Annotated in this window: 45 protein-coding genes (2 of these 45 cut by a window edge); 33 read left to right on the top strand and 12 right to left on the bottom strand. The window is 42.8% G+C overall.

Going from position 1 to position 57,671, the window contains the following annotated elements:
- The 6 genes from C0J08_RS18750 to C0J08_RS18725 all read left to right on the top strand — a co-directional run.
- Positions 1–664: the 3' portion of a TRAP transporter large permease gene (locus C0J08_RS18750; RefSeq protein WP_212653416.1), read on the top strand. The gene continues 614 nt to the left of window position 1, outside the view; the window shows 664 of its 1,278 coding nt (coding positions 615–1,278); its start codon lies off the left edge, out of view; its stop codon occupies positions 662–664.
- A 45-nt stretch (positions 665–709) separates the two neighbouring features.
- Entirely contained in the window at positions 710–1,771 is a 1,062-nt protein-coding gene (locus C0J08_RS18745) for a TRAP transporter substrate-binding protein (RefSeq protein WP_212653415.1), read from the top strand.
- A 123-nt stretch (positions 1,772–1,894) separates the two neighbouring features.
- The gene (locus tag C0J08_RS18740) at positions 1,895–3,352 is read left to right on the top strand and encodes a M81 family metallopeptidase (protein ID WP_212653414.1); all 1,458 of its coding nucleotides are present in this window, start codon (positions 1,895–1,897) and stop codon (positions 3,350–3,352) included.
- Positions 3,342–4,409 (top strand): D-TA family PLP-dependent enzyme, encoded by a 1,068-nt coding sequence (locus C0J08_RS18735; protein ID WP_212653413.1) that lies wholly within the window; start codon positions 3,342–3,344, stop codon positions 4,407–4,409. Before C0J08_RS18740 ends, C0J08_RS18735 begins: the two co-directional genes overlap by 11 nt.
- Positions 4,410–4,577: 168 nt before the next feature.
- The gene (gene ilvY, locus C0J08_RS18730) at positions 4,578–5,471 is read left to right on the top strand and encodes an HTH-type transcriptional activator IlvY (RefSeq protein WP_212653412.1); all 894 of its coding nucleotides are present in this window, start codon (positions 4,578–4,580) and stop codon (positions 5,469–5,471) included.
- Between the two features lie 253 nt (positions 5,472–5,724).
- Positions 5,725–7,488, top strand: coding sequence for an ABC-F family ATP-binding cassette domain-containing protein (locus C0J08_RS18725; RefSeq protein WP_212653411.1), 1,764 nt, complete (start codon positions 5,725–5,727; stop codon positions 7,486–7,488).
- A gap of 108 nt (positions 7,489–7,596) precedes the next feature.
- Here C0J08_RS18725 and C0J08_RS18720 read toward each other — a convergent pair whose 3' ends face one another.
- From C0J08_RS18720 to C0J08_RS18710, 3 genes are all read right to left on the bottom strand, one after another.
- Complete coding sequence (locus C0J08_RS18720; RefSeq protein ID WP_212653410.1) at positions 7,597–8,643, bottom strand: Fe(3+) ABC transporter substrate-binding protein; 1,047 nt, start codon at positions 8,641–8,643, stop codon at positions 7,597–7,599.
- Positions 8,644–8,769: 126 nt separating this feature from the next.
- A complete protein-coding gene (locus C0J08_RS18715; RefSeq protein WP_212653409.1) occupies positions 8,770–9,993 on the bottom strand; it encodes a GGDEF domain-containing protein in 1,224 nt (407 codons plus the stop codon).
- A gap of 199 nt (positions 9,994–10,192) precedes the next feature.
- Entirely contained in the window at positions 10,193–11,806 is a 1,614-nt protein-coding gene (locus C0J08_RS18710) for a methyl-accepting chemotaxis protein (protein ID WP_212653408.1), read from the bottom strand.
- Positions 11,807–12,103: 297 nt separating this feature from the next.
- Here C0J08_RS18710 and C0J08_RS18705 point away from each other — a divergent pair, with 297 nt between their 5' ends.
- Complete coding sequence (locus tag C0J08_RS18705; protein WP_212653407.1) at positions 12,104–13,297, top strand: sugar transporter; 1,194 nt, start codon at positions 12,104–12,106, stop codon at positions 13,295–13,297.
- Between the two features lie 13 nt (positions 13,298–13,310).
- Here the strand turns inward: C0J08_RS18705 and C0J08_RS18700 are convergent, their stop codons facing one another.
- Positions 13,311–14,984, bottom strand: a complete 1,674-nt coding sequence (locus C0J08_RS18700) for a GGDEF domain-containing protein (protein WP_212653406.1) — start codon at positions 14,982–14,984, stop codon at positions 13,311–13,313.
- Entirely contained in the window at positions 14,981–16,483 is a 1,503-nt protein-coding gene (locus tag C0J08_RS18695; protein ID WP_212653405.1) for a bifunctional metallophosphatase/5'-nucleotidase, read from the bottom strand. The genes C0J08_RS18700 and C0J08_RS18695 overlap by 4 nt, the downstream gene beginning before the upstream one ends.
- 305 nt (positions 16,484–16,788) lie before the next feature.
- Here C0J08_RS18695 and C0J08_RS18690 point away from each other — a divergent pair, with 305 nt between their 5' ends.
- Both C0J08_RS18690 and C0J08_RS18685 read left to right on the top strand, forming a co-directional pair.
- A complete protein-coding gene (locus C0J08_RS18690) occupies positions 16,789–18,123 on the top strand; it encodes a GGDEF domain-containing protein (protein WP_249344375.1) in 1,335 nt (444 codons plus the stop codon).
- A gap of 134 nt (positions 18,124–18,257) precedes the next feature.
- A complete protein-coding gene (locus C0J08_RS18685) occupies positions 18,258–19,616 on the top strand; it encodes a GGDEF domain-containing protein (RefSeq protein ID WP_212653403.1) in 1,359 nt (452 codons plus the stop codon).
- 16 nt (positions 19,617–19,632) lie between these two features.
- Here the strand turns inward: C0J08_RS18685 and C0J08_RS18680 are convergent, their stop codons facing one another.
- The gene (locus C0J08_RS18680) at positions 19,633–20,763 is read right to left on the bottom strand and encodes a DNA alkylation repair protein (RefSeq protein ID WP_212653402.1); all 1,131 of its coding nucleotides are present in this window, start codon (positions 20,761–20,763) and stop codon (positions 19,633–19,635) included.
- Between the two features lie 401 nt (positions 20,764–21,164).
- Between C0J08_RS18680 and C0J08_RS18675 the strand changes: the two genes are divergently transcribed.
- From C0J08_RS18675 to dsdA, 3 genes are all read left to right on the top strand, one after another.
- Positions 21,165–22,313 (top strand): N(5)-(carboxyethyl)ornithine synthase, encoded by a 1,149-nt coding sequence (locus C0J08_RS18675; RefSeq protein WP_212653401.1) that lies wholly within the window; start codon positions 21,165–21,167, stop codon positions 22,311–22,313.
- Between the two features lie 155 nt (positions 22,314–22,468).
- Positions 22,469–23,956, top strand: a complete 1,488-nt coding sequence (locus tag C0J08_RS18670) for an amidase (RefSeq protein ID WP_212653400.1) — start codon at positions 22,469–22,471, stop codon at positions 23,954–23,956.
- Between the two features lie 29 nt (positions 23,957–23,985).
- Complete coding sequence (gene dsdA / locus C0J08_RS18665) at positions 23,986–25,305, top strand: D-serine ammonia-lyase (protein ID WP_212653399.1); 1,320 nt, start codon at positions 23,986–23,988, stop codon at positions 25,303–25,305.
- On the opposite strand, the gene C0J08_RS18660 is transcribed toward dsdA, so the two are convergent.
- Positions 25,298–26,254: a LysR substrate-binding domain-containing protein gene (locus tag C0J08_RS18660; protein ID WP_212653398.1), complete on the bottom strand. Its 957-nt coding sequence runs from the start codon at positions 26,252–26,254 to the stop codon at positions 25,298–25,300. The two genes, dsdA and C0J08_RS18660, sit on opposite strands and share 8 nt — an antisense overlap.
- A 147-nt stretch (positions 26,255–26,401) precedes the next feature.
- Here C0J08_RS18660 and C0J08_RS18655 point away from each other — a divergent pair, with 147 nt between their 5' ends.
- The 3 genes from C0J08_RS18655 to C0J08_RS18645 are packed head-to-tail and all read left to right on the top strand — an operon-like array spanning position 26,402 to position 30,735.
- On the top strand, positions 26,402–27,949 hold the full coding sequence (locus C0J08_RS18655; protein WP_212653397.1) for an AbgT family transporter: 1,548 nt from the start codon (positions 26,402–26,404) through the stop codon (positions 27,947–27,949).
- 11 nt (positions 27,950–27,960) lie between these two features.
- Positions 27,961–29,292 (top strand): amidohydrolase, encoded by a 1,332-nt coding sequence (locus tag C0J08_RS18650; RefSeq protein WP_212653396.1) that lies wholly within the window; start codon positions 27,961–27,963, stop codon positions 29,290–29,292.
- A 3-nt stretch (positions 29,293–29,295) separates the two neighbouring features.
- Positions 29,296–30,735, top strand: a complete 1,440-nt coding sequence (locus C0J08_RS18645) for a M20 family metallopeptidase (RefSeq protein WP_212653395.1) — start codon at positions 29,296–29,298, stop codon at positions 30,733–30,735.
- Positions 30,736–30,822: 87 nt separating this feature from the next.
- On the opposite strand, the gene C0J08_RS18640 is transcribed toward C0J08_RS18645, so the two are convergent.
- Positions 30,823–31,761, bottom strand: coding sequence for a LysR family transcriptional regulator (locus tag C0J08_RS18640; RefSeq protein ID WP_212653394.1), 939 nt, complete (start codon positions 31,759–31,761; stop codon positions 30,823–30,825).
- Positions 31,762–31,960: 199 nt separating this feature from the next.
- Between C0J08_RS18640 and C0J08_RS18635 the strand changes: the two genes are divergently transcribed.
- From C0J08_RS18635 to C0J08_RS18595, 9 genes are all read left to right on the top strand, one after another.
- Positions 31,961–33,535: an ABC transporter substrate-binding protein gene (locus C0J08_RS18635; protein WP_212653393.1), complete on the top strand. Its 1,575-nt coding sequence runs from the start codon at positions 31,961–31,963 to the stop codon at positions 33,533–33,535.
- Between the two features lie 98 nt (positions 33,536–33,633).
- The gene (locus C0J08_RS18630; protein ID WP_212653392.1) at positions 33,634–34,551 is read left to right on the top strand and encodes an ABC transporter permease; all 918 of its coding nucleotides are present in this window, start codon (positions 33,634–33,636) and stop codon (positions 34,549–34,551) included.
- 10 nt (positions 34,552–34,561) lie between these two features.
- Entirely contained in the window at positions 34,562–35,473 is a 912-nt protein-coding gene (locus C0J08_RS18625; protein WP_212653391.1) for an ABC transporter permease, read from the top strand.
- A gap of 16 nt (positions 35,474–35,489) precedes the next feature.
- The gene (locus C0J08_RS18620) at positions 35,490–36,485 is read left to right on the top strand and encodes an ABC transporter ATP-binding protein (protein ID WP_212653390.1); all 996 of its coding nucleotides are present in this window, start codon (positions 35,490–35,492) and stop codon (positions 36,483–36,485) included.
- A complete protein-coding gene (locus C0J08_RS18615; RefSeq protein ID WP_212653389.1) occupies positions 36,485–37,318 on the top strand; it encodes an ATP-binding cassette domain-containing protein in 834 nt (277 codons plus the stop codon). Before C0J08_RS18620 ends, C0J08_RS18615 begins: the two co-directional genes overlap by 1 nt.
- A 49-nt stretch (positions 37,319–37,367) precedes the next feature.
- Positions 37,368–38,783 (top strand): M20 family metallopeptidase, encoded by a 1,416-nt coding sequence (locus C0J08_RS18610; protein ID WP_212653388.1) that lies wholly within the window; start codon positions 37,368–37,370, stop codon positions 38,781–38,783.
- Positions 38,784–38,793: 10 nt separating this feature from the next.
- Positions 38,794–40,011, top strand: coding sequence for a M20 family metallopeptidase (locus C0J08_RS18605; RefSeq protein ID WP_212653387.1), 1,218 nt, complete (start codon positions 38,794–38,796; stop codon positions 40,009–40,011).
- A gap of 28 nt (positions 40,012–40,039) precedes the next feature.
- The gene (locus tag C0J08_RS18600) at positions 40,040–40,447 is read left to right on the top strand and encodes a Rid family detoxifying hydrolase (RefSeq protein WP_212653386.1); all 408 of its coding nucleotides are present in this window, start codon (positions 40,040–40,042) and stop codon (positions 40,445–40,447) included.
- A gap of 328 nt (positions 40,448–40,775) precedes the next feature.
- A complete protein-coding gene (locus tag C0J08_RS18595) occupies positions 40,776–41,792 on the top strand; it encodes a 1-aminocyclopropane-1-carboxylate deaminase (protein WP_212653385.1) in 1,017 nt (338 codons plus the stop codon).
- Between the two features lie 81 nt (positions 41,793–41,873).
- On the opposite strand, the gene C0J08_RS18590 is transcribed toward C0J08_RS18595, so the two are convergent.
- On the bottom strand, positions 41,874–42,326 hold the full coding sequence (locus C0J08_RS18590) for an Lrp/AsnC family transcriptional regulator (protein ID WP_212653384.1): 453 nt from the start codon (positions 42,324–42,326) through the stop codon (positions 41,874–41,876).
- Between the two features lie 91 nt (positions 42,327–42,417).
- Entirely contained in the window at positions 42,418–44,262 is a 1,845-nt protein-coding gene (locus C0J08_RS18585) for a sigma-54 interaction domain-containing protein (protein ID WP_212653383.1), read from the bottom strand.
- A 270-nt stretch (positions 44,263–44,532) separates the two neighbouring features.
- Here C0J08_RS18585 and cynS point away from each other — a divergent pair, with 270 nt between their 5' ends.
- From cynS to C0J08_RS18555, 6 genes are all read left to right on the top strand, one after another.
- Positions 44,533–44,973 carry a cyanase gene (gene cynS, locus C0J08_RS18580; RefSeq protein ID WP_212653382.1) on the top strand — a complete coding sequence of 147 codons (441 nt, stop codon included), beginning with the start codon at positions 44,533–44,535 and terminating at the stop codon, positions 44,971–44,973.
- Between the two features lie 55 nt (positions 44,974–45,028).
- Entirely contained in the window at positions 45,029–45,841 is an 813-nt protein-coding gene (locus C0J08_RS18575; RefSeq protein WP_212653381.1) for a formate/nitrite transporter family protein, read from the top strand.
- A 79-nt stretch (positions 45,842–45,920) separates the two neighbouring features.
- On the top strand, positions 45,921–47,630 hold the full coding sequence (locus C0J08_RS18570; RefSeq protein ID WP_212653380.1) for a bifunctional protein-serine/threonine kinase/phosphatase: 1,710 nt from the start codon (positions 45,921–45,923) through the stop codon (positions 47,628–47,630).
- 150 nt (positions 47,631–47,780) lie between these two features.
- Positions 47,781–48,248: a DUF6892 domain-containing protein gene (locus C0J08_RS18565; protein WP_212653379.1), complete on the top strand. Its 468-nt coding sequence runs from the start codon at positions 47,781–47,783 to the stop codon at positions 48,246–48,248.
- Between the two features lie 449 nt (positions 48,249–48,697).
- On the top strand, positions 48,698–50,101 hold the full coding sequence (locus C0J08_RS18560; RefSeq protein WP_212653378.1) for a putative bifunctional diguanylate cyclase/phosphodiesterase: 1,404 nt from the start codon (positions 48,698–48,700) through the stop codon (positions 50,099–50,101).
- A complete protein-coding gene (locus C0J08_RS18555; RefSeq protein WP_212653377.1) occupies positions 50,094–51,311 on the top strand; it encodes a winged helix-turn-helix domain-containing protein in 1,218 nt (405 codons plus the stop codon). Before C0J08_RS18560 ends, C0J08_RS18555 begins: the two co-directional genes overlap by 8 nt.
- Here C0J08_RS18555 and C0J08_RS18550 read toward each other — a convergent pair.
- Complete coding sequence (locus tag C0J08_RS18550) at positions 51,300–52,562, bottom strand: family 8 glycosyl hydrolase (RefSeq protein ID WP_212653376.1); 1,263 nt, start codon at positions 52,560–52,562, stop codon at positions 51,300–51,302. The genes C0J08_RS18555 and C0J08_RS18550 overlap by 12 nt on opposite strands.
- A 414-nt stretch (positions 52,563–52,976) precedes the next feature.
- Entirely contained in the window at positions 52,977–54,383 is a 1,407-nt protein-coding gene (locus C0J08_RS18545; protein WP_212653375.1) for an MFS transporter, read from the bottom strand.
- A 142-nt stretch (positions 54,384–54,525) separates the two neighbouring features.
- On the opposite strand from C0J08_RS18545, the gene C0J08_RS18540 reads away from it, so the two are divergent.
- From C0J08_RS18540 to lodA, 3 genes are all read left to right on the top strand, one after another.
- Positions 54,526–55,410, top strand: coding sequence for a helix-turn-helix transcriptional regulator (locus C0J08_RS18540; RefSeq protein WP_212653374.1), 885 nt, complete (start codon positions 54,526–54,528; stop codon positions 55,408–55,410).
- Between the two features lie 92 nt (positions 55,411–55,502).
- On the top strand, positions 55,503–56,084 hold the full coding sequence (locus C0J08_RS18535; protein ID WP_212653373.1) for a hypothetical protein: 582 nt from the start codon (positions 55,503–55,505) through the stop codon (positions 56,082–56,084).
- A 191-nt stretch (positions 56,085–56,275) separates the two neighbouring features.
- Positions 56,276–57,671: the 5' portion of a CTQ-dependent lysine 6-oxidase LodA gene (lodA, locus tag C0J08_RS18530; RefSeq protein ID WP_212653372.1), read on the top strand. 797 nt of this gene lie beyond the right edge of the window; the window shows 1,396 of its 2,193 coding nt (coding positions 1–1,396); it begins with the start codon at positions 56,276–56,278; its stop codon lies off the right edge, out of view.

The following is a 57,671-nucleotide window of genomic DNA, read 5'->3' as shown; positions in this document are numbered from 1 at the left end:
GAAAGTAATATTTACTGCGTTTCAATCCTCTATTTTAGCCTTAATTATGCCGCTTATTGTGTTGGGTGGCATCCTTTTTGGTGTAGTGACTCCAACAGAAGCGGCGTCTATTGCCGTTGCTTATGCATTATTTATTGGTGTGGTTGTTTATCGCTGTATTAGCTTCAGTGATTTGATGCATATGTTGATCAGAACAGGAAGAATCACCGGTGTTATTTTCTTAATTATTGCCGCGGCATCGATACTTGGTTGGTGGTTGAGCTTTATGCATATTCCTCAAACTATTGCCAGTGCAGTTCTAAGTGTGTCCTCTAACCCAAATATTATTTTGCTATTGATAATTGCTTTGCTGCTAATCATTGGCACCTTGATGGATATCACTGCGATGTTGATTATTCTAGCTCCGATACTGGTACCTCTTACACAAAGTATCGGTATGAATCCTTTGCATGCAGGGATTGTTTTTGTATTGGCACTCAACATTTCTCTTATGACTCCACCTGTGGGGGCATGTCTTTTTGTTTTGTCCTCAGTGACAGGTGAAAAGATGGAAAAAATAGCTATAGATCTATGGCCATTTTTGATTGGTGAACTCGCGATTTTATTAGTGTTCGCTTTTTCCCCAACGCTAGCATTATTCATTCCTCGGTTATTAGGTTTTTAGTAATAACCAAATAGAAAACAACATTAATCACTACGGAGAAATACAATGAAAAATACCTTTTTGAAATCATTCGGATTCACAACAGTGTGTGCTTTTATGATGGCGGCTTTGCCAATGACTGCGCAAGCTGAAAAAACCATTCGTTTTGGGCATGATAACAAAGCGGATATAATGGATAACCCTGCTCAAGCTTTCGCTGGTGTGTTTAAAAATATTGTTGAGTCAGCGACAAATGGAGAAATTAAAGTAGAAATTTTTCCTAATAATCAACTAGGTAGCGCAAAAGAGCATGTGCAGCAAGTTAAAGACAATATCTTGCAGGCCACTCTTACTTCTACTGGTGCACTGTCTTCTTATTATCCTCGTATTGGTGTTCTCGATCTTGCTTTTGCTTTTGATAATAATGCTGCAACGTATGATGTTTTTGATGGAGAGTTTGGTAAGACTCTAGCTAAAGATATCAATGATACTGTTGGGGGGGTTGAGGTATTAGGTTTTCCTGACACTGGTGGCTTCTTTTCAATCACCAACTCAGTTCATCCTATTAATACATTGGATGACTTTAAAGGAGTGCGTATTCGTACTATGACCTTACCTTCGCATCAAAAAATAATTCAAGCATTAGGTGGTGAAGCTTATCCTTTGGCTTGGGGAGAAGTTTATTCAGGGCTTCAAACTGGTGTTATTGATGGTCAGATGAATCCAATCCCAACAGTATCGTTCTCTAAATTCTATGAAGTACAAAAGTATCTTACTTTGACTAATCATTTATTTGCTCCTTATACATTCATGATGAATAAGGACTTTTTTGATGGCCTAACTGCTGAAGAGCAAAAAATCATTCGATCAGCTACTTACTCTGGCATCGTTGCTAGCCGAGGGCTTGCTCGTATTATTGAAGCGTCAGATGATCGTGGTATTGCTGGTTTGAGTGACAAAATGCAAATTAACTCTATTACGCCTGAAGAGCGAGAACTCTTCAAGAAGGCAACTCAGCCAGTCATCATCGACTTAGTGCAGAATCAACTTGGAGATAAAGGGACTGAGCTATTGAATAAATTTAGAGCATCTGTCGATGAGGCTAACAATAAGCAGTACTTAAATTAATAACCTTTCTAAATAGCGTTGAAATCCTTTTGTTCATTTTTATACAAAATAAGGTGGTTTCAACGCTACTTCTGTACTGAATTTTTTATTTGCTGAGCGCCTTAGGTCAAAAGAAGAATCATTATGAAAGTATTTGTCGCTTCCATTGCAACGGAAACAAACACATTTTCACCTATTCCAACTGATATTAGTTCATTTAAGGAATCCTTTTATGCTTTGCCTGGAGAGCACCCCGATACTCCGACTCTATGCAGTGCAACGCATATTGTATGTCGTCAGAAAATACCTAAATTGGGTTGGGAATTAGTTGAAGGCACAGCAACCTGGGCTGAACCTGCAGGTCTAGTTAACAGAAATACTTACGAAGGACTTCGTGATGAAGTTTTGCAACAGCTTAAAGAGGCCATGCCGGTTGATGGTGTGATACTCGGGTTACATGGAGCCATGGTGGCTCAAGGGTACGATGATTGTGAGGGCGATTTACTTTCAAATATTCGTCAAATTGTAGGTCCTAATGTAGTTGTTTCTGCTGAGCTGGATCCACATAGTCACCTTACTGCAAAGAGAGTAAAAAATGCCGATATCTTAGTGGCATTCAAGGAATTTCCCCATACGGATTTTGTTGAACGTGCTGAAGAGGTCGTTGATCTTACTATTCAAGCTATGCGAGGTGAAATTCGACCAGTTATTTCTACCTTTGATTGCCGAATGATTGAGGTTTTACCAACGAGTATTGAACCAATGCGTAGCTTTGTGGATAAGATGATCAGCCTTGAGAAGCAAGGCGGGGTTTTATCAATATCTGCTATTCATGGCTTTATGGCGGGTGATGTTCCTGAAATGGGCACTCAAATGATTGTTGTAACGGATGATCAGGCTGTGCTGGGAAGTAAATTAGCCGCTGAGTTGGGTATGGAACTCTTTTCATTTAGAGGAAAAACACGGCCTCGTTTTTTTAATCCAGATGAAGGTTTACGAGAGGCTATGGCAAGTCATAGCAAGCCTGTTGTGGTTGCGGACGTTTGGGATAACCCAGGTGGTGGTGTGGCAGGGGACTCAACCATTCTACTTAAAAAATTATTAGCACTTGGTGTCGACAATGCTGCTATTGGCTCTATTTGGGATCCCGTAGCAGTACGCTTTTGCTTAGCAGCAGGAGAAGGTGCAAACCTAACTCTGCGTTTTGGTGGTAAGTCATGTAATACCGCAGGAGGCCCTGTGGACGCCTTAGTAAAAGTAAAGCGCACCGTTAGAAAAGCAATGCAGAGTTTCGGCGATAGTATGGTTCCATTAGGCGACGCCGTTTGTATTGAATTAAATGGTATTGAAGTGATTTTAAACTCCAATCGAGCCCAGGCTTTTTCTCCGGATTTATTTTCGAATATGGGCATTGATCCACTTTCCAAAAGCATGCTGATTGTTAAGTCGACTAATCATTTTTACGGTGCTTTTTCGAAAATCACAGATACCATTGTTTATATTGATTGTGGCGCACCTTATCCAAGTGATCCAAAAACCAATAAGTACAAAAAGCTTATACGCCCAATATGGCCTATAGTGGAGAATCCCCATGATATTTAATAATATTAATCAATTAGAGACACCTTGCATTATTGTAGACGACGTTATTGTTGAACGTAATATTTCACGTTTTCAGCAGTATTGTAATGAGCATAATTTGACGTTACGTCCACACATCAAAACACATAAAATCCCTGAATTTGCGGTTCGACAATTAAAAGCAGGCGCTGTGGGAATCAATTGTCAGAAAATATCAGAGGCCGAAATCTTTGCCGATGCAGGAATCAAAGACATATTAATTACTTTTAATATTCTTGGTACTGAAAAGCTTTCTCGACTCGTTGCACTGGCGCAGAGAGTTTCTCTTACGGTAGTGGCCGACAGTGAAGAAGTTGTCAGTCAGTTATCTTCTGTTTTCACACAAGCGAATAGCGAAATTCGTATATTAGTCGAATGTGATACGGGAGCTGGTCGTTGTGGTGTACAGAGCCCAGTTGACGCTCAGAAATTAGCCCAATATATTGACTCCTCTAATGCGACTCGTTTTGTTGGTTTATTAACTTATCCCCATCCTAAAAAATCTGAAACAGCAAATGAATGGCTGGGGAATGCAAAAAAACTTTGCGAAGACGTTGGTCTTACTCCAGAAGTCATTAGTACTGGCGGTACACCGGGTTTGTATAATGCGAGTGTTTTCACTGAGGCGACGGAATATCGTGTTGGAACCTATATCTATAATGACCGTTCTTTAGTACACAATAACACCTGTACTTTTGATGATTGTGCGTTGAAAATTTTAACGACAGTCGTTAGTACTCCTACGCAAGATAGAGTTATTGTGGATGCGGGTTCAAAATCGTTAAGTTCAGATTTATTAGGCTTAAACGGGTACGGTTATGTCGAGAAATATCCTAAGGCGAATATTTACGCTTTAAGTGAAGAGCATGGTTGTATTGATTTTTCAGAGTGTGAAGCACGTCCAAAAATAGGGGATCAATTACATATAATACCTAACCATTCCTGTGTGGTTAGTAATCTATTTGATTATATTCATTTGCAAAGCTCTGATGGAACATTTAAGAAAGTAGCGGTTTCAGCGAGAGGGCGTGTCTGGTAGAAACTGAAGGGCTAGTTTTAAGTTATACAAAGCATCGATAATTTTTTTGAAGAAATGCGAAGGCCACTTTAAACAGAGTGGTTTTTTTTGATACATTTTCAACATAACGTCCCATTTTTTGCAAACATGTTTTATGATGATACGAAATGCATCTGGGTGACTTGTGTTATGAATATTAAAACCATCAAGCAGTTTCTGGTGTTATCGGAAACGCTTAACTTTGGCCGGGCGAGTGATGAATGTCATATTAGTATTTCGGCTTTGTCACGCAATATTCGACACTTGGAAGAAGAGCTTGGTGTTGCGTTGTTTAATCGCGATAATCGCACGGTGGTGTTGACTCAGGAAGGGCAAAAATTTCTTAAATACGCCCGTGATACCAGCCGACAATGGAGCTTGATACGTCATGAACTGACGGATAATTCCGATCAACTTAGTGGTGAGATTAGTCTTTATGGATCGGTCACAGCGAGTTACAGCTTTTTATACGAACTGCTTCGACACTTTCGAATTGCTTACCCAGCCATAGAAATAAAGTTGCGAACGGGTGACCCTGAGCACGCTATTGCGCATATTTTGGATGGCAAAGAAGACATCACCATTGCGGCGCGTCCCAGTCATTTGCCTCGTGGCCTCGAATTTAAACCCATTGCGATTTCTCCTTTATTGTTTATTGCTCCCCTCGAACAGCAAGTACCCAATGTTCCAACTGTCACACCGACCAGCCCAGAGGAGTGGGCAAATATCCCGATGATTTTATCGGAAAGTGGTGTGTCTCGAACGCGTGTTGATGAATGGTTTCGCCAGCATGACATTGCGCCACGAATTTACGCCCAAGTGACCGGTAACGAGGCGATTGTGAGCATGGTGAGTTTGGGCTTTGGGATTGGCGTAGTGCCAAAAATTGTCCTGGATAACAGTCCGTTAGTAGACCGAATTAAAGTGTTAGATGTGCAGCCTGAGTTGGAACCGTACGATATTGGCTTGTTTGCACTGAAGAAGGGGCTGAAAAACCCGCTGGTTGAAGCCTTTTGGAATTTGATGGAAGAAGAGGGGGGATGAGGTTTTAAATATCTTTATGTCATTGATATTTTGACTTTCAGACGTATACTTTTAAATCCAATCAACCTAACAAAGGAGGCTACCGATGCAAGAAATTGCATATCAATGTGAATTAGATTTCGCATTTCATCTTGGTGATTCACGCTCAGCGCAAATTTGTTGTTAACGCACAGATTTCGCTGATACCTCATTTCTAAACATTGTCAGTGCTCATCTGTGCATATCTTTTTGATATTTTGCGCATAGGTGACTTATGTCTTTAATTTCTGTTATTGAATTATCTTTTCAAGCGGGTAGTAAACATCTGTTTGAGTCTTTATCTTTTTCTATTGAATCTGGTGATCGTATTGGTCTTGTTGGCCATAATGGTTGCGGAAAATCTACTTTATTAAAACTCCTTCTTGGGGAACTCTCTTTTGATAGTGGTCAGTTACATCGGCAACGTGGGCTTAGAATTGGGTTGGTTGAGCAATTTTTAGCTCCTGAGTTAGAAGTAATTTCAGCCCATCAAGCTGTGCTGGATACTATTCCTATAGAGGAACAAGTCATTCGCGGTTATCAAGTGGACACCTTGCTGCAACAGCTTGGTTTTGATGATGTCATTGTGCAACGCCCCTTAAATACCCTTAGCGGTGGCCAGAAAAACCTCGTGTTATTCGCTAGAGCCGTCATACAAGAACCTGAATTATTGTTGCTTGATGAACCGGGCAATCATATGGACGGTAAAGCCATGTATTTCTTAAAACGTTACTTGAGCTTACCGGATGTGCCGTCATTTTTGATGATCTCCCATGATCGTGATCTATTGGACTCGGTGACACAACGGACCTTATGGTTACGTGATGAGCGCTGTTATGCCTTTCACCTTCCTTACTCACAAGCGAAAGATGCATTGGCTGATCAGGATGAAGCGGCCCGAAAAACACGGGAAGCGGAAGAAAAGGAGATCGATAAATTAAAGAGCAGTGCCAAGCGACTAGCCACTTGGGGCCAAGTCTATGATAACGAAGATTTAGCACGCAAAGCCAAATCGATGGAAAAGCGTATCGATAAACTGGAAATCAATAAAACCTTCGTGAGCCGAGGCTCAGGCTTGTCGTTGAAGGTTGACAGTGAGTTTTTAAAAACCAAGCAAGTCTTTGTTTTTGAAAATGAAACGATTGCCAGCCCTGATGGACGCCCACTATTTCGCATTGCCGATTTGAACTTTCGTCCTGGTGATCGTGTTGCTTTGTTGGGGACGAATGGCAGTGGTAAATCCAGCTGTATTGAGCACTTGATGGCCGTGTATCAACGAGGTGTTAGTGAGCAGAGTGCAACTCGATTTAACCCCAATGTGCGTATTGGCTATTTCGACCAAGAACTAGAGCAGTTCAATGTTGAACTAGGCATAGCCGATTGGATTCGGCAAAACTGCAGTGCCAGCCAAGAAGAAATTCGCCGAGTCTTGATCCAGTGGGGCTTTCCCTATCTTGATCATGGCCGACGTGTCAATGTGCTCAGTGGTGGCGAAAGGGCGCGTATTTTGTTGCTAACGTTTCTGCTAGATCAACCGAACTTGCTGATCATGGATGAGCCGACCAACCACATTGATTTACAAGGTAAGGAAGAGTTGGAGTCCGATCTAACGCAAGAGGGTGTGTCCTTGTTGTTTACCTCTCATGACCAACGCTTTATTCAAAATATAGCGACGCGTTTTTGGTGGATTCGCGATGGCCAGCTGGTTGAACTGCACGATAGTGATGTCTATTTCGCCTCTCAGGGTGGTGAACTGAGCTGTGCATCCAGAGACAAACAGCAAGAAACCATTCAATCTAATGTATTCCAAGGTGAGTCGATAAAGATAGAAACCATGGCGGATGAGGAACAAATATTGGAACGTATATGTGAGCTGGAAAAATTGTTGGCAGAGGATCTCGCTCGTAAAGCTAAGCGTCAAAAGCCTGCTAAGCAAAAGCAATGGCGGGATGAGCTAAATCAATTGAGTCTGCAGTTTGAAAGGATACTTAATCGTTAGTGAATATAAAGTGTGCATAATCTGCTGATAAAGCATTTTGTAGTTTGATGTAAGAAGAGGCGCCGTAGCGCCTCTTCTCTTTTTTTTACAGCGTGTGGAAAGCTTGATTTACTTCCAACCACCTTGGTCCATTAATTTAACCGCTTGGCGGTTGTTTTCACCTAATACGCTCAAAGACACTTTATCGGCTTTGAACTCACCAAATGTCGCTAAGCTTTTTGGTGGCGCCACACCGTCGATCACAGGGTATTCGTTGTTTACTTTTGCGTACCATTCTTGGCTTTGCTGACTGGTTAAAAAGTCGATCAGTTGTTTGGCATTGTCTTTGTTGTTGGCCGATGCAGTTATGCCAATACCACTGACATTGACGTGAGCGCCACGCTCATTGTCTGCTTGGTTCGGCCAGAACATTTTTAGCTTGTCAAAAACCGCACGGTCACTTGCTTTGTTACTTAAACCTAAACGACCAAAATAATAGGTGTTTGCCACCGCAATATCACAAACTCCTGCTGCGGCGGCTTTTATCTGATCGGTATCCCCGCCAGCTGGTGGACGTGCAAAGTTGGCAACTAAGCCTTTGATCCATTCTAGCGTTTGTTTTTCGCCATCGGCCTCTATCATGGAAGCAACCAAAGATTGGTTATAAATGTTGCTAGATGAACGGATGCAAATTTTACCTTTCCATTTAGGATCGGCTAAGTCTTCGTAAGTTGATAAATCAGACGCGGATACCGTTTCTGGATTATATAGAATCACACGTGCGCGCTGAGAAAGGCCGTACCAGTATCCATCGCGATCTTTTAAATGCTCAGGAATCACCTTGTTTAGATGTTTTGTTTCAAAGGGTTGCAGAACGCCAGCCTCTTTGGCTCGATACAAACGCCCAGCATCCACTGTGATAAATACATCGGCCGGACTTGCGTCACCTTCTGATTTCAGACGGTTTAATAGCGCATCGGCTTTACCTGTAATGAGGTTAACTTTGACATTGTTTTCTTTGGCATAGATGTCTAGCAAAGGTTTAATGAGGGCTTCGCTGCGAGCGGAATAGACGTTAATTTCTCCACTGGCATGCACAGATGCGCTGCCGAAGGTCATTAAAGCCGCTGTACTTGTTAGGGTGAAGAGTGAGGTTTTTATTGTTTGACGCTTCATTACTGCTTCCTATTTATAGTTGAAAATTGGCATTACAAAATTTTATATCAGCTATAGACAGACGGTAATGGAAATTGTTCCTTTTTGAGAATGACTTTTAATAATTTTTTTTAAGATAGTTTTTTGTTATTGATAGACAGGGCAGACACAGTTTCGTCCATCTGATTTGGCTTCATATAAGGCTTTATCTACCATATCTAGGGCGGTTTCTAAATCTGTTGAGGGTGAAAGTTCAATAACGCCTGCGGATAATGTGATGTGAACGGATTGTTGGTTGATTAAAAAGGTATGAGTTGCCATGCCTTTACAGAGGCGTTCTGCTATTTTAAAAGCATTTTCTATGTCGATATCTCGCATTAAAATATAGAATTCTTCGCCTCCAACACGAAATAAAGTGTCTGTTGATCTCAGCTTCTTTTGTAACCACTCTGCAATAAGTTGAAGCGCTTGATCGCCGCCGCTATGACCAAATTTATCGTTAATTTTTTTGAAGAAGTCGATATCAAGAGTCATTAAGCAAAGTCTTTTTTCAAACTGCTTTTGCTGGTTTAGTTCATCATGGATGATAAGGTTGAATTCTCTAAGGTTTGATATTCCTGTAAGAGGGTCGGTTCGAGAGGTTTTATCTAACTTACGCATCAATTGATTGCGCTCTGTTATATCCAGCATGACACCCACTAACCCCAATGCTTCGCCGTTTGATTTTTTAAAGACGGCTTTATTGAACTCTATTTCATGGATAGAACCATCTGAAAATTGCACATCCGCTTCATAACGTTGCGCTCCGCCTTGATTGAGTAGTTGGGTATCCGCTTTGTAGTAAGTGTCTGCGAGGTGTTTTGGTGCAACATCATAGACAGAATAACCAATGACTTTTTCACGAGGAACACCAAGCGATTGGCAAAAAGCCGTATTACAGCCTTGATAAATATGCAGTTTGTCTTTGAAAAAGATCGGTGCAGGTATCGCATCTATGATGACTTGTAAAATATCATCTTCTGCCTTTGGTGCTCTGTGTATTGAAAATTGCGAAAGCTCTGATACTAGCCAAGCAGCCAGACGCTCATCATCACGTGCAAAACAGTTTGCCGCCCCACGCTTAATCCATTGGACGCTGCTTTTTAAACTCCATGAGTCGACAATAACGATGGTTTTTCTTGAGGGTAAAAATGGCCAGTCTTGTTCGCTGATGCCGTTTTCTTCAAGTAGAACAATAGACAAAGCAGGTGATTGGTTGATGTTTTGTACTGCTTGCCATTCAATTGATTGCCCATAAGCAGATAAAAGAGTGTCTAATTGTACTCTCCATGATGCTTGTTGAGATGAAAAATATAAAATAGCAGGTGTCATTGATACTCTGTAGGCGTTTATTTATTAGCCAATATCATCTCATAGGCGAGTTGAGGATTCTGTAAAAAAGTGTAGGTTTCTTAATGAGGTATGTCGTTTTTTATGATGCTACTTACAATAGAAAAGTATAAGTCTGATGTCTTTTGACACCCTAACCGCTTCATAGCGGCTAGGTGTTTTTAAAAACTTCTGGTGTGTTTTAAAGTTTAAAAAAGCTTAATTGTTGCTGCACATCTACGCTACTTTGCGCCATGTTTAAGCCCGAGCGTTTGGCCATTTCGGCACTCTCTTTTGTTAAGCTTTGCACCATGTGCATTTTCTTAGTGATGTCTTCTGATACTTCCGTTTGTTCTTCTATAGATTGAGCGACGTGCTGTGCTTGTTCCGACACGCGTTCAATGCCAGAGAGAATATTGCCGGTGAGCTCATTGGTTTTTTCGACCTGCTCTCTAGACGAGTCCACCAGTTTTAAGCTGACTTCCATGCGATTAACAGCTTGTCCGCTGGCGGAGCTAAGTTGTGCCAATAATGTTTCGATTTCATTCACACTGTCTTGTGAACGTTGCGCTAGTGTTCGTACTTCATCAGCCACAACCGCAAAACCTCGACCTTGCTCGCCTGCTCGAGCAGCTTCAATAGCCGCGTTTAGGGCAAGAAGGTTGGTCTGTTCAGCAATAGCACGGATGACATCTAGGATCGTCTCTATATTACTTGTTTCTTGACGGAGCTGGGTGACCACATCGCCGGTTTCTTTTAAGGAGGAAACCAGCTGATTAATCGCGTCTAAGGTGCTATTGGCGGTGGTTAAACTACTTTGTGCTACCGTGCGAATGTCGTTAGCGGCCTCCGCGGACTGTTGGGTGTTATCGGCAATGGTACGGTTATTAGCGGACATTTGATCCAGCGCGACGACGACTTGACTGGTGTTGTCCATAATATTCAACGAGAACTCACCGACTTCTTGGTTTACTTTTAGGACTTCTTGACTGTTTTCATTGACCTTATCTACTGAGCTCAACACGTTAGCGATGACATTACGCAAGTTTGTGGTTGATGTGTTAATCGCGTTACCAAGCTCGGCAATTTCGTCGCTGCCAGAAACCTGAACTGGTTTGTTTAGGTAACCTTGTGCCATATTCTGTGCAGCATTACGAACACCTAAAATACCACGCACAATATTATTTGAGATGAAATAGCTTAAGCCGATAGAAATAATCATCGCAATGAAAATAGAGCCCCAAAAACTAAGATCGATGTCTTTAATGAGATCTTCGGTTTCTTGTTTAGCGCTGATGACTTCGGTGTTTGTTCTTTCTGTTAGTGTTGCAAAATAGGCCATTAAGTCATTGTAGGAACCGATGAAAGCTGAAAAGACTGGGAATGGTGCTTTGTTGTCTTCGGCGTTTTCCATAGCGCTAACAAAGGCTTTGGTCTTGTTTTGGAAGTCTTTAACAAGAGCCTGTAATTTTTTGGATTCGTCAGATTTATTGGGAAGACCTTTGTTCAGTTCAGAGATCAGATCGGGTGTTTTGTTATAACTTTTCGAAATTGTGTCTAGATAACCTGGAATTTGCTTATCGAGAGAGAGCAAATACGCGATCTGCAAACCACGCACATTCAACACAATGTCGACTTGCGCTTCTTTAACACGTTCTAAGTTAAGAGAAACATTGTGATTCTCTTCATAAAATCGATTAAATCGATCGGCCAGCTCCGTACTTTTGGTTTTGATCAAGCTCAGTGCCACCAAAAAGACGATGATGATAGATAAAATAAGAAAGATGAACTTTGCTTTGACGGAGAGATTTTGCATGTCGATTCCTTTCAGTGAGCTTGGCGGTGGTGCAAAAAATCAAGCTTGCACATTTTTTTCTTAATAATGAAATGTTTTAGGGCATTTTTAGCGAAAAATCAAAGAAATTTTCAGATTAAAAAAACGTTTAAAAGCCTATTTATTTATCCAGTAGATTTAGCTTAGTTGGTTTTTGTTCAGGCACCTTATTTAGATGTAATAAAACTATCAATAAACATTCATATTTCACTATTCCGTTATGCTTTAAAAAGTGGAAAATGGTCGGCTTTCTTGTTGCTCACATTCCTGCAGGTTTCCATGATATCAACCCCTTCTACTGAGGATACGGCTTCTCGTCGTGTTCAATATTTGCGTGTTTTTGTACTGGGTTTCAGTGCCTTTATTTTTAACACCACAGAATTTGTTCCCGTCGGGCTGTTATCGGATATTGCACAAAGTTTTTTGATCTCACCAGCACAGGTTGGATGGATGCTGACCATTTATGCATGGATTGTCGCGCTGATGTCTCTGCCAATGATGCTTATGACACGTAAGTTAGAGCGCAAATCGTTATTACTCGGTTTGTTTGCTTTATTTATCGTTAGTCATATTTTGTCTGTAGTGGCATGGAACTTCACAACGTTATTGATCAGTCGCATTGGGATTGCTTTTGCTCATGCGGTGTTTTGGTCCATTACCGCATCGATTGCGATCCGTGTGGCGCCGCAAGGCAAACATACGTTTGCATTAAGTGTATTGGCGACAGGAACCGGTTTGGCGATGGTGCTTGGCGTCCCTGCGGGTCGTATCATTGGCCAAATGCTGGGGTGGCGAACGACGTTTGCGGTTATTGCGGTCATTGCTGTGATCATCATGCTGGCTATGTATCGCTTATTACCTCAATTACCCAGCCTGTTTTCTGGGTCACTGAGCAAAGTCCCTGAAGTTCTGCGTAATAAAGTGTTACTAGGCATGTATCTGTTTATTTTCGTGATTTTCTCTGCTCATTACTCGGCGTACAGTTATATTGAACCTTTTTTACAAGAAATCGGGTCCGTAAGCCCACAATTTACTACTTTAACTTTATTGCTATTTGGCATGGCTGGGATTGTTGGAAGTATTTTGTTTAGCTACTTTGGTGAAAGAGCGAACACTCAGATGTTGGTGTCCAGTGTTGTTGTCGCCTCTTTGTGCATGAGTGCTTTGTATTTTGTTTCACCAAGTGGTTCATTGCTGATTACGTGTGTTCTTCTTTGGGGAGCGTCGCTGATGATCATTGGTTTGAGTATGCAAATTCGAGTGCTCAAAGTGGATGATTCAGCGGCGGACATTATCATGTCTTTGTATTCTGGCATTATCAATTTGGGGATTGGAGCGGGAGCGCTGATTGGTAGTCAGGCAATTCAGTTTGTTGGTTTGGCGAGCGTGGGATTCATTGGGGCCTGTTTAGGTCTTTGTGCTTTGGTGGTCATCTTGATGATACTGAAACGCATCGGGAAAAATGCCGATTAAATATTAATGATGGTTATATGTCGTTGATGTGAGTTGTTCTGTTGCGTCCCAGATGCTTGGAATGGTAGAGCGCGGTGTCTGCTTTTTTCATTAATGTATCGGTATTGGTGACTTCATTTTGGTGTTTTGTCACGGCTCCGATACTGATGGTGATGGTTTGGTATATTTGACTGCCTTTATGTTCTATATCGGCAAGGTTTAAGGCGTTATGCATTTTTTCTGCGACTTGTTTGGCTTTAGCTGCGCTTTTACAAGGCAGAATAACGACGAACTCTTCTCCACCATAACGAGCAATTAAGTCCGTTTCTTTATTTGTCACACTTTTTAAGGCAGTTGCTATTTTTTGCAATGCTTCATCGCCACTAATATGACCATATAAGTCGTTGTATTGCTTGAAGTAGTCCACATCAATGAGCAGGATGGATAAATCATTTTGGTTATTTTTCTGATTAGAAAGTTGTTCTAATAAGTGTTGGTCGAAGGCACGTCTGTTGGCAATGTGGGTTAGGCTATCGGTCAGTGATAGCTTTTCTAAACGACGAGTTTGCATGTCTATTGTTTCTGAAAATTCATCGAATGCTTGAAATAACTCATCAATTTCATCCATATACAAACTTGTGTTACTGGAATCTTTTGTCATGTGGTGGATTTTTTGAGTCAATTTCTTTAATCGTTTGATTGCGTGGGAATAAAAAGCCAGTGTGGCTATAACCATGCTGGCCAATAACATAAAGCCGCTGATAAACCAGATTTTTTGATTTTTCATTCTTTGATCAAGTTCGGCGGCTTTGTTTTGTAGGTTGTTATGCTCATTAAGAGATAGTTGATTGGTAATGTTGCTGTAATCACTGATCATATTGCGAATAAAGTGCTCTCGACCACGGGCTCGCCCCGTTATGCGTAAATAATTTGCCTGTAACTCAGTTAGGTTTTCTGGATCTGAAAGGATGCTTCTTAGGCTCGTGTATATTGGCCGAACTTTTTTCTTCGCTTCTACAGAAAGTTGCTTATCTAAAGAACTTAATGTTTTTAGGTAATGTTCAAGAGTGCGATGAATGTCTTGTAAATCGCTTAATCTTTCTACGGTTTCTATGCGATAAGCGAGTGAGATAACTTCTAAAAAAGCGATTTTCCATTGCGTCAGTTGATCATACTCTTTTTTAAGGTCTTTATTATGTTCAATGTTGATTTGTTCTGTACGTTTTTTTAATCCCCACAAGGTGTCTAAATAGGCATTAATTTGGTAAGCAGAATCAAGTTTTTGATCAATCAGCAGATTAAGATGTTTGGTTTCTTCTTGGATGGCTTTAAGTAGTAATATTTCTGTTTGGTTTGTATTTGCTGTGTTTTCAGTGGATTCATTAAGTTTTTTTTGAACTTCTTGTTCTGCGATTCTTCTTTCGGCTGGCGTCGTTGCAGAGGTGAGTGACTCCAGTGCGGACAATAATTCGCTGGATTTTAACGCGCTACGGGTAGAGCTGTTCATCGCCGGTATAGTGGTTAAGGTTAACTCGTTAAGGATTAACTGAGTTTGCTCCAAACGTGACTGCAAGACGTAGCCAATAGAAACGAAAAGCAGCAGAATGATGATGGTTAATATGCTTAGCTGTTTTCCTAAGCTTACTCGACGAACGCTGTTTGCTTTAGGAATGGAGAAAAATGTTTTTGGATTAGGTTTATTCATCATTCCGTTGACATGTCTTTTAAGCGTCCATCTACTTCAGGATCTATGATTTTTTGTTGTTGAATCTCGACGGTCATTATGTCCGATAGGGTCAAATTTGAGATTTGTGAGTAGGGTAAGATTTTGCTGTTTTTAAACATGTTAAAACCATCGCCACCCTTTAATAAATAATCAAGGGTGGCCACCTTGTAGTTTTTTGAAGGATCAAGAGGTTTACCATCGAGTGTGACGGACAGTAAACGTTTGCCAACCGGAAGTGATGAATCATACTTAACTTTGATGCCTGACACTTGCAAAAACTGTCCACTCTGTTGCTCTAACCTATTCATTCCGTGTTCAAGTGCTTCGGTAATTTGCTGGCCAGTCGCTTCTATTAGTTTAATTGTGTTTCGATAAGGAAGCATTAGACGAATGTCTTTAATCGTTAATTGTGCTCCTTTTTCGATCTGTTTATTACCACGAAATGTTCCGCTATTGATCAAAGTGATTTGCGCACCAGTAAAGTGTTTAAAAGTATCTGCGACATAATTGGCAAAACTATTTTCAGAGGTTCGTAGTGTTTTTCTCTTTAGATTGATTGTTGCTTCGGTTTTGCCGATTACTTCGTTCAACAAGGAGTTAAGTCGACTATCGTACTGTTTTTCTTGTTGTAAAACCTTAGGCTTTGCAGGCAAATCAGTAAGATTTACTAGGGTAGTTTGGCTGGTCAGACTATCACTAGGGCGATCTTCTTGCCATGTGAGCTGAATGACAGCGGCATCGGCTTCGTCTTTTATTAGAATATTGTTTGGGTGTTTAGGATCGCTTGCATAGGTGTTGGATTGAAAGTGCTGATCCTTAAAAAGTGCGAGATCGATCACACCTTCATCTAAAAGTTGATTAATGAGTGGCGTGTAAACGGAATAATGAAAAACGATTAAATCGACATTTTGCTTTCTGAGTGTATTGGCTGTCTTTCTAATAATGTTTTCAGGTTTCGCCACTTCCAGTCTTTTAGTCGGGTATTTTTCTAGAATAATGGGATCTAGGATTGACATAAACCCCAGTTTTACTCGGCCTTGTTGAAGAATGGTGTAGGCCTGAATTCCTTCAGGAGATTGCTCGCTATTAGGTTCAAATAGATTACTTGATACGATAGGGAACGCGGCCTCATAGGTGCGTAAGATGAGCTCATCTTCTTCATAACTCAACTCGCGTTTTGAAATCCCCATTGCGTTTGGTTCTAAACTATTGAGGACATCAATAATGTGCGCCCCTCTATCCATGGAAGATAGCATGCTTGGGCCTAAGCTTTCGCCACCAAAGATAAAAAAGGTACTTGCTGTTTGGGCTCGGTATTGATCAATAAGGCTAGCTAATTGGGCGTAGCTGCCTTTTGAGGGATCGTTTATTTTCGGCATTTCCGCATCATAAATAATGATTGCTTGTTTTTCTGCCATGGCATCAGTAGTAACAAATACACTAAGGACAAAAAATAACGTTACAAATATTCGATAGTGCATTGGGGGTTATCCATTTGAAGCTTGTTTACTTTTTGATTGCCTAATTGCACTCAGTATATTTTGTAAATTGCTCAGTGCTGATGTACCACGGGGTTATTTTTACAGTATCGCATGGTTCTTTTTATAAAGAAGCTAAAGTGCATGTTCTTTGCCGTTAAATGCATCAAAAAATGTAAAAATATGTTAACTTTTGTACTTATGGTTAATTCTTGCTGGTGTGTTGTCTTACCACTGAGCTTTAGCTTGTGTATCGCCTCGCAAATTTTCTAAGACCTTTTTATATGTTTAGTTGGTTAAATTTCTCAATGACGCGAAAAATAACGAGCCTTTCCTTTATTCTTTTGTCGTTTCTTTTTGTAGTCATTCTTTATTCAGCGTACCAAACGCAGAAAATCTACAAGGAAATGCAAGAGGTTGCCGAGATTGATATTCCTCTTTCTCAAGTCATTGCCGATGTCGAAATTTTGCAGCTTAAGCAGCATTTATTAATGGAAACCATACGACAGCAAGGCGAAGACTTTTTTACCAATAAAGCATTACAGGCTAACAGCGTCAGAGGTTTCGATGAATTTAGCCGCCAATTAGCGTTACAACTCGACAAGGCAATGAGCATTCTTCATATGGGAATGAAATTTGGCAGTGTTCGAATTAATGTGGCTGACCATCAATCCTTAATTCAACACATAAAAACCTTACAAGGACACAGAATCCGTGTTGAAAATGCATTTTCGCTATTTTTAAAGCGTGCCAATGAAGGCCTTGGACATCCTTGGGATACATTGGAAAAACAATATTACTTGCTGGACGACGAGACCGATAAACTGCTTGTGAATATTGATCAAATTACCATTAAAGTGGCCGCAACGGTGAGGCAGCACGAACATCATTTTATGATAATAAATGCCATATTAGGTTTCTTGGCTTTTACCATCGGTGGTTATTTGACTCTCTACACTATCTTATCGTTTCGTCGTAAAGTTGGCTCTTTACGAGGTCAAATTGATTCTCTACACCGTTCAATTTCTGCGGAAGAAAATGAGCGAATTGTGCTTAAAAAAGGATCTGATGAACTCGATGAGCTGGAAAAAGACTTAAAAATCTTAATGGAACGCTTGTTTCTGGAAAAAGAAAACCGCGATGAAGTTGAAACACAACTCCTAGAACTGGCTACTCGAGATAAATTAACTGGGGTTTTTAATCGTCATAAATGGGATGAACAAATTAAGGATGAGCTGGCTCTGGCTAATCGGGGACACTATTTTAGTTTGATCATGCTGGATGTGGATAATTTTAAAAAAATTAATGACAGTCATGGCCATGATGTCGGCGATTGTGTTTTAAAATCATTGGTGCATTGTCTGAGAAGACGACTGCGGGCAACGGATGTTTTGTTTAGAGTTGGTGGTGAAGAATTTGCCATTTTGCTAAGAGATACGCATCTTGCTAATGCGAGTAAACTAGCTGAGTTATTGCGTAAAAACGTTGAATCACTAAACGAAGACAAGGTGCCGGCTTTTACTATTAGTTTGGGCGTCACTGAGTATCAAGACTTTGACGATCAAGAGCGCATTGTGAAGCGCGCCGATGTATTACTTTATGAAGCGAAAAGAGCAGGACGAAATCAAGTTCAAACTGGTTAATACTTATCGCCATTTTTGCTTTTATATCCTCACTTTGGACATATTTAATTATGCTAATATGTCTTTTCATCAGGAGTGAGAGTGTGCTCTATACTCCTCTTTTATTTTCTTTTTAGTGCTTACAAGAATCCATTATGTTGAATTGGTTAAATGTCTCTATGACACGAAAAGTTAGTAGCTTGTCGTTTATTCTTTTGTCATTTCTCTTTGTGGTCATTCTTTATTCAGCCTACCAAACGCAGAAAATTTATACTGAAATGCATGAAGTTGCTGAGATCGACGTTCCACTATCTGAACTTATTGCTGATATAGAAATGTTGCAGCTTAAACAGCATATTCTGGTGGAAACAATACGCCAGCAAGGCCAAGCTTTTTTTGATAATGAATCGCTGCGAACAAAAAGTGTGGAAGGCTTTAATAACTTTAGCCAAGAACTTGCTGTTGGGCTTGATAAGGCCATCAGCATACTTCACAACGGTATGCAGTATGGCAGTGTTCGTATAAAACAGAGTGATCATCAGTCATTAATTCAAAAGGTAAATACCCTTCACAGTCACCGTTTGAGTTTTGAAAAATTATTTTCACACCTAATAAAACAAGGGCGTGAAAGCTTTCAAAGCAACTGGGGAGCACTGGAAAAGCAAGACATTCTATTAGACACCCAAACAGATCATTTTCTTGCTGATATCGATCAGTTGACGCAACAAGTCGCTGCGACAGTTGAAAAGCAAGAGCGTAATTTTATGATTATTAACGCTTTATTGGGTGTTTCCGCTTTTGCCATTGGCGGTTATTTAACGCTTTATACGATCTTGACCTTTCGTCGAAAAGTAGGCTCGCTGCGTGGTCAAATAGAAACTCTGCATCGATCGATTTCTCTTGATGGTGGCAAAGTGACAACACGCCATAGAGGGCTGGATGAATTGGACGAGCTTGAAAAAGACTTAAAACTCCTAATGGGGCGATTTTCTATGGAAAGGGAAAACCGTGATGAAGTGGAAACCCAATTAATAGAATTAGCGACGCGGGATAAACTGACAGGAGCTTATAATCGACACAAATGGGATGAACAAATTAAAGATGAACTGGCGCTTGCTAAGCGTGGACATCATTTTAGTTTGATTCTATTGGATGTAGACCACTTTAAAAAGATTAATGACTCTTACGGTCATGATATAGGCGATAATGTACTTAAGTTGTTAGTAAAAATTCTCCGCCAGCGTCTGCGTGAGACAGATGTCTTATTCCGCATCGGAGGTGAAGAATTTGCTGTCCTGCTTAGAAATACCCATCTTGCTGATGCAACGGTTCTCGCCGAAGAACTGCGAGCAAAAATTGACTCTTTTTACAAAGATAATGTGCCGCATTTTACCATCAGCTTAGGAGTGACAGAGTATCGAGATGCAGATGATCAAAAGCTTATAGTCAAACGCGCCGATGTACTCTTGTACAAAGCCAAAGGCACAGGTAGAAACACCGTCGTTTCGGGATAAAAATTGCTAAATGGATCTATTTTTCTGAAGAAAGTGTGGATAAACAGAAGCTGTCTTTGGCAATGAACTGACCATTGATGAGAATCTCCACTTCATGTAGACCATCGTAATACACTCTAGTGGTGACGGGCTTAAAGAGGTGTTGTTTACTCATTGAGAGGTTCTTTCCTGCTGGTAAAACGACTTTTTTCCACTTAAATACCTTGGGGGCTGTTTTGCCATTTTTCTTTTGGTGATGGATAACATAATCAATCATTAATGATTGATTATGTTTGCTGGTGGATTCAATCAGCAAGGAGAATTCAAGGTGGCTATTTAGCCTTACCTGCTTGTCTTGTATCTCCAGTTTAATATTGCTCAGCTGCGGTGGGGCATAACCAAATACTTCAAGCACCTTACGGTTGCCTTGTTTTAACAAGGTTCGGCAAGCATGGCGAATGAGTTTTTGACGGTTTGCGTCGGCATCTTGCATCCAGGTTTTTGCGATATCGGCCACAAGCTCTGGATGATCTTTAGCAATGTCATTGAGATTGTTCGCCACAGAACGACGTACATATTCTTCTGGGTCGTCTTTTAGGTCTTCAAGCAATTCAATCACGGGTGCTGGGTTCTGGATGAAACTTGGTAACTGCATAGCCCAGGGCAATCTAGGTCGAGTCCCTTCGGAGATTAAACGTCGAACATGTTTATTGTCGTCCTTGAGCCAGCTCTTAAGTATCTTCAAGGTTTCATCAGGGGAATCCAATAAGAAAAAACGGATGCTAAATTCAGCGGTAAATCGTCGCGTCATGGCGTTTAATAACGTCATAGAAAAGTCATGGTGAGCAAGACCTCGAATGGCCACATAGTCTGTCATGGGCATGATCGCCCAACCAGCTATACCATCATCGAGCGTTTGCTCTTCGTCGGATTCAGGGGCTAACGAGTTGAGGAGAATGTGCCCCGCCTGTTCGAAATCCCTTGGTAAATATTGGCTCATCGCAGCGGTGATTTGTTGAGAGCGTGCTTTCAATTCTAATGTATCAAGCTGGTGGCTTGCCGTATCAATAAAACTCTGCATATTAAATTCTTGCCAATGACGCTTAAAATGTTCTGCCATTGAGGTAATCACATTGACGTTAAATAGGTTTTTAAAGGGCTCTGCCATGGTTACGTTTCCTAAATAATAAGTGACCACTTAATCTTATATGCCATTAATGTCAGTTCTTGTCAGCAGGAGCAGGAGCAGGAGCAGGAGTATAGGGAATCATCAATATACCTTTGTTTGCTGCCTAAGACGCAACAAGGTGGCACCTTTATTATTGCTAATATTAGGATTAACCACTAATTGACTGGCTTTGGTGTTACCATGGTTTGTCTCCGCATTGATCCATACCCGTCATGATCGACTAGCGTTTACCACTAAGAATGTATTTCAGATCACTTCATATCTTTTATCCATCAATAGATGACATAACCATTTCATTCTAAGCATTAACATCAGTTTGTCAGCGTTTTGATCACGCGTTTATGAACTCAAACACGTTTTATTTTTTTAAAGGAAACAGTATGAGTCAATTAACTTTTGGCGTAATCGGTACGTCTAGAAAAACAGATGAGCGTCGTTATCCCATTCATCCAGAGCATTTAGGGCGTATTCCTGAGTATCTTCGTCATTGTTTAATCTTTGAAGAAGGCTACGGTACCGCGTTTAATATTTCAGATGACGAGATCGCGGCACAAACAGGCGGTATTGCTACACGACATGAAATTCTTGCTGACATTGGCGCAGTGATTATTGCGAAACCAGTATTGGCCGATTTAGAAGAATTGCGCGAAGGTGGCATTTTGTGGGGCTACGTTCATTGTGTTCAGCAGCGTGAGATTACCCAAGCCGCGTTGGATCGAAAACTTACCTTGATTGCTTTTGAAGACATGTTTGTTTGGTCGCCAACGGGACAAGTTGGCCGCCATACATTTTATAAAAATAACGAGATGGCTGGCTACTGCGCGGTGATTCATGCTTTGCAGCTAAAAGGCATTGATGGGCATTATGGCAACCAACGTAAGGTCATCATTTTTAGCTTTGGTGCTGTGAGTCGCGGTGCGATATACGCACTTAAAGCCCACGGGTTTCGTGATATTACCATTTGTATTCAGCGACCAGATCATGAAGTCCGTGAAGAAGTTCTCGATTGCCATTACGTGAAAATTCGCGAAGGTCAAAAGGGCGAAGCGCGTATGGTAGTGGTTGAGCACGACGGAACGACTCGTCCTTTGACGGAATTGATCGGAGAAACGGATATCATAGTAAACGGGACTTTCCAAGAAACAGACCATCCGACTAACTTTATTATCGAATCCGAAGCCGAGTCGTTGAAGCCAAATTGTTTGATTATCGATGTGAGCTGTGACGAAGGTATGGGTTTTTTCTTTGCCAAACCGACCAGCTTCCAAGAGCCAATGTTTCAGTACAACACTATCGACTATTACGCGGTCGATCATACACCAAGCTATTTGTGGGAAAGCGCCACACGCTCGATTTCTGCCGCCTTGATTGTCTACTTAGAAAACGTCTTAGAAGGTCGAGAGCATTGGCAGCAAAACGAAACCATCCGCCGTGCAATAAACATCGATGAAGGTGTGATCAAAAACCCACTGATCTTATCCTTTCAACATCGGGAAATGACATCGCCTTATGCCACGCTAAAAACTTAAGCTTGAAGTCGACAAGTTGGTATTAGTGTAAGTTTTTAATGCCTTGCCTAAAAAGCATGGGTTCTTTCGAATTATGTCGCTTTTTAGATGCTTTATAGCCGCTTAACATCTTTCCTTATGGGTAACACTTTAAACCGTTTACGAGGAAGGTAGGGATGGAAGCGTGTGATTTAAATGCAGCAGAAGCGCGTCGCTTGATGGGCACAAAGTCATTATCTGTTATGGAGTTAACGCAGAGCTGCATTTCCCGCATGCAGGCTGTGAATCATGCGGTTAATGCCATTGTTGCATGCGACCCTGATAGTTTAATGGCGCAAGCCAAACTGGCTCAGAGAGTCATTGATAAAGGTGAGCCTTTGGGGGTTCTGCATGGACTGCCGTTGAGCGTAAAAGACATGGTCGATCTAAAAGGGTTTCCGACCACCTTTGGCAGTACCATTTACAAAGACAATATGGCCACATCAGATGACCCAATGGTGGCTCAATTGCGCCTAGCCGGTGCTTTACCCTTGGGCAAAGCCAATAACCCTGAATGGAGTGCGGGTGGTAATACACGTAATGCCGTGTATGGTGCCACCGTCAATCCTTTTGATGTGACCCGCTCAGCCGCAGGCTCGTCAGGTGGTTCGGCTGTGGCGTTAGCTTGTGGGATGACGCCTCTCGCAACTGGGTCTGATACGGGAGGCAGTTTGCGTAATCCTGCGGCTTTTTGTGGCGTGGTGGGCTTTCGTCCGTCACCGGGTGTTGTGCCTGGTCATAGCCGTCCAATTGGCTTAATTCCTCTGCCAACCAATGGACCAATGGCACGCAGTGTGGAGGACATTGGCTTGATGTTGTCACAAATGATTCGTCCTGATCGTCGTGATCCTTGGGTGTCGGTGGTGGAAGGTTGTGGACAACACAATGCCGATGCGTATCGTCACCTACCGGACTTCGACCTGAGTAGCGCGAAAGTGGCCGTGACCCATGACTTTGGCTTTGCTATGACGGAAAAGCTCATTAAAGAATCCTTCCAAGAAAAAATCGATAAGTTTGCTTCTGTATTCGCTCAATGCGATAAAGCTCACCCAAACTGTGATCATGCTGATCATATTTTCGCTGTGCTACGAGCGCTGAATTTCTCCGGACATCATCGTGATTTGTCTCATCAATACCCTGATCAAATGGGCCCCAATATTTTAATGAATATTGAAGAAGGCGAGTCATACAGTGCATTGGATGTGGTGAGTGCGCTGAACAAACAAACCGTTATGTATCGTGCATGGCAGGTGTTTTTTGAGGAGTACGATTTTATTCTGGCCCCAACCACCACCATTAGTCCGCGAGATTGGCATGAGCTTTATCCCGAGCAGATTGATGGCCAGCCCACGCAAAGTTACTATCACTGGCTTTCTATGGCTTATGCTTCGACCTTAACGGGACATCCGTCTGTTACTCTGCCGGTAGGGCGAGATAAAAATAACATGCCGTTTGGTTTGCAGATTATTGGCCGACGAGGGGATGATTTATCCACCTTGGCGTTTGCTAAGTCCTTAGAGACCTTGTTAGAGAAAACACCAGATTTAGCAAGACCAAGAGTTGATATTGCTATGTTGTCTGGTTTGCCTGCATTGAAGAATGCGGATGGTTTTATGGGCTTCTAATGTATTCGCGTTTTTTATGGAGTAGGTAAGTGACAAATTATATTTCTAGTCCTGTGGTGCCGTCGCTTGTGGCCCTTCAGGAGTTGACTTGGTTCAATCCCAAAAAAGTTGGCTTTGATGATGTGCAAACAACTTTGTCCTTGCAGATGTCAGACATATTGGAGGCTTCGGATCGACTCACACGTTTCGCGCCTTATCTTGCTCAAGTCTTTCCCGAAACCGCAGCGACTAATGGGATTATTGAATCTGAATTGAAAGCCATTCCTGTGATGCAGCAAGCTTTGCTAGAAGAAGCAGAGGGCCGCTTATCAGGTCGTTTATTGTTGAAATGCGATAACCAACTGCCAATAGCGGGCTCTATTAAAGCCCGTGGCGGGATTTACGAAGTGCTGTTACATGCGGAGCGTTTGGCGTTGGCCAATGGCTTATTGCAAACCAGCGATGATTATCGAATATTGGATTCGACCTCTTTTAGAGATTTGTATTCAAAGCATCAAATTGTGGTGGGGTCGACCGGCAACTTAGGCTTAAGCATAGGTATTATGAGCGCTAAATTGGGGTTTGATGTGACGGTTCATATGTCGTCGGATGCCCGAGAATGGAAAAAAGCCTTATTGAAAAGCAAGGGCGTGAATGTCGTTGAACACAGTGCCGACTATGGGGTTGCCGTGGAGCAAGGGAGACAAGAAGCGCAACAAAAAGACACGGCGTATTTTATTGATGATGAAGATTCTACTTCTTTGTTCTTAGGCTACAGTGTGGCAGCCTTACGCTTGCAAAAGCAGCTAGTTGAACAGGGCATTCTTGTCGATTCAGAGCACCCTTTGTTTGTTTATTTGCCTTGTGGTGTTGGTGGTGCTCCTGGGGGCATTACCTTTGGATTAAAACAGGTGTTTGGTGATCATGTGCATTGTTTCTTTGCCGAACCGACCCATTCTCCGTGCATGTTGTTGGGCATGGAAACCGGCTTGCATAATGCCATTTCAGTACAAGAATTAGGCATCGATAATCTAACCTGTGCCGATGGTTTAGCGGTAGGGCGGCCTTCGGCTTTTGTTGGGCCTATGATGGATTCTTTACTTAGCGGTGTTTATACCGTCTCGGATAGCACCATGTATCGTCACTTAGCCATGCTGGTGGACAGTGAAAATATTCCCGTAGAACCCTCTGCTGCTGCGGGTTTCAGTGGTGTATTACGTATTCTAAGTGAAGGGCGCGACTACCAGACGACTCATCAACTTGAGGACAAAATGTCTCAAGCGACACACATCATCTGGGCAACGGGCGGTGATATGGTGCCGAAAGAAGAGAGAGCAATGTATTATCAGCAAGGTAAGGCATTTATATAATAAGGTAATCTGCATTTTGATTTGTTGATGATTCTAATAGAGATGTATTTTTAAATATAGGTTGAGCTTGTTTTATAAATAAATCGGCTAATTTTTCTGCAACAGGTGTTAATGAAACAGATTTTCTATGCATAAGATAATACGAGGAAATAGGCAAAGGTTCTTTTAAATCTATACAGGTTATATTATTTAAAAGAATGGATTGTTTTATTGCAGCGGCTGACATTAAAGCAACGCAATCTGTTTTTGCTATTATGTTTAAACCTGAAAGATATGATTCACAAGTGATGGATTGATTAATATTGAGACCCTGTTCTGCCATTTTTTCAAAAAGGTTGAGTAAATAACTGCTATGAGTGGTTGGTAAAAGCCAATCGCAATTCTCTAGTTGAGCTAGGGTTCTTGCGTTTTCATAGGGGCTGCCTTTTCTTGTGACTAAGACGAACGGCATGTCGAGAATTTTTCTTTTGACAAGGTCGCTGGTTTTTATCCCACTATGATAGGTGTTTATCGAAAAATCTATTTCACCGTTACGCAGTTGCTCTAGGTGTGCTTCTAGCTGACCTTCTTTTATTTTAATTTTCGTCTTCGGATGTTCTTGTCTAAATTTCAATATGACGTCAGGGAGTAACTCGCAGGCAATACTTGCCCCCACGCCGATACTTACATTGCCATGTTGGTTGCCTAAAATTTGTTGAATTGAATCTTCCGCCAAATTTAATTCAGCTAGAATCAGGCGGGCATGTTGTAGCAAGCTATCGCCACATTTAGTCAAGGTGATTCCTTGTGACCCCCTTGAAATGACGTTTGCTCCTAGGCTTTCTTCTAACTCCCTAATGGCTTTTGTTACAGCGGGTTGAGATAGACCTAGCTCTCTACTAGCGGCTCTTATACTGCCTTGGCGAGCTACCTCTGAAAAGGCTTTGAGTTGGTTTAATTTTAGTGCCATGTCTGCTCCTGATAACTTCTGATTATCGTCAAAAAGAATTGGATATCTTGTTCGTTTCACCAATGCTCTTTAAATTAATTTTCAAGCTGGGGAACACCAGCTTGAAAAAATCAAATGGTATTTAAATATCATAAAAAGGAACTAAAGATGCAAAGTCAAGGCCAACTTAATGTAGAGCAAAAAAACAGCTTGCTCGAAAAACTTATGAAAAAAATAGAAATAGTAGGTAATAAGTTACCAGATCCTATTATTCTATTTTTTTCTCTCGCGATAATTGTTGTCGCGGCTTCTTTTATCGCTGAAAAATTTAATCTCTCGGTTATTCACCCAGCATCACAAAAAGAATTACTCATTCGAAGTTTATTGTCGGATGAGGGAATTGTTTTTATTTTTACCAATATGATTAAAAACTTTACTGGATTTGCGCCACTGGGTCTTGTTCTGTCTATGATTATAGGGGTAGGGCTTGCTGAGCGAGTGGGCTTATTAGAAAGTGTAGTTAAGCGAACTATATTAAATGCGCCCAGATCACTGGTTACGACGTCGGTGGTTTTTGCTGGCATTATGATGAATATTGCATCAGATGCCGCTATGGTCGTATTACCGCCCTTGGCTGCCTTGGTGTTTATGTCTGTGGGTCGTCACCCTGTTGTCGGTTTAATTGCTGGTTTTGCAAGTGCCGCGGCTGGTTTTACGGCCAACTTAATTATCGCCGGAACAGATGCCTTACTGTCTGGTATTTCGACCGAAGCCGCAAAGGCGGTGTCCAGCTCGATAGAAGTGACCCCTGTTGATAATTGGTATTTTAATATCGTGTCTGTGTTCATGCTGACTCTGATTGGCGTGTTGGTGACGGAAAAGGTCATCGAGCCTCGTTTAGGTGAGTACACAGGTAAATCTAGAGTGCTTGAAACCCATGCGCCAGAAGTAGAGAAGAAAGCGCTACGCCATACTCTAGTGGCCGCTGTGCTTTATATTGGCGCTATTATGACGTTAGCTTTTTGGCCTTCATCGCCTTTGCAGAATGCTGATGGCGGGTTGGTTCCTTCTCCTTTTCTTAAAGGCATTATTCCCATTATTTTGTTCTTTTTTATCACCGTTGGTATCACTTATGGTGTGAGTACTGGCAAGATTAAAAAAACAAAAGACGCCACCAAATATATGTCTGATGCTGTCGCAGACATGGCGCCCTACATAGTATTAATTTTCTTCGCTGCGCAATTTATTGCTTATTTTAATTGGACTCACTTAGGCACTTGGGTGGCTGTAAATGGAGCGGATTTCCTGAAAGGGATCCACTTTGATGGAATGGCTGTAATGATTGGCTACATCATTGTGACGGCTTTACTTAACTTTGTTATTCCTAGTGGCTCTGCTAAATGGGCATTAGAAGCCCCCGTTTTTATTCCAATGTTTATGCAACTTGGCTATCACCCTGCTTTTATTCAAGCGGCTTATCGTGTTGCGGATTCATCGACCAATATCATTACGCCATTAAGTCCCTACTTTGTTGTCATTCTGTCCTTGCTTAGGGAGTACGACAAGAAGGCAGGTGTGGGTACGGCTATTGTGCTCTTGCTTCCTTACTCTATCTGCTTTCTTACTGCTTGGATTTTATTGTTGAGCTTTTTCTATGTGACAGGCTTGCCGATTGGGCCTGGCATTTACCCAATGTTAACGACTACAGCCGGATAATGGAGATTTACATGACTACTACCTTACTAAAACAAACTCTTAACCCCGTCGCAGATAAGATGATTCATTGGCGTCGAGATTTTCATAAATTTGCTGAGTCTGGTTGGGTTGAATTTCGAACCTCTACATTGGTGGCCGAGGAGTTGGATCGTTTGGGTTATCGCTTAGCTTTGGGTCGTGATGTGATTAACGCTGAGTCCAGAATGGGGGTGCCAAGTGAAGAGGTTTTACTCAAGAATGAACAACGCGCTTTAGAGCAAGGAGCGATTGAAAAATGGATGCCGTACTTTTCCGGTGGATTCACAGGATTAGTGGCGACCTTAGAGACGGGGCGTCCCGGCCCAACTGTGGGTATTCGAGTTGATATGGATGCATTGGATTTACAAGAATCTCATGAATGCTCACATCGCCCGGCAGAACAGGGCTTTCAATCGGTTAATCATAATATGACCCATGCGTGTGGTCATGATGGACATACATCAATTGGCTTGGGGGTCGCTCACCTTTTAATGGCGAACAAAACACAACTAAGCGGACGAATTAAATTGATTTTTCAGCCTGCGGAAGAAGGCACGCGGGGGGCCAAGTCTATGGCTGATGCGGGGGTCGTTGATGATGTTGATTACTTCATGGCGATTCACCTTGGCGTTGGCGTTCCGAATGGCGAAGTGGTGTGTGGAAACGACACCTTTTTGGCGACCACGAAGTTTAATGTGGATTTCCATGGCTATCCTGCCCATGCCGGAGGTAATCCTGAGTTAGGCAAAAATGCGCTTCTTGCCGCAGCTCAAGCCACATTAGGTTTGCATTCAATTAGTCGTCATAGCGAAGGGGCTTCTCGAATCAATGTGGGGGTTATTGATGCAGGAACGGGACGAAATGTGATTGCTCAACACGCGCATTTAAAAGTGGAATCCCGAGGTGAAACCAATCAAATAAACCAATATATGTTTGATCGCAGTAAAGACATTATTGCGGGGGCGGCGGCTATGTATGATGTGAGTTACTACATAGACATTGTTGGTGCCGCTTATCGAAGCATTCCGTCTCCTTCGTGGGTTCAATTTATAGCGGATAAAGCAAAGCAGCTTGGTTGTTTCGAAAAGGTTGTAGACCGTCAAATGGATGGGGCCGCGGGTTCTGAAGATGCTACTTACATGATGGAGAGAGTAAAAGAAAAAGGCGGCGAAGCTACTTACATTATTTTTGGGACGGAACTATCAGCAGGACACCATAATGATAAGTTTGATTTCCAAGAAGATGTAATGACCAATGCGGCACTGCTTCTTAGCGTGGTAACAGCAAGTGTTAAAGATTATACAAAAGAGCATCAAAAGGACTAGAAAATGGAGGATCAAGTTAATCAACTTTATCAATATATCGAGCGTTATCAAGATGAGTATATCGATTTAAGTGATCGTATTTGGGCACTGGCGGAAACACGCTTTGAGGAGCATCAATCTGCTGAGCTGATCATTACTTATCTTACCCAACAAGGCTTTGAGGTCGAGAAAAAAGTTGCAGGAATGGATACCGCTTTTGTAGCCAAATATAATAATGGTGGTTCTGTCATCTCTTTTTTAGGGGAATACGATGCGCTTTCCGGTCTGAGTCAACACGCTGGCTGTGCAGTTCATAACCCTGTTGAAGTAAATGGGAATGGACATGGTTGTGGTCATAATATGCTGGGGGTTGCAGCCTTAGCGGCGGCCCTTTCTGTTAAGGACTATTTGCAGAGACATAACTTACCAGGCACCGTTGTTTTCTTTGGTTGTCCTGCAGAAGAGGGAGGCTCAGGCAAGACCTTTATGGTTCGAGATGGCGTTTTTGACGGTGTTGATGCAGCGATAACTTGGCATCCAAACACCTTTAGTGGCATGTTCGACACACCGACCTTGGCGAATATCCAAGCAGAGTTTAGTTTTAAAGGCAAAGCTTCCCATGCAGCTGCTTCACCTCATATGGGGCGTAGTGCTCTTGATGCAGTTGAATTAATGAATGTGGGTGCTAACTATCTGCGTGAGCATGTTCCTCAAGAATCACGACTTCATTATGCCATCACTAATAGTGGTGGATTGGCACCTAATGTTGTTCAAGCTGAGGCCTCCGTACTTTATCTGGTTAGGTCTCCCAATTTGATTGATTTACAGGATATTTATCAGCGAGTAACAGACATCGCTGCTGGCGCGGCTTTAATGACAGAAACAAAAATGTCAGTGCAGTTTATTAAGGCGTGTTCTAACTATTTGCCAAACAGATGCTTAGAGCGTGTAATGGATAAATATATTCAGGCGCTAGGTATGCCTGAATACACAGAAGATGAAATGGTGTTTATGAAGGAAATTCGCCAGTCTTTCACTCAAGCAGATATTGAAGCGGATATTAAGCGGATTTCCGAGCATGCAAGCCATGAGCCTGCCTTTACCTTTCAGTATTTGAAAGAATCTCCTACTGTAAAAGCACCTTTGGTTTATCAAGCGAATAATAAAACACTTTATGGATCAACGGATGTTGGCGATGTCAGCTGGGTTGTACCGACAGTGCAATGTTTTGCGCCTTGTTATGCCGTAGGTACTTCTTTACATTCTTGGCAGGCTGTATCGCAGGGAAAAACCTCAGTTGCACATAAAGGCTTGTTGTTAGCAGCTAAAATCATGGCAGGAACCGGTCTTGAGCTCTTTTTGAACCCAGAACTCTTGGCCGAAGCAAAAGTAGAACTGCAAGAATCGAATGATCTGATGCCTTACTTGTGTCCGATTCCGGTACATATAACGCCACAATCTTAGCACTCTGTTATTGGATAAATAACTATTTTGTTTGGCGCTGAATTATCGGTTTGATGATTTAGCGCCGTTTTTCAGCGTTAATAAAACTCAAGCTTCGGACTTATGATGCATATTTTTTTCTGATTGCAGTTTCTCTATCATGTAATCTAAAAACACTCTCACGGCGGCGGGTAAAGTGCGGCCGGTGAGGGTTTGCACTTCAATATTACGGATGTCCATGCCACGGTCTCGAATGGGAATCGCGATCAGTTCTTTGGCGGCGATTTGATGACGCATGGATATTTCCCCTGCGAGGTGAACACCGCCTTCGTAGGTCGTAAAGCGATTGAGTGTCGCCATGTTGTTCGATACCAAAACCGGATCAAATAATAGATTTAGACGGCTGCAGCAAATATCAAACAGCTGCCTTACAGTGGTATTTTCTTCAGGCAAGGCAATGGGATAGGGTTGTAATTGCGCAAGCGTAACGGTTTTTTTGTTGGCTAATGGGTGAGATGGATGTACCACGGCAACCACTGGAGAGGGTTGGCGGTAGGCGACTTGTATGTCCTTCGCGGGAGATAAGTTTAAGGTGATTCCGATATCGGCATCGCCATGACTTACGCGTCGTGATACTTCTGCTGGCGAACTGACATTGATATGAAAATGAATGCCTTCGTGTTTTTTTCGAAAATTTGCGATGTTGCGAGGTAAAAATTCCATCGCAAAACCCTCCGAACATGAGATGTTTACATGGCCTCTATTTAGCCCCTCTAAAGCGGCAATTTCTGATACAACTCTGTCCGATTCTAGTGCGTTCTTCCGCGCGTATACGGCTAACATTTCGCCTGCCGCACTTAATTCCATCCCGCGTGGTCGGCGCTCAAACAGGGTTGTTCCAAGAATATCTTCGAGGTTATTTATCTGCCTACTTATAGCGCTTGCTGCCACATTTAGGTGCACGGATGCTTCGCTAATCGATCCATATCTTGCGACCTCTAAAAAGTAACGTAATGCTGTGTCTTGTAAGCGTAATCCAGCTTTCATCGTAATTTTTCCTGCAATTTCGTAGATTTTTACAGATTTTATGGTTTTTTAAATATTTTATTATTTCGCCATAGTCATGCCTTTTTGGCAACGATTCTTTGCATTTTTTTTAATTGTGGCAATGTTTATTTTTGCATAGTGTGAATGAAAGTTGCATTACCTAATGATCAAACTGAAAGGGCTTAAAAGGAACGATACGATGAAAAAACTCACTCAGCACAAGTTTTCTCTGTTACCAGTATTAGACAGCACTCCACGAAGAACTTTGGCAAGTGTTCTTATGACTTGTGCTCTAGCGGGTGTAGTCACTCCTGCACTGGCGAATAAGGCAAACGATACTTTGGTCTACGCAGTGGGGCTTGAGCCTGAAAATGTCAGCCCTTACCACAACAATGTGCGTGAAGGGATTATTTTGTCTCATCTAGCTTGGGACACATTGTTGCATCGTGATATGGAAACGGGTGAGTACCAACCTTTGCTAGCCACTAGTTGGAAATGGGAGGATCCGACACATTTACTCCTTACCCTGCGTAAAGGGGTCACTTTTCAAAATGGTGATGCTTTCAGCGCAGCGGACGTCGTTTTTACTTTCAACTATGTGACTTCGCCTGAGTCAAAAATTGTGACCCGCCAAAATGTTGACTGGATTGATCATGCTGAAAAAGTGGATGACTACACGGTACGTTTGGTATTGAAACAGCCATTTCCTGCGGCATTAGAATATTTGTCTGGCCCAACCCCGATCTTTCCTGAAAAGTATTTTAAGTCAGTTGGCATTGAAGGATTTGCGAAAGCGCCAATTGGAACAGGCCCTTATAAAATTACCGAAGTGTTGAGTGGTGAAGGGGCAAATTTAGAACGTTATGAAGGTTACTTTGAAGGTGGGCCAATTAAAAAACCGGCCATAGGAAAGATTCAATTTAGAGTCATTCCTGACCCTGATGCCCGCCTTGCTCAGTTGATGACTGGCGAGATTGATTGGACATGGCGAGTGCCTTCTGATCAGGCGGATGAAATGAAAATGATGCCAAACTTACAAGTCATTAGCTCCGAAACCATGCGTGTAGGCTATTTGGCTATGGATACCAGCAGTGAAGCGTTAAAGGATTCGCCATTCCGCAATAAACTGGTACGAGAGGCGGTTAATTACGCCGTGAATCGTGAAGGGCTTGCTAATGAGTTGGTGCGTGGTGGAAGTCGTGCCATATACACGCCCTGTTTCCCTTCTCAATTTGGCTGTGATGTGTCCGCTGCGAAAAAATACCCTTATGACCCAGCCAAAGCGAAAGCCTTACTGGCCGAAGCGGGTTACCCAAATGGTTTTCAAACCGATTTTTACGCTTACCGAGATATGGATCTAGCAGAAGCGATTCTTGGGGATCTTCGTGCTGTGGGCATTACATCTAAAATGCACATGTTGACCTATGCGGCACTGCGTAAAGAACAGCGTTCAGGAAACGTGCCTTTAGCGTTTCAAACCTGGGGCTCTTATTCTGTGAATGATGCCTCCGCTATGACCAGTGTCTATTTCAGTGGAGGGGCTGATGATATCAACCGGGATCAAGAGGTAAAGACGCTGTTAAATGCGGCTGACACGAACGTTGATCCTGTCATCCGTAAGAAAAATTACAGCGCCGCGATTAAGAAAATTACCGAAGAAGCTTTTTGGGCGCCGATGTTTTCTTACTCAAGTAACTATGCCTTCACGAAAGAACTTAATTTCACTGCATATCCTGATGAATTGCCTCGTTTTGTAGAGTCAAGTTGGAAGTAAAAGGGAAAACGCTTACTGCCTGTCAGTAAGCGTTTTCGTTTGCGCCTAGGTGTTCTTGTACGCCGTTATAAAGTACGCAGACAGTTTGGGGAGAGGTTATGTTGGTATTTATGGTTCGTCGTTTACTGGTGGCGCTAAGTGTGGCGGTCACAGTGTCTATCGTGAGTTTCATGTTGCTGCATTTGTCTGGTGATTTGGCCATTTCAATCGCTGGGCCAGAGTCGACGGCTGAGCAAGTAGAACAAATTCGCATCGATTTTGGTTTGGATAAGCCCATGGTCTATCAATACTTTGATTGGCTTTGGGGAGCGGTGCAATTGGATTTTGGGCGCTCCTATTATTTTCAAGATACGGTGATGGGGCTGATTAGCGAGCGCTTACCTGTGACACTGACTTTAGGTGGATTGGCGCTAGGGCTGGCGACGATTGTTGCGATTCCATTGGGAGTCATTGCTGCGATCAAACAAGATACTTGGATTGATCGTTTGGCTCTAACCATTGCGGTTATTGGTCAAGCTATGCCGAGTTTTTGGTTCGCGTTAACCTTGATTGTGATCTTCGCGGTGAATTTGCATTGGTTGCCCGCGGGTGGCAATGCGTCATGGCAGCATTTTGTTCTGCCTGCTATTGCATTGGGCTATTACGCCATGCCTGCGATGATGCGTTTAACACGTACAGGTATGTTGGAGGTGTTGAACTCGGATTATATTCGTACGGCTCGCTCGAAAGGTTTGAATGAGTCGACGGTTATTTTTAAACATGCACTGCGCAACGCGGTGATCCCTGTAGTGGCTTTGGCGGCGGTAGAGCTGGGTTTTATGTTAGGTGGCTCAGTGGTCATCGAGTCGGTGTTTTCTTTAAAAGGGTTAGGTCAGCTGGCTTGGGATGCCATTACCCGAAATGACTACCCCGTCGTACAAGCCGTGGTGCTGATTATAGCGGTCTTTTATATCCTGTTAACTTTTCTCGCCGATGTGATCAACGCCATGCTTGATCCGCGTTTGCGTGTCCGCTGAGGTGTCTACTATGTCTGATTCTTCTATTGTAATGACTTCAAATACGCCTTCTTTTTTGCCCAAGGTGCCGACATGGCGTCGTACGATGAATCGTTTTTTGGGACACCGCGGTTTGTTTATCGGGTCGGTCATTCTGGGAATGATTGTGGTGTTGGCGATTTTAGCTCCTTGGTTAGCACCACATGACCCTTATTTACAGAATATTTCCCAACGCATGATCCCACCAGTTTGGCACGAAAAGGGGTCGTGGGAACATATTTTGGGAACCGACAAGTTAGGGCGAGATTATCTCAGCCGCCTTTTGTACGGCGCTCGTATTTCTTTAACCATTGGTTTGTCTGCTGCGCTGATTTCTGGGCTGATTGGCACGACCTTGGGTGTTTTGGCGGGTTACTTCGGCGGCCGAGTGGATTCGGTAATCAGCTACATCATTACTACTCGTTTAGCCATGCCGGTGGTGCTGGTGGCTTTGGCTATGTCGGCTTTGGTCGGTGGGTCTTTGCAAATGGTGATTATGTTATTGGGTTTGTTGTTATGGGATCGATTTGCGGTGGTTGCTCGCTCCTCCACCCAACAATTGCGTGATGCGGAGTTCATTGCCTCGGCAAAAGTTTTGGGGGCTTCAACAGGGTATATCTTGGTGCGGGAATTACTGCCCAATATTTTAAGCGCATTAATTGTCGTGATGACCTTAGAAATGGCGCACGCCATTTTGCTTGAAGCGACACTGTCCTTTTTGGGGTTGGGAGTTCAGCCACCCATGCCGTCTTGGGGGTTAATGATCGCAGAGGGCAAAGCCTACATGTTTTTTAAACCTTGGGTAATTGCGATCCCAGGTATTGCGCTGATGGTATTGGTGTTGGCGATTAACTTAGTGGGCGACGGTTTGCGTGATATGAACGCACCAGAAGGCCGGAATTGAGGCTAGAGGAGAGATCATGAAACGAATACTGGACGTAAAGAACTTGGCCGTCAGTCTGCCAACACCCAATGGAGATTTGAAGGCTGTACGTGGCATTGATTTGTATGTGAACCAAGGTGAAATGCTTTGTATTGTAGGGGAGTCGGGATGCGGTAAATCCATGACTTCCATGGCATTGATGGGGTTATTACCGAAGCGTGCAGAAGTAACCGCTGAGACAATGCACTTCGACGGCATGGACTTATTGTCTCTATCAAAAAAAGAGCGCAACCAAGTCCGTGGCATGCGTATGTCGATGATCTTTCAAGAGCCAATGACCTCACTGAACCCTTCTTATACTTTGGGTAATCAGCTTTGCGAGAGCATTATTAAACACAAGAAAATCAGCAAAGACGAAGCGAGAAAGCGCGCGATTTATTTGCTGGAGCGTGCCGGTGTTCCGTATCCTGAAAAGCGTTTGGATCAATATCCCCATCAATTATCTGGTGGCTTACGGCAACGGGTGATGATTGCTATGGCACTGATGTGTGAGCCTGATTTGATTATTGCTGATGAGCCAACAACGGCACTGGATGTCACCATACAGGCGCAAATATTGCGCTTGATTCGAGAGCTGCAACAGGAATTTGGCACCGCTGTTATTTTTATCACCCATGATTTAGGCGTAGTGGCTCGAATTGCTGATCGTGTGGCCGTGATGTATGCCGGTCAAGTGGTGGAAACCGCTGCGGCAAAAGATTTGTTTGCTGACCCTCAACATCCTTATACCAAAGGCTTGCTTAACTGTATCCCCATTCCAGGTAAAACCTTACCCGGTAGTCACTTGGAATCTATTCCTGGTGTGGTGCCGAGTTTGATTGGTGAACCTAAGGGCTGTGCATTTGAAAACCGTTGTAACGCTTCGATCAAGTCCTGTTGTGATCGTGCACCTCACCTAGAAAATCACCTAGGATCACAAGCTCATCAAGTACGCTGTCCTGTTGTGGCTGCGTCATTCAAGGAGGCGGTGTAATGCCAGAATATGCTTTGGAACTGACAAACTTATCGCGTCATTTTTTTCTGAAAAACGGTCCTTTTAAAGCCCCTACGTTACTCAAAGCAGTAGATGGCATTTCCTTACGTATTCGCCCCGGTGAAACGTTAGGCTTGGTGGGCGAATCGGGCTGTGGAAAAAGTACCTTGGCGAAAATGATTTTGGGATTATTAGAGCCAACGGATGGTAATGTGTTAATCAATGACAAAATGCGCGGAGCCAGCTCTCGTTTATCTATGTCGCGGCAACTTCAGCCAATTTTTCAAGATCCTTACTCGTCACTCAACCCTCGTAAAACCATTGAGCAAATCATCCGCTTGCCATTGCAGCTGCATAAAATCGGCGACACCAAGAGTCAGCAAAAAGCGGTGAAAGAGATGAGCGATTTAGTGGGTTTGCCAGAACGTTTATTAAAAAATTATCCGGGGCAGCTATCTGGCGGTCAGCGTCAGCGGGTGGCGATAGCGCGAGCCTTGATTCTAAAACCGAACATCTTAGTGTGTGATGAGCCGACGTCAGCACTTGATGTGTCCGTGCAGGCGCAAATACTTAACTTGTTGATGGATCTAAAAAAAGAACTCGGTCTGACGTATTTATTTATCAGCCATAACCTGGGTGTGGTGGAACATTTGGTGGATCGCGTGGCGGTGATGTATCGAGGCAAAATTGTTGAGCAGGGAACTCGAGAGAATATTTTCCAAAACGCACAACATCCTTATACCCAAGCTTTATTGTCTTCTGTTTTAACACCGGAACCGGCTTTGGGGTTGCCTGAAAAGTTGGATTCTAGTGAGTGGGATAAGGCGTCGTAGTCGCTTTCATTTTGCTGTCATCGGACTTTTATTTTTTTAAGGAGAAAGCATGGATCGTCAATCTACCATTGAAGGAGCCGAGTTCTACTTTGACTCAGGCTGTTATTTTTCGGAATTAACCAAACGGGTTGGTGTTCACAGTGAGAGCCAGAATCACGACGCGTTCGATCAGCTGCATGCCTATTTGCAAGATATCATGGTGCCGGAATTAACATCGTTAGGCTTTCAAACACGAATCGTAGCGAACCCTGTAACTGACGCTGATCAACCGGGATCATGGCCGTTTTTGATTGCGCAAAGAATTGAAGATCCATCACAGCTGACACTACTGACTTATGGTCATGGTGATGTGGTTAATGGCTATGACGATCAATGGAAAACAGGTTTGTCTCCTTGGAAGCTGGTGGTGGATGGTGATCGTTGGTATGGCCGTGGGACGGCCGATAATAAAGGTCAGCACACCATTAATTTTGCGGCATTAAAACAAGTGATAGAGGCCAAAAACGGCAAGCTTGGGTTTAATGTAAAAGTGATTTTAGAAATGGGGGAGGAAGCAGGTTCCCCTGGTCTGGCGGCGCTATGTGAGCTTCACAAAGAGGAGCTGGCCGCCGATTTATTTGTGGCTTCCGATGGACCTCGTTTAAGTGCTGAACACCCCACTATTTTTCTTGGTTCCCGTGGTGCTTTTAATTTCGACCTGAAGGTGCGTTTACGAGACGGTGCGCATCACTCTGGCAACTGGGGCGGATTGTTAAGTAACGCTGGTACGCGTTTAGCCCATGCTTGGGCATCGATGGTGGATGCAAAAGGCAAAATTCTGGTGAAAGGTTTGTTGCCCGCGCGCTTGCCTGAATTGGTTCGCACCGCTTTAAAAGATATACCCGTTGGTGAAGGGGATAACGCTCCAGTCATTGATGTGAATTGGGGGGAGCCTGAGCTTACGCCAACAGAGCGTGTATTCGCGTGGAATACTCTGGAAATGTTGGCTTGTAAAACGGGCAACCCTGATAGGCCTGTTAATGCTATTCCTGGGTATGCGAGTGCTCACTGCCAGCTGCGTTTTGTCGTCGAAAGTGACAGTGAACATTTTTTAAAACATATTCGTGAGCATTTAGATGAACTAGGCTTTACTGATGTTGAGGTGACTGAAACGGGTCATACCATGGAAGCGACACGTCTTGATCCAGAGGACCCTTGGGTTGATTGGGCGTTAGGGTCATTGCAAAAAACAACAGGGAAAAAGCCGGTGCTATTACCGAATTTAGGTGGTTCGCTGCCCAACGATGTGTTCGCCAATATTCTGAATCTACCCACCGTTTGGGTGCCTCATTCTTATCCAGCTTGCAGTCAACATGCGCCAAATGAGCATGTTTTAGCGCCCGTATGCCGAGAGGCGTTGCAAATTATGACAGGACTTTTTTGGGATTTATCCGAACAAGGTTCATTCATACAGGCTAAACGTTAAGGAGAACAAAATGACATTAGCTGTCGCTAAAAAGGAGAGTACTGAAGGGCTAGCCGCATACGCTGAATTGCTTTGTGATTGGCTTGCAACCAAAGAAGACGAGATGATTCAGTGCCTACAGGAATTAGTCGATACAGACTCTAATAGTTACGACAAAGAAGGCGTGGATGCCGCAGGAAAGCTGATTGCTTCTTGGTTGGAGGCGGATGGTATCGAGTGTCGTTGGCATAAATCGGTTAGTTCAGGTGATGTGTTAGAAGCGCGTATTGGTGAAGCGTTAGATAACCAAGATCCGCAGCCTGCCATTTTTTTGATGGGACACAGGGACACGGTTTTTCCCAAAGGCACGGTGGCCACTCGAGGTTTCACGCGTGATGGTATGACGGCTTTTGGTCCTGGTGTAGCCGATATGAAGTCTGGCTTGGTGCTGAATTGCTTTGTGTTAAGAGGCTTACAGTACTTGTTGAATAACGCCGATATCGATGAGTTACCTCACCCTGTTATTGGCTTGTTTACTGGTGATGAAGAGATTGGTTCACCTGAAGGGCGTCATGTCATTCAGCAAATAGTGAAGGGGGCAAAAGCCGTTTTCAATGCAGAACCAGGTCGAATCAGTGGCAATGTGGTATCGGCTCGAAAAGGCGGAGCAAGTTTTGAAATCTCCGTTAAAGGAAAAGCGGCGCATTCAGGGGTAAACCATGCGGATGGCGCCAGTGCCATTGGTGGTTTGGCTTCGATAATCACCGAGTTGCATGAGCTGACCAATTACGAAACGGGTGTCACCACCAATGTCGGCTTAATCAGTGGTGGAATCTCTTCTAATACTGTCGCGGCTGAAGCGAATGCGCGTTTGGACCTACGCTACATTACGAAAGAGCAAATGGTGGAGGTGATGGATGCCATTCAGGACATCATTGATAGGCCAAGATTACATGGTGTGACGGCCACAGTGAAGTTGCTCTCAGCGTTTCATCCATTTGAATCTAGTATGAGCGAAACATTGCTCAGCCATTATCAAACTCAAGCGGAGTCGCTCGGTTTTTCTGTCGAAGGGGAGTTTACCGGAGGCTGCTCAGACGCGGGTTTTACTTCTTCAATGGGCGTGCCGACTTTGTGTGGCACTGGGCCTGTGGGAGCCAAAATGCACACAGATGGTGAGCTTTGTTTGCTTAATACCTTTGTACCTCGTACTCAAGCGGTTGCTAAGAGTGTGTTGCTTTTGCCGTAAAGGTGAATCTTTTTGAAGGAAAGAAATTATGCTTCATTCAATTGAAACCAAGTTAGCACCATCCGAAGCCGATGTTTGTTCACAAGCAATAAAGTCAGGGAACTGGACATTTATATCAGGGCAAATTCCTCTCGTTACTGAATCTAATACCTTGTTACAAGGCTCGATTACTGAGCAAACAGCTCAAGTTTTTGAAAATTTGCGTGCGGTTGCAATGGCATCTGGTGGTTCATTGGAATATGTGGTGAAACTGACTATTTATCTTAAAGATATGGCGAACTTAGCGGAATTTAATCAGGAAATGATTAAACATTTTTCATCACCACTTCCAGCTAGGGCGGTTGTCTCGGTAAGCGGTCTGCCAATGGATGCCGAGATGCAAGTGGAAGCTATTATGATGATTTCAGACCCTGTATGGGCGCTTGCTGTTACCTAATCTTTTACATTATTGGTTACCGCCCTTAAAACCGTTTTTAAATTCTTTTATGGATTTTAAAAGCGGTTTTTTTTGTCGCAATTCTCTTTAATTTATTACGCTATTACTTTGTGGGAAGGTTTCTTTTATTTGGTGCAAATAATGTTATTTGTGCGGTGAAATAATATTTCGATATGGTGATTTTTGTAAGTAAATTTATGTCATATTTTATTTTTTATTTGCTTATTTTTATAAAAATTAATCGATATTAGAGAGCACCTTTCATTATTATTTCGCTAGTCTGGTGGTAGTTAAAACGATACATTTTCACTGATAAGGAACGACCACTATGAACTTGAAAAAATTTGAACGTTACCCACTTACCTTTGGACCAACACCTATTGAAAAACTACAACGCTTGTCCGATCACTTAGGTAATGGTGTTGAAATTTACGCAAAGCGTGAAGACTGTAATTCTGGTTTGGCCTTAGGTGGAAATAAGCTTCGTAAGTTGGAATACATTGTGCCTGATGCCATTGCCTCTGGTGCAGATACGTTAGTGAGTATTGGTGGCGTGCAATCTAACCACACACGTTTGGTGACAGCGACAGCAGCCAAAATCGGTATGAAATGTCGTTTGGTGCAGGAAAGCTGGGTGCCCTTTGAAGATGCGGTTTATGACCGAGTGGGTAACATCTTGATGAGCCGAGTGATGGGGGCGGATATTGATATTGTCGATGATGGTTTCGATATTGGCATTCGCGAAAGCTGGAAAAACGCCATTGAAGACGTAAAAGCCAAAGGCGGTAAACCTTACCCCATTCCAGCCGGTGCTTCTGTGCATAAATATGGTGGTTTGGGTTATGTAGGCTTCGCAGAAGAAGTGCGTGAGCAAGAGAAAGAGCTGGGCTTTAAGTTCGATTATATTGTGGTTTGTACGGTAACTGGTTCGACTCATGCCGGTATGGCGGTTGGTTTCGCGGCGGATGGACGTTCAAAAAATGTTATCGGCATTGATGCGTCAGGCACCATTGAGCAAACCCATGCACAAGTGCTTTCCATTGCACAAAATACAGCGGAATTGGTTGAACTTGGTCGTGAAATAACGGCTGAGGATATCGTTATCAAAGACGGTTACGCATATCCTGCCTATGGTGTGCCATCTGAGGAAACAAACGAAGCGATTCGATTGGTTGCACGTTTAGAAGGGATGATGACTGACCCTGTGTACGAAGGTAAATCTATGCAAGGTCTAATTGACCTAGTGAAGAAAGGCTTTTTCCCAGAAGGTTCGAAAGTGCTTTATGCGCACCTTGGTGGTGTGCCAGCCATTAACGGTTACAGCTATATTTATCGTAATGGCTAATATTGGCTAAATGTCTTGTATCCATCAGCAAAAAGGCTTCCTTCGGGAAGCCTTTTTACTGCGTACTAAGTTAGTACGTTATTAAAACGCTAGTGGTGCATTGTCTTTGACTTCTTTCATGACAAAAAAAGTGCGCAGTTGGCGTACGCTTGGCAAAGCCAGTAACTGATCACTATGCAGTTTATTAAAGTCAGCCATATCTTTGACTCGTACCTTTAGAAAATAATCGAAGTCACCGGCAACCAAATGACAATCGAGTATGAAAGGTAACTTAGCGATCGCCTCTTCAAAAGTACTAAAGCTTTCTTGTGTTGATCGATCTAACACCACGCCAACAAGAACTAATGCGCTGCGTTCTACCTTGTCTGGGTTGATGATTGCACGTACTTCATTGATGTAACCCTCCTTAAAAAGCTGGTGAGTTCTACGGTGACAAGTCGCTGGGCTGACGTTAACTTGTTCAGCTAAATCCGCATTGGTTAAGCGGCCATCTTGTTGTAATAAGCGTAGGATTTTCTTATCAATCTTGTCCATGGAAATGGCCTTGTATTTTAAATTTTTAGAATAAATGAAAGAGTATTTTTGAAATTATCAAAAAAATGCAATAAGTAGACTTTTTTCTGTATTAAGTGTGAGGCTTGCTTATGCCGTATTTTTTGATTTTAGAGGAAAGCGTAGTGGGTTTTAATCCTAATAAATTTGCCGCCCCGTCTTCACCATAAATCTTGCCGTTACACTGCAGTAGTGCTTGTCGAATATTGTTTATTTCCATGTTCTGTTGCTCTAGTTTGGTGATAACCGCTGGTTGAGTGGGTTGAACTTGGTCGGTTTTCATAGCTGGCTGGTTGGCTTTTAGTTCGAAATTTAATTTTCCGCCTTTTGCTAAGATGACTTGCCTTTCTATTATGTTTTCTAATTCGCGGATATTTCCCGGCCAATCATAGGATTGCAAATGCTTAATTTGCTGCATCGAGATTGACGGTTTTGGTTGGTTAAATCGTTGGCATAACTTAGTGATTAGATGGCTTAATAATAGAGGAATGTCGTCTAAACGTTCGCGCAATGGTGGAGAGTGAATAGGGAAAACATTCAAGCGGAAATATAGGTCTTCACGGAATGTTTGTTCGGCAATTAATTGTGTTAAATTTCGGTTTGTTGCGGCAATGACTCTAACATCCACTTTACGTGTGACGGAATCTCCAACCCGCTCAAACTGTCGCTCTTGTAATACCCGCAATAGCTTTCCTTGTAAATGTAACGGCATTTCTCCGATTTCATCCAGAAACAAGGTGCCGCCATCCGCTAATTCAAAGCGACCAATTCGATCGGCTATGGCTCCGGAAAAAGCCCCTTTTACGTGGCCAAAGAATTCACTTTCAAACAATTCGGTAGGAATTGCTGCGCAGTTTACACGAATTAGTGGCCTTGATTTTCGGTCACTAACATCGTGGATAGCTCTGGCAATAAGCTCTTTGCCTGTTCCAGACTCTCCAATAATTAATACATTTGCATTGGTTGGGCCAACAAGCTCGATTTGGTTCACTAAGCGTTGTACGGCAGCACTTTGACCGATGATTTGGTGATGATTGAAGTCAGCACTGAGCTCTTCAAGTAAGTAGGCGTTTTCAACTTCCAATTTTTGTTTTAACGACGCGACTTCATCCAGCGCACTAAGCAGTTTTTCTTGGGTGCGTTTTCGTTCGGTAATGTCTCTAAAAATAACTACAGCACCAACAAGCATGCCCTCGTCTGTTATTGGTGTGCTGGTATATTCTACAGGGATCGGGCGTCCATCTTTAGACCAAAATACTTCGTTTTCTACGCTATGAATAATGCCATCATTGAAGGCTGCATAAATAGGGCACTGGTGGTCTGGATAGTAACTTCCATCGTCATGCTTATGATGGATGATTTCATGTATTTTAAGGCCCGCCAGTTCACTTTTTTGCCAGCCTAGAATGTGTTCTGCTGCTGAATTAAAAAAGGTGGTGCAACCATTAGTATCTACACCATAAATACCGTCACCAACAGCCGATAATAGTAATTGATTATGACGCTCCATTTCTTCAAAAACCGTTTCTTTGTCATTCCATTTTGAATAGCCCTCTTGGTAATGCAACTCAGCAGCCGATTTATGGCGTAGCGCAAAACCAACTTTGCTGTCTTCACAACTTAACAAAATATGGGGTTTTAAATAGCGAGCGTTTATTTCTAAGTGGATATTCTGTTGCCCAATTTGAATAAACAGTTCGCTGCACCACGCTTGACCACTTTCCATGACCTGCAAGGTAAAGTTGTGAAGTTTTTCGAGACAGCCAAGAAAAAATTGGCTCACGGTGTATTTGGCTAAGTTTGTTGAATCAAATTGAAACATCTGCGCAGCTAATTGATTTGATTGCAAAATTTTATTATCGATTGGATCGATTAATAACATTGCTGTTGGGGCATAAGTAAATAGATTTTGCTGCATTTCTGGCCGCCTTCATTTTCGTGTGTTTTGAATTTTCAGCTTTAGTAAAAAGATAAGCATCTTTTAGGCCAAACAACGAAATATCGTTACCAAAGCAACGAATTTTCGTTAATCACGAAATATCGTTGTTTTTTTATCGCAATAGAAAATAAAAAAATCATTTAAAATCAATGATTTGTTTTTTTTCTGCCTGTTGGCATGCTTATCGCTATAGGTACTACACGCAGTCGATTTTTAAAAATCAGTAGTATCAAGTGACGAGGTAAGCAAATGAAAAAGATTGATGTGACGGAAGCCATTTTCGCGATAAAGAAAGAGAAAAATTTAACCTGGGAAGCGATTGCTGACGCGGTAGGTATGACAGATGTGTGGATCACATCCGCTTGTTTAGGAATGAACAGCTGTACAGAAGAAGTGGCTGAAAAGTTGGTGGCGTTTTTGGGGTTACCTGCAGAAGCAAAATCCGTCTTGATGGAATATCCAACCAAAACATGGGATGAAGCCATTCCACAAGATCCACTCATTTATCGTTTGTATGAAGTGGTTGGAGTTTACGGTCCGACATTGAAAGAAGTAATTCAAGAGAAATTTGGTGACGGCATTATGAGCGCCATTGATTTCTCCATGACGGTAGATAAGGAAGAAAACTCCAAAGGAGATCGTGTGATTTTGACACTGAACGGGAAGTTTTTGCCATATAAATCTTGGTAATTGTTTCTTTTAAAAAGTGAATCTTAGGTAATTTTAAAGATAAGAGGGCGTAAAAATGGCTTATATAGAACCAAGTGAGTTTGTCACTAAAATGGTCGATGCAGGTGAACAAAAAGCCTATATGTCGACAAAAGACACTATCATTCGAGCTTTTATGGCGGGAGCGATTTTAGGGTTAGCTGCAATCTTTGCTATTACAGTAGCGACTAAAACGGGTAGCCCATTAATAGGAGCCATCCTATTTCCTGTTGGCTTTATTATGCTGTATTTAATGAAGTTTGACCTATTAACGGGAGTGTTTACTTTAGTGCCTCTGGCTTTATTTGATAAGCGTCCGGGCGTGACACCAGCGCAAGTGCTGCGTAATTGGGGCTTGGTGTTTATCGGCAATTTTGGTGGCGCATTAACTACGGCATTTTTCATGTCATTTATTCTGACTTATGGCTATTCAACGGATGGTGGGGCGTTGGCCGCTAAGGTAAGTTCCATTGGTGAAGCGCGTACTCTGGGTTATCAATCTCATGGTGCGGGTGGTTGGTTTACCATCTTCATTCGTGGCATGTTGTGTAACTGGATGGTGTCTATGGGGGTTGTTGGTGCGATGATCTCCACCTCGGCGGGCGCCAAAATGGCGGCAATGTGGATGCCTGTTATGCTGTTCTTCTTCATGGGATTTGAACATTCCATTGTGAACATGTTCTTATTCCCATTCTCCATGATCATGGGTGGTGATTTTACTTTCATGGATTATTTGATTTGGAACGAAATTCCAACTGTTTTGGGTAATCTAGCGGGTGGCTTGTTATTGGTCGGTTTACCCCTTTACCTGACTCATGTGAAAACATCGGCATCACGTAAGCTCGCATAGCCTGTGCTGTGTTGAACACGACTCTTAACTCTGCAAGCATTTGTGTTTGCAGAGTTTTTTGTTTTATGAAGAGAGTAAAATGAAGACGTTAAGCATTCGGGTTGGTAGTTCAAGCCATAGAGGCAGAAAAGATGTTAATCAAGACTTTTTAGGTTGCCAGATCCCATCAGGACCTTTGTTAAATACAAGAGGAGCGGCTTTTGCTATGGCTGATGGCATCAGTTCGAGCCAAGTGAGTCAGGTCGCCAGTGAATTTGCCATTACGCGATTTTTAGAGGATTTTTATCATACCTCAGAGGCTTGGTCGGTGAAGGCATCAGGCGAGAAGGTCATCAAATCCATTAATGCGTCCCTTTATTCTCAAACACAAAATGGCCCCAGCCGGTTTAATAAAGACAAAGGCTACGTCTGCACCTTTGCTGCCATGGTATTTTGTATAAATACGGTTCATCTTTTTCATGTCGGTGATAGCCGAATTTATCGTTTGGTGGATGGCCAACTCGAACAACTTACAAAAGACCATCGCCGTGTCGTGTCTACTCATGAAAGTTATTTGACGCGTGCTTTGGGCATAGAGCCGATTGTAGAGCTGGATTATCAAGCCCTTCCGATAAGCAAAGGCGATGTCTTTGTCATGGCAACCGACGGTGTGTATGAATTCCTTGCTGGTGAGCCAATAGCCACTTGCCTAGCTGAGTCAGAAAGTTTGGAGCAGGCCGCCGAACAAATGGTTATGCAGGCATTGGAAAATGGCAGTGATGATAACCTCAGTATTCAAGTGGCCCGAGTTGAGGAGGTACCAATTTATCAGTTGGAGGATGTTCAGCCGAGTGTCGGTTCACTCCCTTTACCTCCATCGCTAAGAGAACGCATGTTATTTGATGGTTATGAGATACTTCGTTCCATTTATGTGAGCAGTCGCAGCCATGTGTTTTTAGCCCGTGATATGGACAGCGATAAACGGGTGGTAATTAAAACACCATCGGCAGAGTTGAGCGATGATGCTGCTTACCTAGAACGTTTTATGTTAGAAGACTGGATTGCAAGACGACTCAATAATCCTCATGTCGTTAATGTCATTGAATCACCAAGACAACGGCATTTTCTCTATCTGGTGACGGAATACATCGAAGGTCAGTCTCTTGCCCAGTGGATGATAGACAATCCCAAACCCACCCTAGAGCAAACTCGTAATATTATTTCGCAAATTGCCAATGGCCTGCAGGCGTTCCATCGTAAGAGTATGATTCATCAAGATATTCGTCCGGCAAATATCATGATAGACAGCCACGGGACAGTGAAAATTATCGACTTTGGCTCGACTTATATTGCGGGGGTGAGCAACATTAAAGACGAAGAAGTGCTACGTGGCACCCTACGTTACTCTGCTCCAGAGTATTTTCTTGGACACACTGGTTCTGAACGCTCTGATATTTACGCACTGGCTGTTATTGCTTATCAGATGTTATCTGGCAATCAATTTCCTTATAGTTCAAAAATAGCGCAAGCCAGAAGTATTGCGGCCCAACGACGTTTAACCTACCGCAGTATTATTACAGAAGATTCTGAATTACCTGTTTGGATCGATGATGCATTGCGCAAGGCTTTAAACAGCAATCCACTGAAACGTTATGAAGAAGTTTCTGAATTTATCTACGACCTCCATCACCCGAACCAAACCTTCCTTGATCGTACTCAACCGCCACTAATACAACGCAATCCAGTGATGTTCTGGCAAGGCATGTCGCTTGTTTTATTTCTCGTGATCTTGTTCTTGCTAGTTAAGTGAGTGAGAGTTTATGCCATAATTTTTGCGATTAGCTCTGTTCACATTAGAGCGCCTATCTACATATGAAGAATACTCTATTAAACACTTAGTTGAGCTAAGTCGGTTATGAATAGATATGCATTTGTTAGTTTAAACATTGTAGGAAGAATTATGGATAATAATTTAAAGCTCTTAGCTTTAGGTGAGTTGTACTGTCAGGATGCAGAAATTAAGGATTTGATCGATGCAATTGATGCTCAAAACTTAGAAAAGCTAGTTTTCGAAGACAATGCCAAATACGATTGGTTCGATCGAATTGTCGAAGTTGAAGATCAGTTACTAGCGATTGAAATATCCGATCAGCAGTTCAAAAAAATTAATCTACTTTCTGGTGAATGTTGCCACACCTTTAGTCTTGTTATGCCAAACTGGGACGGTGAAGGTGATGAGTTTAATATTAAATCTTTTGCCGGTATTGAAAAGATGGTTAATTTAACGTGCATAGAGTTTCTTGATTTTAGTTCTTCTAATGATATTGAAAGACTATTAGACCTTAATCTCAAGGAAATAAATGAATTTAGTGGATTAAGCGATATACAGATATCAAGATTTTCAAATCAGGGGATAATGATGAGTTGAGTATTGCGTTAAAAATGTTGATGGCCTTTAAACGATATCGTTTAAAGGCAGCGTTATCGATAAGGATGATTAACGAAATACTCAGATATCAGAGAGACATTAAAGAAAACGGTTGAAGTTCACCAATATGACTTAAAAGGCGATTACTATCCTTATCTAACCCGTATGGAGTCTATGTCCACCTGAGTTGAATTTGAAGTGATGATGTATAGCGCTTTTGACAAAATAACAGGGATAAGTATTGAATCAAGTGATTATGTTTAAAGGTATCGTTATGGCGACTTGTCTTCTGGAATGATTTCGCCAGAGTCTTGGACAAATGACAAGATACCCTTGTTAAAAAAACTCTATATAAGAGTGTTTTTTAATTATTAAATTATGGTTAATAAATATATTTTTCTATAACTGGATAAATAGAAACGTATAAAGTGATTATAAAAGGATCTTTTTTGAGTAGTCAGTACAGCAGGATCTTTCGTCTTACGAAAGAGAATATTTCTGAGTGGACTCCAATCGGACGTCACAATAAGCGAGTGAAAAATCTCATTATATTTGGCGGATTTTCTGCCATTTTCTTCAGTGCGGCTTGGGGGCTCTATTATTTAAATAGAGGGGATTCTCCTCATTTTGCCATTAATCTGATTATCTTTCTTGTTGGAATCACAACATTAATATTAGCTTTTGGTAATTATTTGCGCTGTGCGGCCATTATTATGTGCCATGCTCTTTTGATTGCCGTGTTTTTCGCTTCTTTGGGGGATGTTCCTGTCGGTAATATTCCACGCTCTGTTCATATAAATTTTTTACCAGTTGCCGCGGCTACGTTTCTTATTTTCCATCGAGAAAGAGTCTATCTGCGTTTTATTTTACCTGCTATCGGCCTGATGCTATTTCTGGCCATTGCCTTGAATATAATGCCAATTCCCTCGCCTGATTTGGCTGCTCCGATTGAAGGTCGTATGGTTGGTGTATGGGTTAATTATTTTACCGGAATCGTAGGTGTTAGCATCGTAGTTGTAATGATGCAGGCAAATATGAATGCACGTAGTGTTTTGGAAAGCGACATGCGAAGAGCTATGGCTCGGGGGGAGTATCATTTTTACTATCAGCCTCAGGTCGATAGACATGGCCATATATTTGGAGTAGAAGCGCTTCTTCGTTGGCATCACCCTACACGGGGAATGGTTTCTCCTTTAGAGTTTATTGAGCTGGCCGAAGAAACCGGTCTTATTATCCCTATGGGGGAATGGGGATTGCGTACTGCTTGTGCTCAGTTAGCTGAATGGGCAAAATCACCTCAGACTCATCATTTGACTATTGCGGTTAATGTGAGTGCTACGCAATTTCGTCAACCAAGCTTTGTTCAAGAAGTTAAGAGTATTCTGTCTTTGAGTGGTGCGGAGCCATCTAAACTAAAGTTAGAGCTAACTGAAACGGCTTTGGCTGATGACATTGATGTGGTTATTCAAAAGATGAATGACCTGAAAGAGGTTGGAGTGACATGGTCATTAGATGACTTTGGAACGGGTTTTTCCTCGTTGAATTTACTTAAGCGCTTACCATTAGATCAATTGAAAATAGATAAATCCTTTATCAGTGATTTGCTAACGGATAAGCGAAGTTTTTCAATCGTCAATACGGTTATACATCTTAGCCAAGATTTGAATTTGGTGGTGATTGCAGAAGGCGTTGAAAATGAGAAACAGCTGATGGCACTCAATTCTATCGGTTGCTCACTTTATCAGGGCTATTTATTCAGTTATCCATTACCAATATCTGAGCTTAGTGACGTGATTGAAAGTGGAAAAACGTCGTGGGTAAGCCGCAATATGCCTTTAATTAGCCATGATTGAACTTAAATCCACTAAAGACCTAGCCCGTCTGCGTCGTCTTGCTTTGGCCTCCCAAGGTTTGTTACAGGTCAGTCCGTTTGGCTCTGGGTTGGCTGGGGCGCGAAGGGCCTTGGCGCATTTAGGTTACGTGCAGATCGATACCATTTCTGTAGTGGAGCGAGCACATCACCATGTGCTGCATTCAAGAGTGCCTAAGTTCGAGCCTTCGATGATCAATAAACTGTTGCTGAATGGCGATGTGTTTGAGTATTGGTCACACGCGGCGGCGTTTTTGCCTATGGAGGATTTTCGTTTTTCCTTACCTTACAAGCAGGCTCTAAAAAGCGGTCAAACCCATTGGTACAAAGATCCAGATAAAAAATTGATGGCAGAGCTGTTGGCTCGTGTTGCTTCTGATGGACCGTTACGTTCTCGAGATATCGAAGCCAAATCCAGCAATAATGCGGCTGGCTGGTGGGATTGGAAGCCAGCGAAGAAAGCCCTTGAGCAACTTTATATGCAAGGGGATCTGATGGTTTGTGATCGCGAGGGCTTTCAGAAAGTCTATGATTTAACCGAGCGAGTTTTACCCTCCCATGTGGATACAACACTCCCTAATTTGGAAGAGTTTGGCAATCATTTAATCGAACAGCAGTTGCGTTGTCATGGGCTTGCTTCTTTAAAGGGATTGACCTATCTACGCCGTAATACAGGGCTACGCAAGGTGGTAAAAAATTTAGTAGACGAGCGCTTCGCGCAAGGATTGTTGGAGCAGATAAAGATTCCTAGTGGCGAAGTGTTTGTCATCGAGCCAGATGCGCTAGAGCGTCGCTTGCCTCGTTTGAATAATCGACTGCTAATTTTGTCACCCTTTGATAACAGCGTGATTCAGAGAGACCGCCTTAAAAGTCTGTTTCAATATGATTATCAGATCGAATGCTATGTCCCAGAACCGAAACGCCAATATGGTTACTTTTGTCTGCCTCTATTGTATCGAGGAGAGTTCATCGGTCGTATGGATTGCAAAGCCCATCGTAAAGAACGCCGTCTAGAAATCAAATCTCTATATTTGGGGCCGTATAGCTTTGATGATGAGGTGGTAATGGATGCTTTTGTTGAAGCTGTCAAAGCATTCAGCGAATTTCAACAATGCGACTCGGTGGCGTTAACATCTGTTGAACCTCAGGCTCTCATGCAGCCTTTACGAGACGCGTTAGCGCTACAGGTGTAAAGGTTTGTCCCAGTGTCCGGTAATCGTGATCATGGCAAGCATTTTTAGGGTGTTGCCAAAGTAGTCTTCATTTTCGACCGGCTTGTTTTTGATGTTTTCCCATAGGGCGTTTAGCCACGCTTGGTTAGATGGATCTATGGTAGCTGACACAGCAAACATGGAGACAAATGCCATGGAGTTAAAACCACTGTCTTTTGAATAGGTTCCATCAAGAGCATAGGTATCGGCGATTCTTTTAGGATCGCCATGGGTGATGTTGATGATCCATTGATTGATTGGTGCTAAAGCAGATCGCGCTCTTTTATCACCATATAGTCGATAGTCCAGAGCAACACGCCAAGGATAACGCGCTGCATTCCAAGAGTAGGCGCCATCGTCTCCGCCTTCCAAAAACATGGCCTTGGCAGGTTGCGGATGATGGGGGAGACCGACGATAAAGTCTGGCATGAGTGCGGTTTTGGGACTGTCCGTTTGACGAATGCTTGCCATGATGGCGTAAGTGGTATCCCTTACTTTGTTCCAACTTTTATCGCCCGTTGCATCTGCGTAGGCTTTTAGATGAGAGACCATAAAATCAGAGGATCGAGTCGTATTGGCGTACTGGCCATCATCGATGTCATCGACCCAATCACCTAGGCGAATAAAATGGTTTTCAGGGTCAACCTCATGTTGCCTAATGGCTGTGATGACATTTATGGCTTCGTGCTTATAGTTTATTTTTCCAGAACTGCCCCATTTTTTGTCAGCGAGTAAAAAGGCATAGGCAATATCCATGTCGCCGTCGCTGGCGCTATGACGACCACCGACATTCTCGCCCGCCTCTTTACAGTTTCTTAATTGGTTCCAAGCCATCAACCCACGGGCTGATTGGGCGGGATGATCATGAAAAAAATCTACCATGCCATCAAAAATGCGTTTTGCCTGTGGGTCAAAGTCGGCCATCATCACCATAATTAACATACCATAGCCATGGGCTTCTGATGTCGTTAACGTAGACGCCGCTGTGCCTCCTTCCACTGTATTTCCATCTGCTGCCATATCCACCAAATAGCGACCTTCACCACATTGTTGAACTAGGTAAGTTGCCTTCCAATCTTGGTAGAAGTTAAGTAAAGCGGTATCAAGCTCGGATTGGCTGTATCCAGATGGTTTTATCACGGATGCTGGTGGGTTTGCTTGAATAGAGGTTGTGCCAAAAATCCACAATGAATAAGCCAATAACTTGATTAAAGCTTTTTGAAAGTGATTCATAATGGATGAGCCATATGTGGTAAGGAGTGAGTAGTGTATTGAATTATAGGCCAGCTAAAAAGCGTTACTTAGGGAAAGTGCGAATAAGTCTACTAAGCCTCAGTCTTTCAGAGAAATCGTCAAATAAGGCGCGACTCTGAAGGAATGTAGGTACCTTTTAAAGAGTCGCAACGACATGTGGCGTTTTCTCTGAAAGACCCGCAGGGCATGGCCTAAAAGCCTGTATTCTTTGTTGAGCACCTCGAAAATAGAACCACTATTCACATTCGCTACTCGCCTCGAATAACAGGCTTTTATCCACATGCTGAGACAAGAGGACTTGTTCGCACCTTCCTTAGTTTTAGCTGAATTCTATGTTTGTTTTAATGGAATTGTTTGTGCTGTTTGGGCTACTCATGCTCCTTGACGGTTTGTTTAAATATGATGCAATTTGCGACGATAGATAAGGCCAAAGACGACTAAGATGCCCATCAAACACACTTCGGCGCATAAGGTGGTGGATATGGCGATTTTGTGACTTTGGGTGATATCAAAGGTTTGATAGGCGATGGAGCCGAGGAGAGCGGACCCTAGACCAAAGGCGGCTTGTTGTATGGTCGTCAGCATGGCACTGCCTGCTCCAGCATCTTTCGAAGCCACTTCGGATAAGCCAATGCGAAAAAAGCTGCCGACGATAAAAGACTGTCCTAACCCGATAAATAAGGTAGTTGGTAGTAAGGTCGTAATGCCTATATTTGGCCAAAAATGATAGAAAGTCCATGCCAAGCCAAGTAGCCCAGGTATTTGTAATGCACAACCTAAAAACAGCGTATTGAGCTTGCCAATGCGGTTGGATATTTTTGCCGTGAGAAGAGATCCCACAAAATACGACATCCCCAGCATGATAAACGCATTACCGGATTCTAGCGGAGATTTGCCTAAACCAGATTGAAAAGTTAGGGCGACGGAGAACATAAAACCGCTCCAGCTGGCGAACATAAAGATTGCCAGAATAAAGCCAAATTGAATGGAATGAAGACGTAATAGTCTTGGCGGCATTAACGGGAAGCGCTGACGATTTTCTTGATGCTTTTCAATGTTCCAGAATGCATACAAAAGAGGCATAACACCTAAGAGCATAATGATAAATGGCCATGACCAATGATATTCCGGTCCAAGCGAGACAGGAATCAGTAGGCAAAGCAGTGCTGCCGCAAGAACAAAGGTGCCAGGCCAGTCCACATTGGCAGGGTGTTCTGAACGACTTTCAGGCAACCAAATACGAGCAAAAATAAGAATGCCGAGACAAACGGGAATATTGATCAAAAAGACACTGCGCCAGCCCAATCCTGCCACATCGCCAGAGACTAAAAAGCCACCGAGAACCTGCCCTAGGACAAAGGCTAGACCACCAATAGCGCCATAGAGGCCAATTGCAAAAGAGTGACGTTTGCCTGTTAGGGTGACATGCAAGGTGGCGAGAATTTGCGGCACAATCATGGCGGCGCCGACACCTTGAAGGGCACGAGCGAACAAGAGTCCATGGATGGAAGAGGCGACCCCACAAGCGAGAGAGGCAATACCAAAGACCCAGACGCCGAGAATGAACAAACGACGGCGGCCAAAGTTATCGCCTAGTCGTCCGCACATTGCTAAGCACACCGCGAAACTCACACCATAGGCGGCCACCATTAACTCGAGTTGAATATGGCTGGCATGGAGGGACTCCGCAATGGAAGCGAGCGCTACGTTGACGATGGAAAAATCAATTAATGGCAGTAGCTGACCAGCCATCAGGATGATCAAACCAGCTCGGCTAAGTGTCTTTGCTGTTGTCGTCATTTGCTCAGTTTCTCTTGATTTATCATTGAATGGTCGACAGTATGTGAAAACCGTTAAACAGGTACCAGTGTTTAGTTATCCTAGTATTAAAACTACCTGTTTGGCTTTTTATTCAGTAGATCTATGTTATGGAAAAGAGAGTATGACAACCGCCTTGCTTGATTCCCATCAACAACACGGTACAAAAACCGTTGGCTTTATTGCTCAAGATAATCGCAAAGAGCTTGGGTTGTATTTGCGTCGGCGCCGGGAAAGTTTAGACCCTTCGCGCTTGGGTATTTTACACAGTGGCCGGCGACGCACGCCTGGCTTACGACGTGAAGAAGTGGCTATGCTGGCGGACGTAAGTACTACTTGGTATACCTGGTTAGAGCAAGGTCGGGAAGTGAATGCTTCTGTTGCCACCTTAAGTGCGATAGCCAAAGCATTACAATGTAGTGAGGTAGAAACTGCCCATGTGTTTACCTTGTCAGGATTGTCCCGACCAGCTGAGTACCAGCGACAATGTCAGAAGCTATCATCAGTGAATCAAATGATTCTAGACCAACTGAATCCCATGCCAGCGATAGTGCAAAATGCGCGTTTTGATATTTTGGGCTTTAATCATGCTTATCGAGTGTTAATGGGGGTGGATTTAGCGTCGTTACCAGATGAACACCGTAACTGCATGTATTTAGCCTTTACTAACCATGAATGGCAGGTACGGATGGACGATAAGGAGGGGATTTTATCGCGTATTGCGGGGAGCTTCCGGGCCGCAATGGCAAAGCATATGGATGATCCTCGCTGGCAAGCGAGATTGAGCATGATGCAAGCCGCTTCGATGGAGTTCAACCGTTACTGGGAACAATATGAAATCCTTGATGTTGAAAATCATACGAAGAAGTTTCTTATTCCAGACCTTGGTAAGATGGCTTTTCATCAGGTTAACTGGTGGTCTGCTCCGCAAAATGGTGAGCGTCTCATGGTGTATGTACCGGATGATGAGGATACCAAAGACAAGCTAGATCGGTTGGTGATTGGCTAAAGGTATTCTATTAACTGATACTCTATTGATACTGGAAAGTTTCGGTATTCATGCATAATGACTCTAACAATATGTAATGTAAGGAAGAAGGTATGGATTACACAGTGACATTACAGGCCGATAAAAGAATGCTTTTAGGTGTTGAAAGAAAGCCTATTTATCAGCAAGACAGTGTTGGTATAACGGTCTGTCAGTTTGGTGAAGAACCCGCACCTGAAGGTTCTTATAAGTTGTATACCAGTCACGTGTCAGCGAATAATGAAGATACAGATGTGTTTGCTTTCGATATGCCTCAATCGATATCAGAAGGTGCACATGTTCGTTTTAATCTAGCCATACAAATAGATATCAATAATGCTGTGAACGTCCAAATTCGAATCAATCCGGATAAAACAATCGAGTGGCGATGGTTAGCCTATATAGGAGAGTCTTCAGATTGGAGCGAAAAAAATACTGACGCAAGTTGGCAAGATAATGGGCATGAATATCTAATCTATATGGTTAACCAGCAACACGAGAAAAATTTTTGGATCTACGTAGGACGCGTTCCCATGGTAGACAATTTGCCACCAGCTTTTTTCCCTCCTGGTTCGCCCATCCCTAAACCGTTACAGCCGATGATAAAAATTGGCGGACGCAAATTCAAATTGCCAAGAACGCTCTTTGATAATTAGGTAAAATAGCCTTTCAAATGACGGTGAGACAGCATGATGAATGCGATTGTGCTGTTTCTCCTCACCTTTTTTCTCTTCGTTAATAAGACAACTGACACCAAACTGATACTGCTAAAAATTATTCTGCCTGTTTTACTGAAATGGTAATGGAAACATTCACAAGTTTTGACTTGAGTATAAAGGAGCAGGATATGACACTTTCAATTCACCCTTGCGTTGGTGTGGCTCGATTGGGCAATGCAGAAGGCAATAACTTTGTTTTAAACCCCACGAAGATTGGCGGTTTGCCCCATGAACATGATGAGAACATGCAACCAACGACGGAAGTTATCAACTTTAAAGATGAAGCGGGCCGTATTCGTCGCCAAGGACAGGTATTTAAAGTCTTTGATGAGTCTGGTGAAGAGTTAACACTGCAATCGCCTAATGTTGAGCGCATTGAGTGGACGGTTCATTTAGCCAATAAAAAAGCTGCGTGGTACAACTTTAGTGAACTTAATGGCAATCTACTCTATGGCGAGAAAAACAGTTATACAAGCAGAAAAACGCAGCTACGCAACCCATCGGTTGGCTGTGACAAAGATGATGCAAAAAGACAGGAACTGATTATTGATCTTGGACCGCGCACCGTTGCTGGTGGTTTAGCGGAGGTCGAAGTGAGTATTCACAATATTCCTAGTGATTATACCCATTCATCCTACCCTGAAGGAGAAATGAGCCAAGGCTCACCAAGGTTTGAAAGCTTAGGAACACTACGTACGGATAATCAAGGCCGCCTGATTGTGTTGGGTGGCTATGGCTTTGCTGGTGGCAATACTGAGTTAGAAGGCTATGGTGGAGGTAATGACTGGTATGATGATATATCAGATGGCTCAGTGACGTGTGTAGTGACCTATAAAGACGCTTCTCAGAAGACAACGAATGCTTGGGTTGTGGTTGGCTCACCTGATTTTGCCCCTGAAATTGTCAATATTTCTACCTTAAACGATACCTTTTTTGATGTTGGTGTACGGCATTTTAACTTAGCTCCAGATATCTATGACATGGATAAATATGGGGGCTTTAATAAAGAATATGAAGCCAATTTTGAGCGAGATATTCTTCCTATAATTCAGCGAATTAGCCAATATCAGTGGGTGGCAAATGTGCAATCCATGAGTGGTTTCTTTTCTTATCACTTTGACTATCGCGACAGCTCAACGGCAAATAAGCCTAATCGTGAAAAATATTATAATTATTTCCGCAAATTAGATAACAAGATCATTGGAGACTATGATCAGCCTCAGCAACAACTCATGAGTGACCATGAAGAAGGCAATATATTACCTTTGATGCCGATGAATTCAGGTAGCAACTCGGTAAAAAGTGCTAATGCCTATGATCTCACTGACAATGTAGTGGAAAAGTTTCTCGCTTTAGATGCCACACAAATGTTTTTGTTGAAGCAGTGGGCTGAAGGGAAATTCACTGTCGGAGACGGCCAAGCTTTCCCTGTTGACCCTATGGATGCTGCCAGTATTGGTAATTGTGTGGGCTTGCCTATGTGTCCTGGCATTGAGGTGACATGGAGCCTACAAAATCCGGCTT

The organism is Marinomonas sp. CT5 (assembly GCF_018336975.1).
Lineage (GTDB): Bacteria > Pseudomonadota > Gammaproteobacteria > Pseudomonadales > Marinomonadaceae > Marinomonas.
The sequence above is the reverse complement of the archived record's forward strand: the minus strand, read 5'-3'. Positions and strand labels throughout refer to the sequence as shown.

Bases quoted from the DNA above. Each gene is read 5' to 3' on its own strand.
- C0J08_RS18745 (WP_212653415.1), top strand. From the start codon at position 710: ATGAAAAATACCTTTTTGAAATCATTCGGATTCACAACAGTGTGTGCT.
- C0J08_RS18740 (WP_212653414.1), top strand. From the start codon at position 1,895: ATGAAAGTATTTGTCGCTTCCATTGCAACGGAAACAAACACATTTTCA.
- C0J08_RS18735 (WP_212653413.1), top strand. From the start codon at position 3,342: ATGATATTTAATAATATTAATCAATTAGAGACACCTTGCATTATTGTA.
- ilvY (WP_212653412.1), top strand. From the start codon at position 4,578: ATGAATATTAAAACCATCAAGCAGTTTCTGGTGTTATCGGAAACGCTT.
- C0J08_RS18725 (WP_212653411.1), top strand. From the start codon at position 5,725: ATGTCTTTAATTTCTGTTATTGAATTATCTTTTCAAGCGGGTAGTAAA.
- C0J08_RS18720 (WP_212653410.1), bottom strand. From the start codon at position 8,643: ATGAAGCGTCAAACAATAAAAACCTCACTCTTCACCCTAACAAGTACA.
- C0J08_RS18715 (WP_212653409.1), bottom strand. From the start codon at position 9,993: ATGACACCTGCTATTTTATATTTTTCATCTCAACAAGCATCATGGAGA.
- C0J08_RS18710 (WP_212653408.1), bottom strand. From the start codon at position 11,806: ATGCAAAATCTCTCCGTCAAAGCAAAGTTCATCTTTCTTATTTTATCT.
- C0J08_RS18705 (WP_212653407.1), top strand. From the start codon at position 12,104: ATGATATCAACCCCTTCTACTGAGGATACGGCTTCTCGTCGTGTTCAA.
- C0J08_RS18700 (WP_212653406.1), bottom strand. From the start codon at position 14,984: ATGATGAATAAACCTAATCCAAAAACATTTTTCTCCATTCCTAAAGCA.
- C0J08_RS18695 (WP_212653405.1), bottom strand. From the start codon at position 16,483: ATGCACTATCGAATATTTGTAACGTTATTTTTTGTCCTTAGTGTATTT.
- C0J08_RS18690 (WP_249344375.1), top strand. From the start codon at position 16,789: ATGACGCGAAAAATAACGAGCCTTTCCTTTATTCTTTTGTCGTTTCTT.
- C0J08_RS18685 (WP_212653403.1), top strand. From the start codon at position 18,258: ATGTTGAATTGGTTAAATGTCTCTATGACACGAAAAGTTAGTAGCTTG.
- C0J08_RS18680 (WP_212653402.1), bottom strand. From the start codon at position 20,763: ATGGCAGAGCCCTTTAAAAACCTATTTAACGTCAATGTGATTACCTCA.
- C0J08_RS18675 (WP_212653401.1), top strand. From the start codon at position 21,165: ATGAGTCAATTAACTTTTGGCGTAATCGGTACGTCTAGAAAAACAGAT.
- C0J08_RS18670 (WP_212653400.1), top strand. From the start codon at position 22,469: ATGGAAGCGTGTGATTTAAATGCAGCAGAAGCGCGTCGCTTGATGGGC.
- C0J08_RS18660 (WP_212653398.1), bottom strand. From the start codon at position 26,254: ATGGCACTAAAATTAAACCAACTCAAAGCCTTTTCAGAGGTAGCTCGC.
- C0J08_RS18655 (WP_212653397.1), top strand. From the start codon at position 26,402: ATGCAAAGTCAAGGCCAACTTAATGTAGAGCAAAAAAACAGCTTGCTC.
- C0J08_RS18650 (WP_212653396.1), top strand. From the start codon at position 27,961: ATGACTACTACCTTACTAAAACAAACTCTTAACCCCGTCGCAGATAAG.
- C0J08_RS18645 (WP_212653395.1), top strand. From the start codon at position 29,296: ATGGAGGATCAAGTTAATCAACTTTATCAATATATCGAGCGTTATCAA.
- C0J08_RS18640 (WP_212653394.1), bottom strand. From the start codon at position 31,761: ATGAAAGCTGGATTACGCTTACAAGACACAGCATTACGTTACTTTTTA.
- C0J08_RS18635 (WP_212653393.1), top strand. From the start codon at position 31,961: ATGAAAAAACTCACTCAGCACAAGTTTTCTCTGTTACCAGTATTAGAC.
- C0J08_RS18630 (WP_212653392.1), top strand. From the start codon at position 33,634: ATGTTGGTATTTATGGTTCGTCGTTTACTGGTGGCGCTAAGTGTGGCG.
- C0J08_RS18625 (WP_212653391.1), top strand. From the start codon at position 34,562: ATGTCTGATTCTTCTATTGTAATGACTTCAAATACGCCTTCTTTTTTG.
- C0J08_RS18620 (WP_212653390.1), top strand. From the start codon at position 35,490: ATGAAACGAATACTGGACGTAAAGAACTTGGCCGTCAGTCTGCCAACA.
- C0J08_RS18615 (WP_212653389.1), top strand. From the start codon at position 36,485: ATGCCAGAATATGCTTTGGAACTGACAAACTTATCGCGTCATTTTTTT.
- C0J08_RS18610 (WP_212653388.1), top strand. From the start codon at position 37,368: ATGGATCGTCAATCTACCATTGAAGGAGCCGAGTTCTACTTTGACTCA.
- C0J08_RS18605 (WP_212653387.1), top strand. From the start codon at position 38,794: ATGACATTAGCTGTCGCTAAAAAGGAGAGTACTGAAGGGCTAGCCGCA.
- C0J08_RS18600 (WP_212653386.1), top strand. From the start codon at position 40,040: ATGCTTCATTCAATTGAAACCAAGTTAGCACCATCCGAAGCCGATGTT.
- C0J08_RS18595 (WP_212653385.1), top strand. From the start codon at position 40,776: ATGAACTTGAAAAAATTTGAACGTTACCCACTTACCTTTGGACCAACA.
- C0J08_RS18590 (WP_212653384.1), bottom strand. From the start codon at position 42,326: ATGGACAAGATTGATAAGAAAATCCTACGCTTATTACAACAAGATGGC.
- C0J08_RS18585 (WP_212653383.1), bottom strand. From the start codon at position 44,262: ATGCAGCAAAATCTATTTACTTATGCCCCAACAGCAATGTTATTAATC.
- cynS (WP_212653382.1), top strand. From the start codon at position 44,533: ATGAAAAAGATTGATGTGACGGAAGCCATTTTCGCGATAAAGAAAGAG.
- C0J08_RS18575 (WP_212653381.1), top strand. From the start codon at position 45,029: ATGGCTTATATAGAACCAAGTGAGTTTGTCACTAAAATGGTCGATGCA.
- C0J08_RS18570 (WP_212653380.1), top strand. From the start codon at position 45,921: ATGAAGACGTTAAGCATTCGGGTTGGTAGTTCAAGCCATAGAGGCAGA.
- C0J08_RS18565 (WP_212653379.1), top strand. From the start codon at position 47,781: ATGGATAATAATTTAAAGCTCTTAGCTTTAGGTGAGTTGTACTGTCAG.
- C0J08_RS18555 (WP_212653377.1), top strand. From the start codon at position 50,094: ATGATTGAACTTAAATCCACTAAAGACCTAGCCCGTCTGCGTCGTCTT.
- C0J08_RS18550 (WP_212653376.1), bottom strand. From the start codon at position 52,562: ATGAATCACTTTCAAAAAGCTTTAATCAAGTTATTGGCTTATTCATTG.
- C0J08_RS18545 (WP_212653375.1), bottom strand. From the start codon at position 54,383: ATGACGACAACAGCAAAGACACTTAGCCGAGCTGGTTTGATCATCCTG.
- C0J08_RS18540 (WP_212653374.1), top strand. From the start codon at position 54,526: ATGACAACCGCCTTGCTTGATTCCCATCAACAACACGGTACAAAAACC.
- C0J08_RS18535 (WP_212653373.1), top strand. From the start codon at position 55,503: ATGGATTACACAGTGACATTACAGGCCGATAAAAGAATGCTTTTAGGT.